Source organism: Streptomyces sp. NPDC059092 (genome assembly GCF_042756365.1).
Lineage (GTDB): Bacteria > Actinomycetota > Actinomycetes > Streptomycetales > Streptomycetaceae > Streptomyces.
Genome location: NZ_JBHZEJ010000053.1, coordinates 1 through 57,503, shown reverse-complemented (window position 1 = coordinate 57,503; position 57,503 = coordinate 1). Strand labels below are relative to the sequence as shown.

The 57,503-nt window shown below is 71.7% G+C and carries 45 protein-coding genes; 21 read left to right on the top strand and 24 right to left on the bottom strand.

Annotated elements, in window-relative coordinates:
• Positions 1-115: 115 nt before the first annotated feature.
• Positions 116-292, bottom strand: a complete 177-nt coding sequence (locus ACFXPL_RS26440; protein ID WP_384924172.1) for a thiazolylpeptide-type bacteriocin — start codon at positions 290-292, stop codon at positions 116-118.
• A gap of 191 nt (positions 293-483) precedes the next feature.
• Here ACFXPL_RS26440 and ACFXPL_RS26435 point away from each other — a divergent pair, with 191 nt between their 5' ends.
• Together ACFXPL_RS26435 and ACFXPL_RS26430 are read left to right on the top strand one after the other, a co-directional pair.
• Positions 484-1,761, top strand: a complete 1,278-nt coding sequence (locus ACFXPL_RS26435) for an amidohydrolase (protein WP_384924170.1) — start codon at positions 484-486, stop codon at positions 1,759-1,761.
• Positions 1,762-1,978: 217 nt separating this feature from the next.
• Complete coding sequence (locus tag ACFXPL_RS26430; protein WP_384924168.1) at positions 1,979-2,875, top strand: MHYT domain-containing protein; 897 nt, start codon at positions 1,979-1,981, stop codon at positions 2,873-2,875.
• 86 nt (positions 2,876-2,961) lie between these two features.
• Here ACFXPL_RS26430 and ACFXPL_RS26425 read toward each other — a convergent pair whose 3' ends face one another.
• Positions 2,962-3,741 (bottom strand): FadR/GntR family transcriptional regulator, encoded by a 780-nt coding sequence (locus tag ACFXPL_RS26425; RefSeq protein ID WP_384924166.1) that lies wholly within the window; start codon positions 3,739-3,741, stop codon positions 2,962-2,964.
• 267 nt (positions 3,742-4,008) lie between these two features.
• On the opposite strand from ACFXPL_RS26425, the gene ACFXPL_RS26420 reads away from it, so the two are divergent.
• Genes ACFXPL_RS26420 through ACFXPL_RS26395 form a run of 6 tightly spaced genes read left to right on the top strand, consistent with a single transcriptional unit; the run spans position 4,009 to position 10,058 of the window.
• The gene (locus tag ACFXPL_RS26420; RefSeq protein ID WP_384924164.1) at positions 4,009-5,379 is read left to right on the top strand and encodes an MFS transporter; all 1,371 of its coding nucleotides are present in this window, start codon (positions 4,009-4,011) and stop codon (positions 5,377-5,379) included.
• Position 5,380: 1 nt separating this feature from the next.
• Positions 5,381-7,117 carry a dihydroxyacetone kinase family protein gene (locus ACFXPL_RS26415; protein ID WP_384924162.1) on the top strand — a complete coding sequence of 579 codons (1,737 nt, stop codon included), beginning with the start codon at positions 5,381-5,383 and terminating at the stop codon, positions 7,115-7,117.
• Between the two features lie 22 nt (positions 7,118-7,139).
• Entirely contained in the window at positions 7,140-7,616 is a 477-nt protein-coding gene (locus tag ACFXPL_RS26410) for a ribose-5-phosphate isomerase (protein WP_384924160.1), read from the top strand.
• On the top strand, positions 7,616-8,401 hold the full coding sequence (locus ACFXPL_RS26405; RefSeq protein ID WP_384924158.1) for a triose-phosphate isomerase family protein: 786 nt from the start codon (positions 7,616-7,618) through the stop codon (positions 8,399-8,401). Before ACFXPL_RS26410 ends, ACFXPL_RS26405 begins: the two co-directional genes overlap by 1 nt.
• A complete protein-coding gene (locus tag ACFXPL_RS26400; protein ID WP_384924156.1) occupies positions 8,401-9,201 on the top strand; it encodes a sugar phosphate isomerase/epimerase family protein in 801 nt (266 codons plus the stop codon). The genes ACFXPL_RS26405 and ACFXPL_RS26400 overlap by 1 nt, the downstream gene beginning before the upstream one ends.
• Positions 9,201-10,058: a phosphogluconate dehydrogenase C-terminal domain-containing protein gene (locus tag ACFXPL_RS26395; RefSeq protein ID WP_384924154.1), complete on the top strand. Its 858-nt coding sequence runs from the start codon at positions 9,201-9,203 to the stop codon at positions 10,056-10,058. The genes ACFXPL_RS26400 and ACFXPL_RS26395 overlap by 1 nt, the downstream gene beginning before the upstream one ends.
• Positions 10,059-10,132: 74 nt before the next feature.
• On the opposite strand, the gene ACFXPL_RS26390 is transcribed toward ACFXPL_RS26395, so the two are convergent.
• Positions 10,133-13,120, bottom strand: a complete 2,988-nt coding sequence (locus ACFXPL_RS26390; protein ID WP_384924152.1) for a glycoside hydrolase family 2 TIM barrel-domain containing protein — start codon at positions 13,118-13,120, stop codon at positions 10,133-10,135.
• A gap of 221 nt (positions 13,121-13,341) precedes the next feature.
• On the opposite strand from ACFXPL_RS26390, the gene ACFXPL_RS26385 reads away from it, so the two are divergent.
• On the top strand, positions 13,342-13,584 hold the full coding sequence (locus ACFXPL_RS26385; RefSeq protein ID WP_384924150.1) for a hypothetical protein: 243 nt from the start codon (positions 13,342-13,344) through the stop codon (positions 13,582-13,584).
• The gene (locus ACFXPL_RS26380) at positions 13,584-13,961 is read left to right on the top strand and encodes a toxin Doc (RefSeq protein WP_384924148.1); all 378 of its coding nucleotides are present in this window, start codon (positions 13,584-13,586) and stop codon (positions 13,959-13,961) included. The genes ACFXPL_RS26385 and ACFXPL_RS26380 overlap by 1 nt, the downstream gene beginning before the upstream one ends.
• 287 nt (positions 13,962-14,248) lie before the next feature.
• Here ACFXPL_RS26380 and ACFXPL_RS26375 read toward each other — a convergent pair whose 3' ends face one another.
• From ACFXPL_RS26375 to ACFXPL_RS26360, 4 genes are all read right to left on the bottom strand, one after another.
• The gene (locus tag ACFXPL_RS26375; RefSeq protein WP_384924146.1) at positions 14,249-15,733 is read right to left on the bottom strand and encodes a helix-turn-helix domain-containing protein; all 1,485 of its coding nucleotides are present in this window, start codon (positions 15,731-15,733) and stop codon (positions 14,249-14,251) included.
• Between the two features lie 239 nt (positions 15,734-15,972).
• On the bottom strand, positions 15,973-17,001 hold the full coding sequence (locus ACFXPL_RS26370) for an ABC transporter substrate-binding protein (protein ID WP_384924144.1): 1,029 nt from the start codon (positions 16,999-17,001) through the stop codon (positions 15,973-15,975).
• A gap of 45 nt (positions 17,002-17,046) precedes the next feature.
• On the bottom strand, positions 17,047-17,940 hold the full coding sequence (locus ACFXPL_RS26365) for an ABC transporter permease (RefSeq protein ID WP_384924142.1): 894 nt from the start codon (positions 17,938-17,940) through the stop codon (positions 17,047-17,049).
• Positions 17,930-18,745 carry an ABC transporter ATP-binding protein gene (locus ACFXPL_RS26360; RefSeq protein WP_384924140.1) on the bottom strand — a complete coding sequence of 272 codons (816 nt, stop codon included), beginning with the start codon at positions 18,743-18,745 and terminating at the stop codon, positions 17,930-17,932. Before ACFXPL_RS26360 ends, ACFXPL_RS26365 begins: the two co-directional genes overlap by 11 nt.
• A gap of 275 nt (positions 18,746-19,020) precedes the next feature.
• On the opposite strand from ACFXPL_RS26360, the gene ACFXPL_RS26355 reads away from it, so the two are divergent.
• Together ACFXPL_RS26355 and ACFXPL_RS26350 are read left to right on the top strand one after the other, a co-directional pair.
• Positions 19,021-20,835, top strand: a complete 1,815-nt coding sequence (locus tag ACFXPL_RS26355; RefSeq protein WP_384924138.1) for an ATP-binding protein — start codon at positions 19,021-19,023, stop codon at positions 20,833-20,835.
• Entirely contained in the window at positions 20,832-21,524 is a 693-nt protein-coding gene (locus ACFXPL_RS26350; RefSeq protein WP_384924136.1) for a response regulator, read from the top strand. The genes ACFXPL_RS26355 and ACFXPL_RS26350 overlap by 4 nt, the downstream gene beginning before the upstream one ends.
• Positions 21,525-21,594: 70 nt before the next feature.
• Here ACFXPL_RS26350 and ACFXPL_RS26345 read toward each other — a convergent pair whose 3' ends face one another.
• Positions 21,595-22,272 carry a Tat pathway signal sequence domain protein gene (locus ACFXPL_RS26345; protein ID WP_384924134.1) on the bottom strand — a complete coding sequence of 226 codons (678 nt, stop codon included), beginning with the start codon at positions 22,270-22,272 and terminating at the stop codon, positions 21,595-21,597.
• Between the two features lie 634 nt (positions 22,273-22,906).
• Between ACFXPL_RS26345 and ACFXPL_RS26340 the strand changes: the two genes are divergently transcribed.
• The 3 genes from ACFXPL_RS26340 to ACFXPL_RS26330 all read left to right on the top strand — a co-directional run bounded on the left by ACFXPL_RS26340 (position 22,907) and on the right by ACFXPL_RS26330 (position 25,342).
• Positions 22,907-23,548 (top strand): DUF6230 family protein, encoded by a 642-nt coding sequence (locus tag ACFXPL_RS26340; RefSeq protein ID WP_384924132.1) that lies wholly within the window; start codon positions 22,907-22,909, stop codon positions 23,546-23,548.
• 2 nt (positions 23,549-23,550) lie between these two features.
• Complete coding sequence (locus tag ACFXPL_RS26335; RefSeq protein ID WP_384924130.1) at positions 23,551-24,027, top strand: DUF6114 domain-containing protein; 477 nt, start codon at positions 23,551-23,553, stop codon at positions 24,025-24,027.
• A gap of 292 nt (positions 24,028-24,319) precedes the next feature.
• Entirely contained in the window at positions 24,320-25,342 is a 1,023-nt protein-coding gene (locus ACFXPL_RS26330; RefSeq protein WP_384924128.1) for a LacI family DNA-binding transcriptional regulator, read from the top strand.
• Between the two features lie 14 nt (positions 25,343-25,356).
• On the opposite strand, the gene ACFXPL_RS26325 is transcribed toward ACFXPL_RS26330, so the two are convergent.
• The 6 genes from ACFXPL_RS26325 to ACFXPL_RS26300 all read right to left on the bottom strand — a co-directional run bounded on the left by ACFXPL_RS26325 (position 25,357) and on the right by ACFXPL_RS26300 (position 34,321).
• Positions 25,357-26,064, bottom strand: a complete 708-nt coding sequence (locus ACFXPL_RS26325) for a hypothetical protein (protein WP_384924126.1) — start codon at positions 26,062-26,064, stop codon at positions 25,357-25,359.
• A 165-nt stretch (positions 26,065-26,229) separates the two neighbouring features.
• The gene (locus ACFXPL_RS26320; protein ID WP_384924124.1) at positions 26,230-28,203 is read right to left on the bottom strand and encodes a beta-galactosidase; all 1,974 of its coding nucleotides are present in this window, start codon (positions 28,201-28,203) and stop codon (positions 26,230-26,232) included.
• Positions 28,203-30,434, bottom strand: coding sequence for a 1,4-beta-glucanase (locus ACFXPL_RS26315; RefSeq protein ID WP_384924122.1), 2,232 nt, complete (start codon positions 30,432-30,434; stop codon positions 28,203-28,205). The genes ACFXPL_RS26320 and ACFXPL_RS26315 overlap by 1 nt, the downstream gene beginning before the upstream one ends.
• Before the next feature lie 108 nt (positions 30,435-30,542).
• A complete protein-coding gene (locus ACFXPL_RS26310) occupies positions 30,543-31,415 on the bottom strand; it encodes a carbohydrate ABC transporter permease (protein ID WP_384924176.1) in 873 nt (290 codons plus the stop codon).
• Positions 31,416-31,540: 125 nt separating this feature from the next.
• Positions 31,541-32,617, bottom strand: coding sequence for an ABC transporter permease (locus ACFXPL_RS26305; protein WP_384924120.1), 1,077 nt, complete (start codon positions 32,615-32,617; stop codon positions 31,541-31,543).
• A 24-nt stretch (positions 32,618-32,641) separates the two neighbouring features.
• Positions 32,642-34,321 carry an extracellular solute-binding protein gene (locus ACFXPL_RS26300; RefSeq protein ID WP_384924118.1) on the bottom strand — a complete coding sequence of 560 codons (1,680 nt, stop codon included), beginning with the start codon at positions 34,319-34,321 and terminating at the stop codon, positions 32,642-32,644.
• A gap of 412 nt (positions 34,322-34,733) precedes the next feature.
• On the opposite strand from ACFXPL_RS26300, the gene ACFXPL_RS26295 reads away from it, so the two are divergent.
• Together ACFXPL_RS26295 and ACFXPL_RS26290 are read left to right on the top strand one after the other, a co-directional pair.
• Positions 34,734-37,607, top strand: a complete 2,874-nt coding sequence (locus ACFXPL_RS26295) for a glycoside hydrolase family 3 C-terminal domain-containing protein (protein WP_384924116.1) — start codon at positions 34,734-34,736, stop codon at positions 37,605-37,607.
• 72 nt (positions 37,608-37,679) lie between these two features.
• On the top strand, positions 37,680-38,492 hold the full coding sequence (locus ACFXPL_RS26290; protein WP_384924114.1) for a siderophore-interacting protein: 813 nt from the start codon (positions 37,680-37,682) through the stop codon (positions 38,490-38,492).
• An 87-nt stretch (positions 38,493-38,579) separates the two neighbouring features.
• Here ACFXPL_RS26290 and ACFXPL_RS26285 read toward each other — a convergent pair whose 3' ends face one another.
• From ACFXPL_RS26285 to ACFXPL_RS26240, 10 genes are all read right to left on the bottom strand, one after another.
• The gene (locus ACFXPL_RS26285; RefSeq protein ID WP_384924112.1) at positions 38,580-39,788 is read right to left on the bottom strand and encodes a S8 family peptidase; all 1,209 of its coding nucleotides are present in this window, start codon (positions 39,786-39,788) and stop codon (positions 38,580-38,582) included.
• Between the two features lie 234 nt (positions 39,789-40,022).
• Positions 40,023-41,795: a lysyl oxidase family protein gene (locus tag ACFXPL_RS26280; protein ID WP_384924110.1), complete on the bottom strand. Its 1,773-nt coding sequence runs from the start codon at positions 41,793-41,795 to the stop codon at positions 40,023-40,025.
• Positions 41,796-42,108: 313 nt separating this feature from the next.
• Complete coding sequence (locus tag ACFXPL_RS26275) at positions 42,109-43,890, bottom strand: FG-GAP repeat domain-containing protein (protein ID WP_384924108.1); 1,782 nt, start codon at positions 43,888-43,890, stop codon at positions 42,109-42,111.
• Between the two features lie 252 nt (positions 43,891-44,142).
• Positions 44,143-44,739 carry a hypothetical protein gene (locus ACFXPL_RS26270; RefSeq protein ID WP_384924106.1) on the bottom strand — a complete coding sequence of 199 codons (597 nt, stop codon included), beginning with the start codon at positions 44,737-44,739 and terminating at the stop codon, positions 44,143-44,145.
• Positions 44,736-45,620 (bottom strand): carbohydrate ABC transporter permease, encoded by an 885-nt coding sequence (locus ACFXPL_RS26265; RefSeq protein ID WP_384924104.1) that lies wholly within the window; start codon positions 45,618-45,620, stop codon positions 44,736-44,738. Before ACFXPL_RS26265 ends, ACFXPL_RS26270 begins: the two co-directional genes overlap by 4 nt.
• A complete protein-coding gene (locus tag ACFXPL_RS26260) occupies positions 45,617-46,558 on the bottom strand; it encodes a carbohydrate ABC transporter permease (RefSeq protein ID WP_384924102.1) in 942 nt (313 codons plus the stop codon). Before ACFXPL_RS26260 ends, ACFXPL_RS26265 begins: the two co-directional genes overlap by 4 nt.
• Positions 46,559-47,839: an ABC transporter substrate-binding protein gene (locus ACFXPL_RS26255; protein ID WP_384924100.1), complete on the bottom strand. Its 1,281-nt coding sequence runs from the start codon at positions 47,837-47,839 to the stop codon at positions 46,559-46,561. It lies immediately after the preceding gene.
• A 69-nt stretch (positions 47,840-47,908) separates the two neighbouring features.
• Positions 47,909-48,655: a cupin gene (locus tag ACFXPL_RS26250; RefSeq protein ID WP_384924098.1), complete on the bottom strand. Its 747-nt coding sequence runs from the start codon at positions 48,653-48,655 to the stop codon at positions 47,909-47,911.
• The gene (locus tag ACFXPL_RS26245; protein ID WP_384924096.1) at positions 48,649-49,578 is read right to left on the bottom strand and encodes a PmoA family protein; all 930 of its coding nucleotides are present in this window, start codon (positions 49,576-49,578) and stop codon (positions 48,649-48,651) included. Before ACFXPL_RS26245 ends, ACFXPL_RS26250 begins: the two co-directional genes overlap by 7 nt.
• Positions 49,575-50,693 (bottom strand): Gfo/Idh/MocA family protein, encoded by a 1,119-nt coding sequence (locus tag ACFXPL_RS26240; RefSeq protein WP_384924094.1) that lies wholly within the window; start codon positions 50,691-50,693, stop codon positions 49,575-49,577. Before ACFXPL_RS26240 ends, ACFXPL_RS26245 begins: the two co-directional genes overlap by 4 nt.
• Positions 50,694-50,764: 71 nt before the next feature.
• Here ACFXPL_RS26240 and ACFXPL_RS26235 point away from each other — a divergent pair, with 71 nt between their 5' ends.
• The 4 genes from ACFXPL_RS26235 (at position 50,765) to ACFXPL_RS26220 (ending at position 57,452) form a co-directional block, all read left to right on the top strand.
• The gene (locus ACFXPL_RS26235) at positions 50,765-51,763 is read left to right on the top strand and encodes a LacI family DNA-binding transcriptional regulator (RefSeq protein WP_384924092.1); all 999 of its coding nucleotides are present in this window, start codon (positions 50,765-50,767) and stop codon (positions 51,761-51,763) included.
• A 228-nt stretch (positions 51,764-51,991) separates the two neighbouring features.
• A complete protein-coding gene (locus ACFXPL_RS26230) occupies positions 51,992-53,332 on the top strand; it encodes a Gfo/Idh/MocA family protein (protein WP_384924090.1) in 1,341 nt (446 codons plus the stop codon).
• Between the two features lie 254 nt (positions 53,333-53,586).
• Positions 53,587-56,139, top strand: a complete 2,553-nt coding sequence (locus ACFXPL_RS26225; protein ID WP_384924088.1) for an alpha-L-arabinofuranosidase C-terminal domain-containing protein — start codon at positions 53,587-53,589, stop codon at positions 56,137-56,139.
• A gap of 224 nt (positions 56,140-56,363) precedes the next feature.
• Positions 56,364-57,452: an aldose epimerase family protein gene (locus ACFXPL_RS26220; RefSeq protein ID WP_384924174.1), complete on the top strand. Its 1,089-nt coding sequence runs from the start codon at positions 56,364-56,366 to the stop codon at positions 57,450-57,452.
• Positions 57,453-57,503 lie beyond the last annotated feature (51 nt).

Sequence of the window (57,503 nt, the reverse complement as noted above, 5' to 3'; positions counted from 1 at the left end):
GACCGGGGCGGCCCCGGTCCTGCCGGCCCGGGCCCTGACGGGCACGGACCCGCGAACGGGCGGCACCCGCGCGGAAGATCGCGGGTGCCGCCCGTCCGGAACGGAGCGGCCTGGATCAGGCGCTGCAGGACGTGGTGCTCGTGGTGGAGGAGCACGTCGACGTCGAGCTGCAGCTCGTGGAACCCGCGAGGACGACCTCGCTGGCGTCCGAGTAGTCGGAGATCTCGAAGGTCTCCGACTCCAGCTCCATGATCTCGTCGGCGAGCGAGGAGAGGGCGTTCTTGTCAGCCATGGTGACTCCTTGGATTCCACGCCAGGCTCCGGGGGGCTCCCCGGTGGTCCTGTGCCGTGCTGTCCCGCGGCGGTGCCGTGGTGCACTCGTATTCCAGCCGAACCCACTGCCACCTCGGCCTGTCTTCCACTGACCGCGCGTGTCAGCGATCTGTACGCGGCACGCCACCGGGGCGGCGCACGATGGGCCGGATGAGCCCCGTCGCGTACCCCGGAGAGAACACGCCCGTCCTGGACGGGCTGCGAGAGGTCCTGCGCCCCGCCGTCGCGCTCTGCCTCGATCTGCACCAGCACCCCGAACTCTCCGGCGAGGAGCGCCGCACGGCGGCCAGGCTGGGGGAGTGGCTGCGCGAGGCCGGTTACACGGTGACGGGCGGCGTCGGCGGGCACGGTGTCGTCGGAGTGCTGCGCAACGGCGACGGCCCCCGCGTCATGATCCGTACGGAACTGGACGCGCTGCCCGTCACGGAGGCCACCGGCCTGCCGTACACGAGCAGCGGCCCCGTCGCGCACGCCTGCGGCCACGATCTGCACATGGCCGCCGCCGCGGGCGCCGCGTCCCTGCTGGCCCGGGGCCGGGAGAGCTGGCGCGGCACCGTCGTGGTCGTCGGCCAGCCCGCCGAGGAGACCCTGGCCGGGGCGCGGGCCGTGCTGGCGGACGGTCTGTACGAGCGTTTCGGGCGGCCCGACGCCGTACTGGCCCAGCACACGGCCCTGTTGCCCGCCGGCATGATCGCGCACGCGTACGGACCGATGCTGGCGGGGAGCGCCGGGATCGAGGCCGTCGTGCACGGCCGGGGCGGCCACGCGGGCACCCCGCACCTCGCGGTGGATCCGCTGGTCACCGCCGCCGCGGCGGTGCTCCGGCTCCAGACGGTGGTCTCCCGCGAGTGCGCCCCGACCGAACCCGCGCTGCTGAACGTCGGGTCCTTCCACTCCGGGACGGCCGACAACCTCGTCCCCGACCGGGCGACGCTCGGCATCACGGTCCGCGCCCTGTCCGAGCGCGCACTCGACCGGATGACGGCCTCGGTGGAGCGGATCGTACGGGCCGAGTGCGCCGCCTCCGGCTGCCCCAGGGACCCGGAGATCCGCACCGTGTCCCGCTCCCCGGTCACCCATCCCGACCCGGCGGCCACGGACGTCGTACGCCGGGCTCATGAGCGCCTCTACGGCTCCGAGCGCGTGGCGTCCTGGCCGCCGTCCATGGCGACCGAGGACTTTCCGCTGTACGGGGACGCGGGACTCTCCGTACACGGCGAGGAGGGGATCGCCCTGGTGTACTGGATGTTCGGGGTGGTCGGCCCGAAGGTGTGGGCACGGACGCCGGGCACGGCCGGGGAGAAGCTCGCGGTCCTCCCGCCCCACCACTCCCCGGGGTTCGCCCCCGACATCCGTACCGCGCTTCCCACCGGCATCACGGCGATGACCGCCGCCGCGCTGTCGCGACTGCGCACCGGGAGTTCCTGATGGTCCGTCCATACCGTCACGGGCCGGGACGGGGTCGCCCGCGGTGCGGGACGAGTCCGGACATGGGCCGACGTGGCGACTCCCGTGACCCACGGTTCGGGCACCTTTATCAACAAGTGATCGTACGGGCGTTTTTCGCCACCTCTGATGGCCGTAGTCTCGCCACGAGCGCACGCTTTCTGCACATAAGTCTCACGGGGTGAAGGGCGCATCACACATGCAGGGCACCGTCGATGGGTTCAACTACGGCGTCGTCACACCGGTGGCGGCCTATCTCATGGCAGTTCTCGGCGGGGCCCTGGGGCTCCGCTGCACCACCAGGTCCTTGCGCACCGAGCGGTCCTGGAAGCCCGGCTGGCTGGCGCTCGGCGCGACCTCCATCGGTTCGGGCATCTGGACCATGCACTTCATCGCCATGATCGGCTTCCAGGTCGAGGAGGCGCCGGTCGGTTACGACGTGCCGACGACCGTCCTCAGCCTGGTCGTGGCGATCGTCATGGTGGGGGTGGGGATCTTCGTCGTCGGCTACCGCGGGGCGACCCGCGCCACGCTGACCACCGCCGGCGCGATCACCGGTCTCGGTGTCGCGGCCATGCACTACATCGGCATGGCCGGAATGCGTCTGCACGGACGGCTCGACTACGACACGACGACCGTCGTGCTCTCGGTCGTCATCGCCGTCGTCGCCGCGACGGCCGCGCTCTGGGCCGCCGTGTCGATCCACGGCTTCCTGCCCAGTCTCGGTGCGGGCCTCGTGATGGGCGTCGCCGTGACCGGGATGCACTACACGGGCATGGCGGGGATCAGTGTCCACCTGCAGGGGGCCGGCGGCGGCTCGGCGGGCGGCGGTTCACCGACCTCGATCATGTTCCCGATGCTGCTCGGCCCGGTCGTCTTCCTGGTGCTGGCGGGCGTCGTGGTGATGTTCGACCCCATCCTCGTCCTCGGTGAGGGCGAATGGGACCGGCCGGAAGGCGGGAAGCCGGTACGGAGCGGTGCGGCGGCCCGGCCCGTGTGGCCGCCCGTGTACGACGACGTGAAGGGCGGCGGGGCCGCCTCCCCGGCGCGGGGGCCGCATCGCGGTGACAACTCCCGGAGTCCGTACGACTGGTGACCGGCCACCCGGTGACCGTCATGCGGTGAGCGCGTGACGGTCACCCGCCTGTTCGAGCGCCGCCCCGCCTGCCACGGGGCGGCGCTTCACGCGTCCCGCGCCGCCGCGCCGTCCGCCGGGCCGATGGACTCCCGCAGCCGGGCGCTGGCCATCCGCATGTGCTCGGCCATCGCCTCGCTGGCCGCGTCCGGATCATGGGCGCGGATCGCCGCCAGGACGGCGTCGTGCTCGCACAGGGTGCCGCTCACGGTCCCCTCCAGATCGCTGACCCGCTCCATCCACACCTGGAGCAGCGCGCGGATGGAGTGCAGGATGTCGCTGAGTACCGAGTTCCTGGCGATGCTCGCCGTCTCCAGGTGGAAGGCGATGTCCGCGTCGATGAACGCCGCGACGTCCGTGCCGGCGTCCCGCATCCGCCGCAGGTGCTCCTCCAGCCGCGCCACGTCCTCCGCGGTGGCGCGCTCCGCCGCCAGCCGCGCCGACACGCCTTCCATGTGCGTACGCACCTCCACCAGGTCCTGGGTGCGCCGCTGGCCCAGCATCAGCCCCCAGTTGATGGCGCGCGGCAGGAACTCCGAGGTCCCCTCGCGCACGTACGAGCCGGAGCCGGGGCGGATCTCGATGATGCCGAGCACGTCGAGGGCCGAGAGGGCGCCCCGCACGCTGGACCGCGCGACCCCCAGCGCCTCGGCGAGCTGACGCTCCGCGGGCAGCCGGGTACCGGGCTTGATGTCGCCCGCGGAGAGGTGGTCGAGAAGCCGCTTGGCGACCTCGCTCACCGACGACTCGCGCACGACGGGGCGCAGGAGCCGGGCGAGATCCGGCGAGGCGGGCGATTGCTGATCAGGCTGACTGGTCACGGTCACCAGTACACCAGATGGGTGTTCCCGCTGTTCAAAGGTGTCCTGAACCCGCCTGTAGCCGAGTCGCCCCACCCTTTGTCAAGAGTGGCGTGCGTCACTTCAAGAGTGACGCTCGCCACATTGGTCAATTGGTGACCAATTTTCTTCTGGGGGTTACGTTGAAGACACATCAGCCGGTGGAGCGGGTGCTGCGCTCTGTTTCAGCCATGATCCCCGCCGACTGTGACCCGAGTCCGGACAGAGCTGTCCGGCGCTGCCGAGGGAGTCACCATGGGTGCCACCGCGTTGCCATCCGCGCCATCCGCGGTCGAGCGATCAGCGATCAAGAAGGTCTCGATCCGGCTCGTCCCGTTCGTCGCGTTGATGTTCTTTGTGAATTACCTCGACCGGACGGCGGTCTCCTTCGCGGAGCCGAACGGTATGGGGCAGGACCTGGCGCTCACCGCGGCGCAGTTCGGATTCGCCTCCGGGGTCTTCTTCATCGGATACATCATTCTGGAAGTCCCCAGCAACATGGCGCTGCACCGCTTCGGCGCCCGCCGCTGGCTCGCCAGGATCATGGTCACCTGGGGCATCGTGTCCCTGCTGTTCACCTGGGTGCAGAGCAGCGAGCAGCTCTACGCGCTGCGCTTCCTGCTCGGTGTCGCCGAGGCGGGCTTCTTCCCCGGGGCGATCCTCTTCCTGAGCCAGTGGGTGCCCACCCGGCACCGTACGAAGGTGCTCGCGCTCTTCTACCTGGCCCAGCCGCTCACCACGGTCATCGGTGCCCCGCTCGCGGGCTGGCTCATCGGCCACCACGGGCTGTTCGGCCTTGAGGGCTGGCGCGTGATGTTCCTCTTCGTGTCGATCCCCGCGATCCTCCTCGGCGTCATCGCCTGGTTCTACCTGATCGACCGGCCCGCCGACGCCAAGTGGCTCACCCCGGCGGAGAAGGACTGGCTGACGACCGAGCTGACCGCGGAGAACGCCGCCAAGACGGGCGCCGACCAGAGCCACGGCCGTGCCGCGCTCAAGGAGGCGTTCCGCAACGGGCGCGTCTGGATCCTCGCGATGGTCTACTTCGGCTTCATCTACGGCCTGTACGCGCTCGCCTTCTTCCTGCCCACGATCATCGAGGGCTTCCAGGAGAGCTTCGGCACCTCCTTCAGCGTGATGGACAAGGCGCTGATCACCGCCATCCCGTACCTGCCGGCCGCCGTCGTCCTCTTCTTCTGGTCCCGGCACGCCACCCGGCACGGAACCAGGACCTGGCACGTCGCGGGACCGGCCGTCGTCGGCGGTGTCTCCATCCCGATCGCCCTCTACATGGACTCCCCGGCCGCGACCATCGCCGTGATCACCGTGACGGCGTGCGCGATCTTCGCCGCGCTGCCCGTCTTCTGGTCGATCCCCTCCCGCTTCCTGACCGGCGCCGCCGCCGCGGCGGGCATCGCCCTCATCAACACCGCGGGCAACATCGGCGGCTTCGCGGCCGGCTACGTCACCGGCTGGCTCAAGGACTTCAGCGGTTCGTACACCCTCTCCATGTTCGTGGTGGGCGGCTTCATGCTCCTGTCGGCCGTCCTGATGGCCGTACTCGCCAGGCGCCGGCCCGCCCACCCCTCCGACCCCGCGGACCAGCCGCTTCTTGAGGTGCACTGACATGACCCGCCTGTTCAACGCTCCCGAAGCCTTCGCCGACGAGGCGCTCGAAGGGTTCGTGGCGGCCCACCGCCGCTGGGTGCGCCCCGTCTCCGGGGGTGTCGTACGCTCCACGCCGACCGCGCCCGGCCAGGTCGCCGTCGTGATCGGCGGCGGCTCGGGCCACTACCCCGCCTTCTCGGGGCTGGTGGGCCCCGGGCTCGCGCACGGAGCGGCGGTCGGCAACGTCTTCGCCTCGCCGTCGGCCCGGCAGGTCCGCACCGTCGCGCAGAGCGCCCACGCCGGCGGCGGCGTGGTCCTCATGTACGGCAACTACGCGGGTGACGTGCTGCACTTCGGACAGGCGGCGCAGCAACTCACCGCCGAGGGCATCGAGACCCGTACGGTCGCCGTCGCCGACGACATCTCCAGCGCGAGCGCCGACGAGCGCGACAAGCGCCGCGGGATAGCCGGTGACCTGCCGGTCTTCAAGGCCGCCGCCGCGGCGGCCGAACAGGGCCGCTCCCTCGACGAGGTGGTCCTGGTGGCCCGGCACGCGGGTGACCGCACCCGCTCCTTCGGCATCGCCTTCGGCGGCTGCACGCTCCCCGGCGCCGACAGCCCGCTGTTCACCGTGGCCGAGGGCCGGATGGCCGTCGGCCTGGGCATCCACGGCGAGCCCGGCATCGGCGAACAGGACGTCCCGACGGCCGACGAGGCCGCCGAGCTGCTGGTCTCCACACTGCTGGCCGAGCTGCCCGAGGGCGTCGCCGAGCCGCGTGGCGAGCGCGCCGCCGTCATCCTCAACGGCCTCGGCACCGTCAAGTACGAGGAACTGTTCGTCGTCTACCGCCGGGTCGCCCAGCTCCTCGCAGAGGCCGGGGTCGAGGCCGTCGAACCCGAGGTCGGCGAGCTGGTGACCAGCTTCGACATGGCGGGCATCTCGCTCACGCTCTGCTGGCTGGACGAGGACCTCGAAACCCTGTGGACCGCCGGGGCAGACACCCCCGCCTACCGCAAGGGCGAGGTCACCGCACCGGCCGCCCCCGCCGCCGGAGCCACCTCCGCCCCGGCCGGCGACGCTCCGGCCACGGCGATCCCCGCCGCCACCGAGGAGTCCCGCGCGACGGCCACCACCGCGGTCGCCGTACTCACCGCCATCAGCGACGTCGTGGACACCCACGCCGACGAACTCGGCCGGATCGACGCCGTCGCCGGCGACGGCGACCACGGCATCGGCATGCGCCGCGGCTCCGAGGCCGCCCGGCTCGCCGCCGTCGCCGCGGCGGCGGCGGGCGCCGGAGCCCGTACGACGGTCAACGCCGCCGCCGACGCCTGGTCCGACCGGGCCGGCGGCACCTCGGGCGCCCTGTGGGGCGTCCTGCTGCACGCCGTCGGCACCGCCCTCGGGGACACCGGGAAGCCCACCGCGCGGACCGTGGCGCACGGCGTCGCGGAAGCCTCCGCCGCCGTACAGCGCCTGGGCGGGGCCGAGGTCGGCGACAAGACGATGGTCGACGTCCTCGTCCCCTTCGCACGGACCCTCACCGACGCCACCGCCGAGGGCGCCGCGCTCACCGACGCCTGGGACCGCGCCGCCACCGCGGCCGAACAGGCCGCGAAGGCCACCGCCGACCTCGTCCCCCGGATCGGCCGCGCCCGCCCGCACGTCGAACGGTCCCTCGGCACCCCCGACGCCGGCGCGCACTCCCTCGCCCTGATCGTCCGCGCCGTCCACGGCGTACTCACCGCCCGCTGAACACCCACGAGGAGCACCCCCCATGAGCGACAAGCTGCGGATCGTCGTCGGCTCGGACGACGCCGGCTTCGACTACAAGGAAATACTGAAGAAGGACCTGCGGAACAGCGAACTCGTCGCCGAGGTCACCGACGTCGGTGTCGACGCCGACGGCCACACCGCCTACCCGACCATCGCCATCGCCGCCGCCGAGATGGTCGCGCGCGGCGAGGCCGACCGCGCCCTGCTCGTCTGCGGCACCGGGCTCGGCGTGGCGATCGCCGCCAACAAGGTCAAGGGGATCCGGGCCGTCACCGCCCACGACTCCTTCTCCGTCGAGCGCGCCGTCCTCTCCAACAACGCGCAGGTCCTCACCTTCGGCCAGCGCGTCGTCGGCGTCGAACTCGCCCGCCGGCTGGCCGCCGAGTGGCTGACGTACCGCTTCGACGAGTCGTCCGCCTCCGCCGCCAAGGTCCAGCTCATGAACGACTACGAGACCGACGAGGAAGCCGCCGCCTGATGTCCGCTCCCACCCTGCTCGGGGTGAGCCTCAAGATGTACTTCGGTCATCACGAGACCCTCAACTGGGCCCGCCGCATCGGCGACATCGCCTCCCGGCACCCGGCCGTCACCAGCGGCCTCACCGAGGTGTTCGTGCTGCCCGCCTTCCCCGCGATCGTCCCGCTCGGCACCGTCCTGGACGGCACCGGCGTCGCCGTCGGCGCCCAGGACCTCGCCACCGACGACCGGGGGCCGTTCACCGGCGAGGTCTCGGGCCCGTACCTCAAGGAGATCGGCTGCTCCTACGCCGAGGTCGGCCACGCCGAACGCCGCCGCCTCTTCGGCGAGGGCGACACCGTCGTCGCCGCCAAGACCGCCGCCGCCCTGCGCAACGGCCTCACCCCCGTGCTCTGCGTCGGTGAACTCGACCGCGCGGACCCCGCCGAGGCCGCGACGCGCACCGTCGCCGAGCTGGCGCGCATCCTCGACACCGCCGCGCACGACGCCGGGGAACACGGCCCGGTCGTCGTGGCGTACGAACCGCAGTGGGCGATCGGCGCACCCCGCCCCGCCTCGCCGGACCACATCACCCACGTCTGCGCCGCCCTGACCGCCTGGCTCGGGGAGCGCCCCGCGTACGCCGGAAGCCGGGTCATCTACGGCGGCAGCGCGGGCCCCGGGCTCCTCGGAACCCTCGGCGAGGGCGTCGACGGACTCTTCCTCGGGCGCTTCGCCCACGACCCGCAAGCCGTCGAACAGATCCTCGACGAGCTGAGCGACCGGACCGTGAAGGCGGACGCGTGATGGCCTACGGACTGAGCACCTACGCCTACTTCTGGCGGATCTCCTCCCGCGCCCCGGTCCCCCTGACCGTCGAGGAGATGCTCCACGACACCCGGGACCTGGGCGGCGACGTCTTCCAGATCTGCGACTACCCGCTGATCGAGACCTTCGACGACGCCCGCCTCGCCGGCCTCCGCGCCACCGCCGAGGACCTGGGCATCACCCTGGAACTCGGCACCCGCGGCATCGGCCGGGACCACCTCGCCCGCTACCTCGACCTGGCGGGCAAGCTCGGCGTCACCCTCGTCCGCTCGATGATGAACAGCGCCGACCACCGCCCCGGCACCGCCGAGGCCACGGAACTGCTGCGGGGTGCCGTCCCCGCGTACGCGGCCCAGGGGGTCACCCTCGGCCTGGAGACCTACGAACAGGTCTCCACCGACGACCTCCTCACCGTCGTCCGCGCCGTCGACGACCCGCACCTGGGCGTCGTGCTCGATCCGGGCAACTGCGTCGCCCGTCTGGAGCGCCCCCGGGATGTCGTCGAGGCCACCGCCCCGTACGTCGTCAACATTCATGTCAAGGACTTCGCCTTCAGCCGCAGGGACGGCTGGGTCGGCTTCACCTACGCCGGTGCTCCGCTGGGCGAGGGCCTGCTCGACCACGCCCACCTGGTCGAGACGGTACGGCCGCACGAGCGGTCGATCAACCAGATCGTGGAGCACTGGCTCCCGTGGCAGGACGACGGGTTCGAGGCCACGGCCCGGACCGAGGACCAGTGGACCCGGCACTGCATCACCACCCTTCAGAGGAGTAAGTAATGGCCACCGAGAACAAGACCGTCGCCGTCATCGGCGCCGCTGGCAAGATGGGCCAGCGCGTCTCCAACAACCTTGTCAAGAGCGACTTCCGGACGCTGTTCTCCGAGAACTCGCCCCAGGGCCAGGAGCTGGTCCGCGGACTCGGACGCGAGCTGACCGACTCCGACGAGGCCGCCAAGCAGGCCGACGTCCTGATCCTCGCCGTGCCGGACGTCGTCCTCGGCGTCGTCTCCGAGCAGCTCGTCCCGCTGATGAAGCCCGGCGCCGTCCTGCTCACCCTCGACCCGGCGGCGGCCTACGCGGGCCTGCTGACCCGCCGCGACGACGTGCACAACGCCGTCGCCCACCCCTGCCACCCGTCCGTCTTCCTTGAGCGCACCACCAAGGAGGAGTACGCGGACACCTTCGGCGGCATCGCCGCCCCGCAGGAGGTCGTCGCCGCCTTCGAAGGCCCCGACCCGGCCGTGCGGGAACTGGCCGAGGCCGTGATCCGTACGATGTACGCGCCCGTCGTGGACGTGCACTGGGTGACGGTCAAGCAGCTCGCCGTCCTGGAGCCGACCCTGGTCGAGACCATCGCCTGCATGGTCGGCGCCCTGCTCACGGAGGCCCTGCACGAGACGGTCCACACCGTCGGCGTGCCGGAGCCGGCGGCCCGCGCGATGCTGCTGGGCCACACGCAGGTCGCGCTCGCCAACACCCTCAAGGGCGACAACCCGTTCTCCGACGCCTGCCTGATCGCCATGGACTACGGCCGTGAGTCGATCGTCAAGGACGACTGGAAGAAGGTCTTCGAGGACGACGAGCTCGACAAGGTCATCACGCGCATGCTCCGCATCAAGGAGATCAAGCGCTGACCTCCGGCGCCGCGCGGACGTAGAACGGTGACCGGCCTCCTGGAGGGAGGCCGGTCACCGTCGTTCCGAGGGCCCTACGCCTCCTCGGCCGCCCAGTCGACGGTGAAGACCGTCGGAGCGGCGAGGAGCCGGTACTCGGGCAGCACCCCGGGACCGCACGAGGCGCTGCCGACGCCCTGCCGCGCCGCGTCCAGCGTGAGATGGACGAGATCGCCCCGTACCAGCTCCGTCGGGTGGGCCGCGGCGTCCAGCTCCTCGCTCGTCCAGGGGCGGGCGGCGAAGGAGAAGGGCGTGGGGCCGCTCAGCCGCAGCCCCGTCCCGCCGCCGGCCGGCCCGAGCCGCACCCAGCGGACATCGGTGCGGCTGCCGTTCTCCTGAGGGAAGAGGTACGGCGTCTGCAGGCCGTCCACGTCCGAGGCGAACCGCCCGACGCGGGCCGCGGCCCTGGTGTCCGGGTACGCCTCGTGCGGACCGGCGCCGAACCAGCTCACCGCGGACAGCGCGGCCGGCACGGCGGCGCGCAGCCCCAGACGCGGCAGCGTCACGTCCCAGACGCCGGCCGGCCGGACCTCCACCGTCAGCCGCAGCCGACCGGCGCCGCCCGCCCCGCCGTCCCCGCCGGACGGCGCGGCGCTCCAGCGGTAGACGGCCGACAGCGCGGCGTCGCTGCCCGCCGCGGCCACCCGGGTGGTCACGGTCAGCCCCGTGTCCCCGGGTTCGACGGACAGCACCTTGTGCTCCAGCCGGTCGAGCCCCGCCGCCCGCCACTTCTCGGCGTCCGAGCCGCGCCGGCCGCGCAGGTCGTTGTCGGTGGGCGCGCGCCACACGTCGAGCCGCGGCCCCTCCACCGGGAGCGCGCCGAGCCGCACCAGACGTCCGGTGCGCGCGTCGAAGACACCGTCCCCGAGGGTGATCCGCGCACCGTCGGCCCGGAGGGCCGGCGCGCCCGCCCCGGACCGTATCGCCGAAGGCGCCGGCGCCCCGGTGGTCAACGCCGCCTGGAACCAGGCCACTTCGTGACCGGCCGGGGCCCACGGCTCGTCCTTGGCGAGCCGCGCGCTGACGGTGAGCCACCGCTCGGCGCCTACCGCCCCGGCGTCCGCCGCCCCGCTCAGCTCGGGTGGCCAGCTCACCACGGCCGAGTCGCCCGCGGCGACGACGGGCACGGCCAGTTCGCCCTGCCCGGCCGGGACACCCTCGTCCTCCACCCGCCAGTGGAAGCGCAGCTGCCCGGTGCCGGCGAAGTCCAGGCCGTTGCGCACCGACACCGTGCGCGCGGCGGCGTCCACCCGGATCGCCACCGGCTCGACGACCTTCTTGTACTCGATCAGCCCGGGGGAGGGGGTGCGGTCCGGGAAGACCAGCCCGTCGGCCACGAAGTTGCCGTCGTGGACGACCTCGCCGAAGTCCCCGCCGTACGCGAAGAACTCCTCGCCCTCCGGGGTGCGGCGGCGGACGCCGTGGTCGATCCACTCCCAGATGAAGCCGCCCTGAAGGCGCGGGTGCTGCTCGAAGAGGCGCTGGTACTCGCTCAGGCCGCCCGGCCCGTTGCCCATCGCGTGGCCGTACTCGCAGAGGATGAAGGGGAGTGAGCGGCGGTGCTCGTCCAGCTCCGGGTCGGTCGTCGGATCCTCCGTACCGTGGCCGATCCGGTCGGTCTCGGCGTGGTCCGCGTACATCCGGCTGTAGACGTCGACGTAGCCGCTGTCCCAGTCGCCCTCGTAGTGGACCGGGCGGCCGGGGTCGCGCTGGTGCGACCAGTCGGCCATGGCCCGCAGATTGTCCCCGGTGCCCGACTCGTTGCCCAGCGACCACATGATGACGCCGGCGTGGTTCTTGTCGCGCTCGACCATGCGTCGCATCCGGTCGAGCAGCGCCTCGCGCCAGGCCGGGTCGGCGCTCGGGTTGCCGCGCCAGTCGTTGAGGTGGAAGCCGTGGGTCTCCAGGTCGCACTCGTCGACGACCCAGAGCCCCAGCTCGTCGCAGAGGTCGAGGAAGCGGCCGTCCGGCGGGTAGTGGCTGGTGCGCACCGCGTTGATGTTGTGGCGTTTCATCAGCTCGATGTCCTGGCGCATCGTCTCGACGGTCAGGGTACGGCCGGTGTCCGGGTCCCACTCGTGGCGGTTGACCCCACGCAGCAGCAGCGGCGTGCCGTTGACCCGCAGCAGGCCCCCGGAGACCGTCACCGTACGGAAACCGATCCGCAGCCGGACGCGTTCGCCCGCCGTGGTCAGCTCCGCGTCGTACAGCCGGGGCGTCTCCGCCGTCCACGGGCCGACCGGCGCCGTGGCCCGCTCGCCGACCGCGACGTCGAGTCCGAGCTCGGGCACGGTGACCCGGCCGGTGGCGTCGGCGTCCACCCGCAGGGTGCCCTCGCCGGTGAGGTGGTCGTAGTCGGCGTGGACGAAGAAGTCCCCCACACCGTCCTGCGGCCGGTGCAGCAGCGCCACCGAACGGAAGATCCCGGACATCCACCACATGTCCTGGTCCTCCAGGTAGCTGCCCGCGGACCACTGGTGGACACGTACGGCGAGCACGTTGCGCCCGGGGCGCAGCACGTCGGTCGCGTCGAACTCCGTGGGCAGCCGGCTGCCCTTGCCGTCGCCGAGCCGGACACCGTTCAGAAACACCGCGAAGGCCGAGTCGACCCCTTCGAAGCGCAGCACACCGCGGCCCGTGCCCGGCCACTCCGGCGGCAGTGTGAACTCCCGCCGGTACTCGCCGGTGGGGTTGGCGTCGGGCACGCGCGGCGGGTCGACGGGGAACGGGTAGACGACATTGGTGTACGCGGGGGTGCCGTGGCGCGGAGCGTCGGCGACGTCCCGCATCTGCCAGCTGGACGGGACGGGAAGGCGCTCCCAGCCGGTGTCGTCGTGGTCCGGCGCTTCGAAGTCCGGCGTCAGGTCGTGCAGGGAGTCCGCGAGACGGAAGCGCCAGGCGCCGTCCAGGTCCAGGGCCACGGCATCCGACCGGTACCGGGCCCGGGGGGCGAGCCGCCCCTGACCCGGATCGCGGCTTTCGACATACTTGAGGGAGGCGGGGTCGAGACGGTCGCTGAGCACGGAGAGATATCCCTTCGAGGGCGGTGCAGGGAGTCCGGCAGAAGGCGTTTTCTGTGCAGAGTAGGTGACTGATCCACGCCTCGTCGCCCCCTTCGGGCAGGGAAAATGCGTCAGGGGGGCCGAGTTGGCGTGTCCGGATCATGGACTGGGAAAGCAAACGGTTTCCATCTGGCGGGACATCCCGCTTTCCCGGCGCGGTACCTGTTAGGTACCGTAGAACCATGCCGTCACTCAACATCAGCTTCACCGACGACGAGCTCGAAGCCGTCCGCGCCGCGGCCGCCGCCGAGGGCAAGTCGCTCAAGCAGTACGTCCACGACCTGCCCCTGCGCGAGCAGCAGCGGTTGCAGTTCGTCCGCTACGCCGTCGCCTGGGGCGAGCAGCACAGGGGCGAGTTCGACGAGGCGTTCGCGGGCGAGGTGCCACCGGCTCCGCACGGCAGGCAGCAGGTGGAAGCCGCCTGATGCCCGTCCTGTACATCGATGTGGCCTGGCTTCTGGACGTACAGGAGCAGGCCGTCCCGGAGGACGTGTCCGTGGCCGACTACTCCGCGCTCGTCGCGGCCGTCGCGCGGCACAAGACCCGTATCCCGCGCCCGGCCACGAGTGAACCCGACGTGTCCTGGCGCGCCGCGGCCCTCATCCACACCCTGGTGCGGCTGGAGCCGCTGCCGTACCGCAACAGCCTGTACGCCTGCCAGGTGGCCGCCGCGTACATGCACGCCTCGGGCGAGGGCATCGATCCGCCGTACGGGGCGCTCGTCGACCTGGTGCGGGCCATCCAGTCGGGCAAGGCCAACGTCTACCAGGCCGCGGACCGGATACGGGGCTGGCGCATCTGAACCGCGCGGCGGGCGGACCCGGTCCGGTCCACCTGCCGCGCACGTGGGCAGGCCCGTCCGCCCTGCCCCCCGTGCGGGGCGGCCGGAAGCGCTGCCGGGAACGAGTACACCGCGATCACCCGCCTGTGCGAAAGCGAGTTTCGGTGGTCACGGTGCCCAAATCCGGGGCCGGAGTGCGCACGACGCACAGCCCGGCGCGGATCCGGCGCTCCGGGGCAGGCCGGCGGGTGGCGTCCTGGTCACGGCGCACGGTCCGGACCGTGGAGCGCCGGACCCCGCCGCGTGAATCACGGGCTCTCCCCCGAGAAGTGGAAGGCGTGCACGAGCTCGTGGACGCCTGAGCCGGTGGACAGCAGATCCCGCCCCAGCAACCGCTCCGCGGTGCGCAGCCGGGCCGCGACGGTCGTACGGCTGCTGCCGAGCCGCCGGGCGGTCCGCTGCGCGTCGGCGTTCGACTCGATCCAGACACGGAGTGTCTCGCGGACGCGCCGATGGCGGTCGTCCCGCAGCGGACCGAGGAACTCCGCGGCCCACGCGGCAGCCCTCCCGCCGCCGGCCGGTGGCTCCGCGCCGCCCGGCGGCGCTGGCGCGCCGACGGGTCCGCCGTCCTGGTGCAGCGCGGTGACCGCCAGGGCCAGGGCGAGCGCGGCACGCGCGCGGATGTCCCGGAGGTCGAGGCCGAGCGCGGCCTCGGAGCGTGCGAGGTGGGCGGTGACGGTGTTGCGGCTGATGCCCAGCAGGGAGGCCACCCCCGACCGGGGGAAGAACAGGGCGAGCCGGGTGGTCTCGGCGGTCAGCTCCGGCAGGGACTCCAGCGGCCGCAGCAGGGTGGACGCCCAGGCGAGTGCTTCCTCGCGTGGCAGCAGCCGCTCCAGCGGTTCCCGGCCCCGGTAACCGGCCACCCTGCCGGGGGTGTTGCCGGCCACCGCCAGGGCGTGCCGGGCCTCTTCGTACGCCTGGGCCGTCGCGCGCAGCGGGTGCGGGGCGCTGATGCCCAGGGCGTACTCCTCGGTGTCGGCGACCAGTTCGCGCAGCACGCCGCCCAGCTTCGGCGGAGCGTCCTCGTCCTCGGCGACGACGCAGATCAGATGGTCGTCGTAGACCGGGCAGCGCACCATCATGGCCCGGCCGTGATAGCCGGAGGGGTCCTGGTGGGCCTGGGCGAGCCGGTCGCGGTCGGCGGGCGCGCAGCGCAGCAGATGGACGCGGATCCGGTCGGCGCCCAGCAGTTCGGGGACCGCGCCGGTGGTCATGCGCCGGGCCAGGAGGATGTCGCCCGCCATGAGCGCCATGAAGAGGGCCACCCGCATCTGGTGGGCCTTCTCCTGGTAGCCGCGTAACACCGTGTCGGCCGCCCGGGCCCGGTGCAGCAGGGCGATGATGTGGCCGGTGTGCGAGGCGGCGGCGGCCTCCTTGCCGGTCAGCCGGTCCGCCCCGGCCAGCACGAGCACCCGGCGCGGGTCGTCGGAGCCGACCCCCTCCAGCCGTACGTGTACCGCTCCGACCTCGGTGGCCGCGGCGGCCATCCGGCCGGTGGCCAGCCGGGTGAGCACCGGTTCGAGCGCGGGCAGGATCTCCCGGGGGAAACCTGAGGTCGAAAGCTCCACCGTGTGCGCGCGGCCGACGAGGGCGACCTCCGTGCCGAGCTGCCGGTGGAGCCAGTCGACGACTCCCTGGACACCCACGTCCGGCCGCCAGGCCTGCTGACCGACCAGGTAGAGCAGTTCGTCGAGCCGGCCGGCGGGCGGGGGTGTCCCGTGCCGCGCCGCCATCAGGGCCGGCCGCCCGGGACCCGGCTCCGTATGAGCCCCGTCCGTATGAGCCGCGTCCGTACGGGACGGGTCCGTACGGGACGGTTTCCGGCGGGCGTGCTCCGTACGGACCCGGCCGGCGCGAGCCCGACGGGAGGACCTGGAGGTGCGGACCTGTCCGTCACCTCGGGCCGGCCATGCATGCGATCTCCTGCCACGACCCCCGACGGCCCCCGAAAGAGGGACAGTCTACGGCGTGGTCACCCGGTCTTCTTCACGAACTCCGTCGTGTACGTCTTCTCCAGGTCGACCTTCGCGTTCTTCAGGTTGGGGTTGAACGCCTTCAGGACCCGCTCCACGGTCTCGGGCCCGTCGGCCGGCATCACACCGTCGGTCGTGAACATCGGCAGGGTGCTCCTGATGGACTGCGCGTACAGCTCCTTGCCGCCCTGCGCGTAGTCCGCGGGCATCTTCGCCGCGATCTCCTCGGGGGAGTGCGACGCCATCCAACGGAGCGTCTTCACGAAGGCGTTGGCCAGCTTCTGCACGGTCTCCCGGTGCCCGTTCACCCAGTCGGTGTTCATGTAGAGGCTGGAGGAGGGGTACGGTCCGCCGAGCGCCTGCTTCGAACCCTCAGGTGTGCGCATGTCGATCAGGACCTTGCCGAGCTTCTTGTCCAGGATCTGCGCGACCGTCGGGTCGGTCGTCATACCGCCCTCGATGGAGCCCTGTTGCAGCGCGGAGATGAAGGTCTGTCCCGCTCCGACCGCCACGGTCGAGAACTCGTCCGTCGACACCCCGTCGTTGACCGCGAGGTACTTCGTGAGGAAGTCGGTGGACGAGCCGAGCCCGGTGACCCCGAGCTTCTTGCCCTTGAAGTCCTTGGGGGAAGTCAGCCCGGCCGCGGCCTTGTTGGAGACGACCTCGACCTCACCGGGGGCGTGCGAGAACTGCACCACCGACTCCACCTGCTTGCCCTTGACCTGGAGATCGAGCGTGTGGTCGTAGAAACCCACCACTCCCTGGACGTCGCCCGAGACGAGCGACGTCGTGGCCTGCACCCCGGCCGGCTCGGTGAGGAGCTGTACCTCGACGCCCTCCTCGGAGAAGTAGCCCAGCTTCTGGGTGAGCATCGCCGGCAGATAGATGACCTTGTCCAGGCCGCCCACCATGATCTTCACCTTGCCGCCGGAGTCTCCGGCGGAGGAGTCGCCGCCGCAGGCGGTCAGGGTGGACAGGGCGAGCAGCGCGGAGACCGCCGCCGCCGACATTCTGAGATGCGTACGCATGGTCACGTCCTTGTGAGGAGAAGTGGGAAGAAGGCCGGGCGGTGGTCAGCGCTCGGTGCCCGGCTCGGCGGGCTTCCAGCGGAAGAGGCGTTTCTCCAGGAAGGTCAGCAGCGCCTCGGCGAGCAGCGCGACGACCGCGAGGATCACCATCGCCGCGTACACGCCTGCCGCGTTGAAGGTGCCCTGCGAGGCCGAGACGAGCAGCCCGATGCCCTTGGTCGCCCCGATGTACTCACCGACGATCGCGCCGATCAGCGCGAAACCGAAGCTGACATGCAGGCTGGTGAAGATCCACGAGGTGGCGGAGGGGATCACGACCTGAAGGGTGACCTGACGGTTGCTCGCGCCGAGGATCCGCGCGTTGGCCACCAGATTGCGGTCCACCTCCCGCGCTCCCTGGAACGCGTTGAAGAAGACGGGGAAGAAGACCAGCACGACCGCCGAGGCGACCTTCGAGGCCGGGCCGAGCCCGAACCAGATGAGGAAGATCGGTGCCAGCACGATCCGTGGCAGCGCGTTGAGCACCTTGATGTACGGGCCGAGCACATCGGCGAGGAAGCGGACCCGGCCGAGCGCGATCCCCAGCACCACACCGCCGGTCACCCCGATGACCCAGCCGAGCAGCGCCTCGTACAGCGTGTACCAGATCTGTTCCCACAGGGAGCCCTGCGGTGTGCCGTGCACCGCCCACTGTGTGATCTGGTCCCAGATCTTCGACGGCATCGAGAAGTTGAAGGGATCGATGACGGCCGCCCTGGCCAGCCACTCCCACATCCCGATCAGGGCGATGAGCAGCAGGACCCGGGCCCCGTACACCAGGATCCGGCGGCTGCGCGCGGCACGCGCCCGGGCCCGGGTACGGTCGCCGCCCCCGCCCTGGTCCGTACCGGTGGCGGGCCGCACGGGGACCGCGGCGGCGGTCACGGTCTCAGGCGGCATCGGCCGCACCCCTCTCGCGGGTGATCCTGACCTCTTCGCCGAGCGACGACCAGATCTCCCGGTAGATCTCGACGAACCGGGGTTCGAGCCGTACGGACTCCACCTTGCGGGGACGCGGCAGGTCGATGGTGAAGACCTCCTTGACGGTCGCAGGACCGGCCGTCATGACCACGACCTTGTCGGCGAGGGCGATGGACTCCTCCAGGTCGTGCGTGACGAAGACGACGGAGGCGCCCGTCCCGGCCCACAGCTCCAGCAGCTCGTCGGACATCAGCGCGCGGGTCTGCACGTCGAGCGCCGAGAACGGCTCGTCCATGAGGAGGAGTTCGGGATCGTTGACGAAGGTCGCCGCGAGTGCCACGCGCTTGCGCTGGCCGCCCGAGAGCTGGTGCGGATAGCGGTCCTCGAAGGACGAGAGCCCGACCCGGGCGAGCCATTCGCGGGCCCGTTCCCTGGCCTCCGCCTTGGGCGTCCCCCGGAAGCGGGGGCCCGCCATCACATTGGACAGGACGGTGCGCCAGGGGAACACCGCGTCCTGCTGGAAGACGAATCCGATCTTGTCGCCGATGCCGTCGACCGGTTCACCGGCCACCAGCACCTCGCCCTCGGTGGGCTCCTCCAGACCGCTGACCAGGGTCAGCGTGGTCGATTTCCCGCATCCGGTGGGGCCGACCACGGCGACGAACTCGCCGCGGCCGACCGTCAGATCCAGATCCCTGACGGCGGTGTGAAGCGTTCCCGACGGGGTCCGGAACGCCTTGCTCGCTCCCCGCAGCTCGATGGCCGGGCTCGTGTGACTGCTCATGGCCGGGAGGCTAGGAGTGACCCGGACCACAGCGGCAGTCTTGTGGGCGCAACCCGTCGTTGTGCGCGCAAACGGCGTTCTGCTCATTCTGCTCAGGCCGTGACGACAAAAGAGGCGCACAGGGCTGGGCAGCGGCTCCCCGTCGGCTTACGTTGCGTTCACCACGGTGTCGCGCGGAGATGTGCGTCCCCGTGGAGGAACGGATCGACGGGCAGGCCGGCAGGCGGACCGACGGACAGGGAACCGGCCGGCGGGCCCGACACGGAGGAGGACATATGCGTGTGCGCTGGCCCCGCCGCGTCTTCGCCCAGGTACTGGTGGCGCAACTGGCGCTCACCACCGGGGTGATGGTTCTCGCCACCTGCCTCTTCCTGGCCCCTCTCGGCTCCGAACTGGACGACGAGGCGATGCACCGCGCCCTCGCCATCGCCCAGACCACCGCCGCCGATCCCGACATCGCCCGGGAAGTGCTCACCACCGCGCCGAGCGACCGGGGCCCGGTGCAGGCCGAGGCCGAGCAGATCCGGCTGGCCACCGACGCGCTCTACGTCGTGGTGATGGACACGCGCGGTGTGCGCTGGTCCCACACCAACACCGCCGAGATCGGCCGGCACGTCTCCACCGACCCCAGCGTGGCGCTCTCCGGCCGTGAGATCCGGCAGATCGACGACGGCACCCTGGGCCGGTCCGCCCGCGCCAAGGTTCCGCTCCTCGGCCCCGGCGGACGGATCGTCGGCGCCGTCTCCGTCGGCATCGCGTACGCCAGTGTGCGCGAACGGCTGCTCGACGCCGTACCGGCCCTGCTGCTCTGCGCGGGCGCGGCGCTCGCCGTCGGGGCGCTCGCCGCGTACGGGGTCTCCCGCAGGCTGCGCCGCCGAACCCATGGGGTCGCCTTCGCCGACATCTCCGCCCTCCTCGACGAGCGCGAGGCGATGCTGCACGGCGTACGGGAGGGGGTCGTCGCCTGTGACCGGTACGGCAGGATCCGCCTGGCCAACGACGAGGCGGGCCGGCTGCTGGGGCTCGGCGCGGACGCCACCGGACGGCCCCTGGACGAGGTCCTGCCGCCCGGCCGGACCACGGACGTCCTGGCGGGACGCGTGACGGGTACCGATCTGCTGACCGTGAGCGGCAGCCGGGTCCTGGTCGCCAACCGGATGCCGACCCGGGACGGTGGCGCCGTGGTCACCCTGCGCGACCGCACCGAGCTGGAACAGCTCGGCCGTGAACTCGACAGCACCCAAGGCCTGCTGGACGCGCTACGGGCGCAGGACCACGAACACGCCAACCGGCTGCACACCGTGCTCGGACTCCTCGAACTGGGCCGGCACGAGATGGCCGCCGCCTTCGTCGCCGAGATCGCCGACACCCACCGCTCCTCCGCGGAACAGATCGCGGAACGCGTGTACGACCCCCTGCTGTCGGCGCTGCTCGTCGGCAAGGCGGCCGTCGCCGCCGAGCGCGGTGTGTCCCTGCGGGTCTCCGCCGCCACCCTGCTGCACGACCGGGTGGTCGACCCGCGCGACCTGGTGACCGTCCTGGGCAACCTCATCGACAACGCGCTCGACGCCGTCGCCGGGCACCGTGACGCCGCACCACCCGGTGACGGGCCCGGGGGCGGCCCGGGTGAGGGAACCCGCGCCACAGGGGCCGGTGGGAGCCGCGCCGAACTCTTCGTGGAGGTCGAGCTGCGGGCCGAACACACCACCGCCGTCCTCCGCGTCGCCGACACCGGACCCGGCGTACCGCCCGCCCTGCGCGACCGGATCTTCGCCGAGGGCTGGTCCACCAAGCACCCGGCCCGCCCGCCGCTCCCGGCCGGTCCGGACCACCCGTCGCCGGGGGAGGCGGGCCCGGTCGCCTTCCACCGGGGCAGAGGGCTCGGCCTGGCCCTGGTGCGCCGGCTCGCCCAGCGGTACGGCGGGATGGCCCGGGTCACCGCGCGGGCGGGCGGGGGCGCGGTCTTCACCGTCGTCCTGCCGGAGGCGCTCGCTCCGGCCGCCGCGGCCGGGGACGACGCGGCGGGGGACGACATCGCCGGGGACGCGTTCCCCGAGCGTCAGCTCATGGCCGCAGGGGAGCCCCAGTGATCGATGTCCTCGTCGTGGACGACGACTTCCGCGTCGCCGAGATCAACGCCGCGTACGTGGCCCAGGTTCCCGGTTTCCGGGTCAGGGCCCGCGCCCATACCGCCGCCCAGGCGCTGGCCACCCTGGAACGCGACCATGTCGATCTGGTACTGCTCGACCACTATCTGCCGGACGAGACGGGCCTGACCCTGGTGCGCCGGATGCGGCAGCTCGGCCACACCGCCGATGTGATCATGGTGACGGCGGCCCGCGACGTGGCCACCGTGCGGGCCGCGATGCGCTACGGCGCGCTCCAGTACGTCGTCAAGCCGTTCAGCTTCTCCGGACTCAGCGCCAAGCTCGACGGGTACGCGGCCCTGCGCCGTACCCTCGACGGCGTCGGCGGCCGGGGCGAGGCGGGCCAGGAGCAGGTGGACCGTATCTTCGGTGCCTTCAAGACGGCGGACGCCCCGCGCTCCGAACTGCCCAAGGGGCACTCGGCGGCGACGGTCGGCCTGATCCGCCGGGTCCTGGGCGGGGCCGGCCGGCCGCTCTCCGCGCACGAGGTGGCCGAGCGCACCGGGGTCAGCCGCTCCACGGCGCAGCGCTATCTGAAGTATCTGGAGAGCACCGGCCACATCAGTCTCACCCTGAAGTACGGCGACACCGGACGCCCGGAGCACCGTTACGCCTGGGCGCCGGTGCCCTGACAGCCCCCGGCGGCCCGCGTCCGTCCCCCGGCCCTGGGCGGCCGGAGGGCGAACGAGGCCCGCGCCGGGCTCAGTTGACGTACACGCTCGGACTGCCGGACTGGCTCGTGTCCTTGACCGGGCCGTACTTGGCGGAGAAGTAGCTGGCGGCCGGGCAGGTGATGGGCCCCGACGACCGGCTGAACAACTGGTTCGCGAACGTGATGGAGTTGTCGGTGTTGGACGTCGTGCCGTTCAGCCCCGTCGAGGTGTAGACGCAGGTAGTGGTGCCGAGGATGGTGCTGAGCTTGACCGTCGTCTGCACCACGCCGGCGCTCCCGGCGGCCACCGTGAGCGCGCCGCCGGAGGCGACGGAGGTGGTGAACGGCAGGTGCTCGACCGTGATGCTCTGCACCCCGGTCGTGCCGAGGATGTTGCTGGTGCACCCGCCGAAGGTGTGCGCGGTGAGTGACTCGGTGGCGGTGCCGGGGGCGGCCGGATTCCCGGTGACCGCCACGGTGAACTGCGAGGCGGTGCAGGTGATCCCGGTCGTGCCGCCGGAGGTGGTACGGATCGCCACGGTCGTCCCGGAGCTGAGCGAGGACGTGAGCACATCGCCCACGGCGACGGCGGAACCGGCCGCGCTGCCGTAGGTGAGCACATTGCCCGCCTCGGCCGTGGTCCCGGCGGCGGAGGCCGGGCCCATGGCGAGGAGGGCGGCCACGGTGGTGAGGCCGGCGACGGAGAGAAGAGTGCGTTGTGCGCGCATGCGAAGTCCCTTTCGCGAGTGGCGAGTTGAGAAAAGTGGCGCGAAGGCGTGCCCGGACGGGGCGGCGGGGTGCGGTTTTTGCCGTACGCCCCGCCGCGGCTCGGCCACGGGGCGCACACACGGGACGGATCCGGCCGTGCGGGGCCGGGTGCGCGCCGCGCGGCGGTGACGGAGCGGAAGGAGGGTGCTCCAGGACGGAGAGGGCGGAGCGAGGAGGGCGGAACGGGCCCAGCGCCATGGACCTGTTCCCGTGCCGGGGACGAGCGCGGCACAGAAGGAAACCCAAGAGCGTTGTAGACCTGTCCGGTGGACCGAGTCAAGGCCCCGAGAGGGAAGTCGCCGAGTAAAGTTACCCACGGTACTCTGACGTCAGCGCGGTTTTCGGGTGCGTCGGCCGACGTCCCGCCAGGGTGCCGGCGGGGGCGCGCGAGCGCGCCGCGCTCCCCTGCACACACGAACAACACCCAATTTTCACAAGGCTGTTGACCCCGACGATACCTGGGAGTAACTTCACCTCGACTCCCATGGCCGCGCCGTCGCCACCTCCGGGAAACCCTGTCGGCGCCGGGAGCCGTCCGCGCCAGGACCCCGCCGCGCAAGCTCGTTCCGGTCACCACACCTTCAGGAGCAGCTCATGGCCACGTCCGAAGTCACCGGCGGTGAAACGCCCGAGAGAGCCGAACGGCGGGGAAGGGTACGGCTGCGCCGGGCCGCCGTCATGGGCGTGCCGGCGTTCGCGGTGGCCGCCGCGCTCGTCGTCCTCACCGCCCAGGGCGCCATCGCCGCGCAGTTCGCCATTTCCGGCATGCCCTTCGTGGTCACCGCCGACCGTCTGGACGCCGAGGGCTTCGAGCAGTTCGGTGCGCTGGACAGCATGGCGGAGGGCAGTCCCAACGCCGGCGACACCGGCGGACAGGTGCTGGTCGTGGTCTCCGCCATCAAGAAGGCCAAGCTGACCAAGTTGTGCCAGAGCGTCGAACTCGGCGGTACGTACCTGCACATCACCGCGGGCGACAAGGGCACCCCGGTGTCCGCCACGGCCCTGACCACCGACTCGACCGAACTCAGCGGAAAGCAGGCGGACTTCGACAACATCGAGATCGGCGGGGACGCCAGCACCTTCACCAAGGCGGGCGTCAAGGGGCCGCTCGGCGTCTTCGGCCAGCAGGCCGACAACGTCGTCATCACCAACCTGCGGCAGACCAACTACGCCACCACGGCCGCCCGGTTCACCCTGCCCAACCTGCATCTCGACTTCAGCTCGAAGGGCTGCTGAACGTGGTTCCGCCCGAAGCGGGCCCCCCGGCCGGGACCACCGTCCCGGCCGGGGGGCGCAGCCGTCGGCGGTCCTTCGCCACCTGGCGCAGACGCCGCCCCTTCTGGGGCGGACTCCTGCTGCTGCTCGGCGGGGGTGAGATCCTGCTGACGGAACAGGCGTCCATCTCCGTCGTCCTCCAGGCGGGCGCGGGCGGCGTCGCCGCGTACGTCCTCCCGCTGATCATGGCGGTGTGCGGGCTGCTGCTGATCCTCAACCCCGCCCAGCGGCTCTTCTACTCCGTCATCGGGGTGCTGACCTCGCTCGGCTCCTGGGTCACCTCGAACCTCGGCGGGTTCTTCGTCGGTCTGCTCCTCGGTGTCATCGGCAGCTCCATGGCCTTCGGCTGGCTGCCCGACCAGGAGCCGCGCCGCCGGCGCCGCCTCCGCCGGCGCGCCGCCGCTGCTCCCGCCGCCGCGGCGGGCCGGCCCGCGTCCTGACCGGCGGGCGGAGCACCGTACCCCGGGAGCCCCCTCCACGTCTCCGGCACCCTGTCACCACCCGCGCACGCGTGGCCCCGAGCGGGCCCGGCCCCTTCCGGCCGGGCCCGCTCTTCCGTGCGCGGCGCTCACGGGCAGGGGGCGGGGGGAAGGGTGCCGGTGACGACGTGGAGGTGCGGAGTGTCGAAGCGCTTCGATCGTACTATGGACAGTTCATTGGCGTGCCAACTACTCTCGAAGGCGGTGTTGTTGAAGCGCTTCACCCCCACAACGGCCCGTCTTGGAGAGCTGAATGGTCACCCTCGCCGATGTAGCTCAGCACGCCGGAGTCTCCGCCAGCACGGTGAGCTATGTCCTCAGCGGCAAGCGGTCCATATCCGTCACCACACGGGAGCGTGTCGAGCGCAGCATCGAACAACTCGGCTACCACCCCAACGCGGGGGCCCGCGCCCTGGCCAGCAGCCGGTCCAACATCATCGCTCTGATGATGCCGCTGCGCACCGACATGTATGTGCCGGTGATGATGGAGATCGCCCTCGCCGTCGCCACCACGGCGCGCACGTTCGGGTACGACGTGCTCCTGTTCACCGGCGAGGAGGGTCCGGCCGCGGTGCGCCGCGTCGAGGGCAGCGCCCTCGCCGACGCGATGATCCTGATGGACGTGGAGCTGCACGACGCCCGGCTGCCGCCGCTGCGCGAGGCGCACCGCCCCGCCGTGCTGATCGGGCTGCCCACCGACACCGCGGGACTGAGCTGCGTCGACCTGGACTTCGCCGCCGCGGGCGCCCTCTGTGCGGAGCACCTCGCCGGGCTCGGTCACCGGGAGATAGCGGTCATCGGCGAGGCCCCGGGCTTCTACGAACGGCTCACCGGCTTCGCCGAACGCACCCTGAGCGGAGTGGCGGAGCGCGGCAGGGAGCTGGGCCTGCGGGTGCTGCACCGCCCCTGCGAGGGCAGTTACGCGGCGGTCTCCGCCACCGTCGGCCGGATCTTCGACGAACGCCCCGGCACGACCGCCTTCATCGTCCAGAACGAGGCCGCCACCGATCCGCTGCTCGCCCTGCTGCGCCAGCAGCGCCGCGCGGTGCCCGAGGACGTCTCGGTGGTCGCCATCTGCCCCGACCAGGTCGCCGTGCACGCCTCGGTCCCGCTGACCTCCGTCGCCGTTCCGGCGCAGGAGATGGGGCGCCGCGCGGTCGAACAGGTCGTCGCGAAGCTCGCCGGGCGTGGCACGGACGAGGTCGTGCTGATCAGGCCGGAGCTGACCGTACGGGAGAGCGCGGGTCCCCGGGTGGCGCCCGGGAACCCACGCTGACGGATGACGCGGTGTCAGCTCCCGCTGACCGAGAAGCTGTTCGTGGTGAAGTCCAGACCACCGGAGGACGAGGTGATCTCGTACCCGAACTGGACGTCACCGACGGTCACATTGCCCCACCATCCCTTGGTGTCCTTGATCCACTTGAGGATCGGCAGGACGTCGACCGTCCCGGAGGTGGAGTTCGAGGTGCGCAGGAACGAGAACACCTCGTTGGCGCCGTTGGACCCCTTGTAGACCGTCCAGGAGTGGCCGCCGAGCGTGAGCGTGCCCTGCGAGGTGCCGAGCGGGCCCACCGCGCCGCGGTAGTTCATCCAGAGCATGATCTCGTACTTGTAGCTGCTGTCCCAGATGTCGTACGAGGTGTTGTAGGCACCCGACGACGGCACGGTGACGTTGTAGCTGCTGCGCAGGGAGGAGAGCGAGTTGAGCGGCTTCCCGATCACCTTCTTGGCGTTGGGGTACGACTTGATGCCGCCGGTGTTGGGGTGGTTGGCCCACACGCCCCAGTTGGACGAGGAGTTGGCCCAGATGGTCTGGGGGCCGGTGCCCGAACCCCAGATGTTGTTGTAGAGCGTGTAGCCGTCGGACGTCGTGTAGTTGCCCCACTGGTCCGACGAGGACCAGATCGCCGCCTGCGCGGGTGCGGCGGCGAAGCCGACGAGCGCGGCGAACGCGACCACCGGGGCGAGCAGCAGTCGTTTCCAGATACGCGGTGCCATGGTGTCCCTTCCATGGGTGGGGGAAGTACCGCGGCCCCGGGGCGGAGCCGCGGCCTCGCCGGCCGGTGAGGCCCGTGGAGCACGGAGGACCGTGGGGGTGCCGGCGAAGGTCCGGGTGCGGTGCGGTGCGTGGCCGGTGCGGTTCTGGTGCGGTACGAGCGGGCCCTACGGCCGGAGCGGGCGCAGGGCGGCGACGCCGAAGCGTTCCAGCTCGACCGCCCCGTCCACGGGCCGGTCGCCGAGCACCTCGTGATGGCGGCCGTCGACCGGGACGGTGACGCTCTTCCCGCCGTGGTTGAGCAGAAAGAGCAGTTCGCCGCGGCGCACCGCCTCCACGTCCTCGGGCAGCCCCGCCAGCGTGGGGGAGAGCCCGGCGCCCTCCGCCACCCGCGCCAGCAGCGCGCGCAGGGCCGCCGGCTCGGGGAGCGTCGAGACGTACCAGGCCCTGCCCCGGCGGACGACGGCCGGCAGCCCGGCCAGCTCCCCGCCGCGGTACGAGGCGACGGCCTCGCCCGTCGACAGCTCCAGCTCCTCCGACCAGAGGCCCGCGCGGAACCCGTCGCACTCCACGCTCTCGTCCGCGTCGAGCGGCCACCACTCGTGGAGCGTGCCGATGCCCAGCAGTTCGCGCAGCCGGGCGTCCATGCCGCCGGGCCGCACCCGGTCGTCCTCGTCGGCGATCCCGGTGAGGAAGCCGCACACCAGGGTGCCACCGCCCGCGACATAGCCGGTCAGGTTGTCGATCGCGGTGTCGTCGAGCAGATAGAGGTGCGGGACGACGACCAGCCGGTACGCGCTCAGATCGTGGTCGGGGCGGGCGAAGTCGGTGGGCAGGTTCGACTCCCACAGGGCATGGTGCCAGGCCCGTACGATCCGCGGGTGGTCGACGTGGGTGGAGAGCCGTCCGTCCTGCTGGTCCGCCCACCAGGAGTCCCAGTCGTGCAGGACGGCGATCCCGGCCGCCGGCCGGGTGCCCGCCACCTCCGGTCCGAGCAGCGCGAGATCCGCGCCGATCCGCTTGATCTCACGGAAGGTGCGCCCGCTCTCGCCCGCGTGGCCGAGCATGCCCGAGTGGAACTTCTCGGCGCCCTGCCGTGACTGGCGCCACTGGAAGTAGCAGATCGCGTCGGCCCCCCGGGCCACGGACTGGAGCGACCAGAGCCGGTTCAGCCCGTACGGCTTGGGATGGTTGACACCACGCCAGTTGACGGAGCCCGCCGCCTGCTCCATCAGCGCCCACGGGCCCCGCGCCTGGGAGCGCGTCATGTCGCCGATCATCGCGTTCAGCTGACCGCCCTCGGGGTCCTTGGGGTCCGGATAGATGTCGACCGAGACGACATCCTCGTGCTCCGCCCACTTCCAGGCGTCCTGGCCGATCCAGAACGGCATGAAGTTGGTGGTGACCGGGACGGCCGGGGTGTGGCGCCGGACGATGTCACGCTCGGCGACGTAACACTCCAGCAGCGCGTCGGAGGTGAAGCGCCGGAAGTCCAGGGCCTGCCCGGGGTTCTTCATGTACTGGGCGCGCCGGGGCGGGATGATCTCCTCCCAGGAGTCGTACCCCTGACTCCAGAAGGCCGTTCCCCAGGCTTCGTTGAGGGCGTCGAGGCCGCCGTACCTGGTCCGCAGCCAGGACCGGAAGTGCTGGGCCGTCCCGTCGCACCAGCAGTGTGTGCAGTACTCGTTGTTGATGTGCCACATGCGCAGCGCCGGGTGGCCCCCGTACCGCTCAGCCAGATCCTCGGTGAGGGCGGCGGCGTACGCGCGGTAGACGGAGGAGCTGGCGCAGAACTGCTGGCGCGAGCCCCACCACACGGTCCTGCCGTCCTCGTCGCGCGGCAGTGTCTCCGGGTGGCGGGCGCCCATCCACGGCGGTGGCGAGGCGGTCGGGGTCGCCAGGACCACGCCGATGCCGTTGCCGTCCATGAGATCCATCAGCCGGTCCAGCCAGCCGAAGTTCCTCGCCCCCGGGCGCGGTTCGAGTTTCGCCCAGGAGAAGACGCCCAGGGTGACGGAGTTGACCCCGGCCTCCTTCATCAGCCGGGCGTCCTCGAACCAGGTCTCCTCGGGCCACTGTTCGGGGTTGTAGTCACCGCCGAACAGCACCCGGCCACGCGTGGAGTCGTTCAGGGAAGGCATCAGGCGGGGTCTCCGTACTGGATGCCACGGCCGTTGGTGCCGAGATAGACACGGCCGTGGACACGGGGGTCGCCGGTGATCGTCTCGCCGGTCCACCCCCACTGGTGTGCGTCGTCGTTGATCCGGATCCAGGTGGCGCCGGTGTCGTCGGAGCGGTACACACCGACGAAGTTCTCCGTCGCGCCGGTCTGGAAGACGGCGGGGTACGAGGCGCCGGCGGCCGCCCTGCCGAACCCGAGGGCGTACGAGCCCCAGCAGCTCGTCAGCTTGGTGAAGGCCGTACCGCCGTCGGTGGACCGGTACAGGCCGTTCCACTTGGCGGAGAGCCAGAGGTCGCCGGTCCTGCCCGGCGCCGCCGCGATCCGGAACTGGACGTCCCCCGAGGGCAGCCCCGACGCGCCCTTCACGAAGGTCACGCCGCCGTCCGTGGACCGGTACACCGCGCCGCCGTCGGTGTCGTACACGTAGAACCGCCGGGGGTCCACCGGGTCCGCGACCGGCACCGCGCCCTTGGGGAACGTGGTCACCTCGCTCCAGGCCGCGCCGTTGTTCGTGGAGCGGAAACCGGGGTGCTTCGTACCGTCCCAGTGGACGAACGACCACAGCAGGGTGGCGCCGTCGGCGCTCACCGCGATCGGCCCCGGCGCGGTCGACGCGATCGCGGGCTGCGCAGCGAACGGCGTCCAGCTCCGCCCGCCGTCGTTCGAGCAGGCCCCGTTGCCCGCGTCGCCCCAGCCGGCCCGTACCACGTACGTGGGCTTCAGTGGGGCGAGCGCCAGCCCGGTGGCCGAGCCGAAGACCGGGTTCGCGGCCATGCCCCGGGACGGGGAGGCGGTCAGCGAGTCGTGGTACATCACCCCGATGTCCCCGAGGCCGCTCAGCAGCGGGGCCGTCCCGGTGGGCGGCGAGATGAGCTGCCGCACCGCCGACTCCTCCAGACCGCGGATCTGCGGCGCCCAGCGCACCAGGTCGCGGGTCCCGTACAACGTCGCCCCCGTCCCGAACACCAGATGCCTGGAGTCGTACGGGTCGAGTGCGACGGCCTGGATCCACCAGCCGAACTTCGGTGCGGAACCACCCCAGTTGAGGTACGGGGTCTCCCGTACGTCCAGGACCGCCGCCTCCTTGAGCGAGGTCCAGTTCCGTCCTCCGTCGGTGGAGCGGAACAGGGTGTCCACCGGTCCCCAGCGGTTGTTGGTGGAGACGACGACCGTACCGGCGACCCGGGCGTCCACGGTCACACCGCCGTAGCCGAAGGCATCACTCGCGGTGGGCCTGACCGGGGTCACGTCCGTCCAGGCGCCGGTGGCGGTGTCGAACCGGCGGACCGAGCCGTCGGTCTGGTTGTTGGGTCCCGGGGTGTTGGCGTACGTGACGAACAGGGCGCGGGTGCCTGTGTCGTACGCCGCCCGGACCGGCACCTGCGCCGACGGGCCGGACGGCTGGCCCGGTACGGCCTCCCAGGTCACCCCGTCGCTCGTACGGTAGAGGGCGCTGCCGCCGTCGCCCCACCCCGCGTACACCACCCGCCCGGCGGCCACCAGCAGGGTGATGCCCTGACCGGCGGCGTTCGGGGCGGGCGGGAAGGCGGCGGCGGACCAGGTCGCGCCCCGGTCGGTCGATCTGAGAAGTCCGTTGTGGCGGGTTCCGAGGTAGAGGGTGTCGCTGTTCAGCGGCGAGACGAGCAGTCGCTCACCGGTGCCGCGCCCGTCCTCGTTGGCGCCGAGCTTCACGGAGAGATCGCTGCGGCTCCATGTCGCCCCCCGGTCCGTGGAGCGCAGCACGGCGCCGTTGCCCGCCCAGGACTGCGCGTAGGCGCCGAGCGCGAGATAGACCCGGTCGGGCTGGGCCGGATCGACGGCGACCGCCTCGACACCGAGCAGGTTGTAGTCGTCCCACCCGAGATGGTCGGTGAGCGCGGTCCAGGCAGCGGTCGCGTCGTCCCAGCGGTAGGCCCCGCCGATGTCGGTACGGGCGTACGCGAGCCCCTTGACCGCCGGGTGGAAGAGCACACCGGTGACGAACCCGGTGCCGCCGATGGCCGCGGTGCGCCAGCGGTACGCCTGCGCGGCGGCCACCGGTCCGTCCTCACCCCGCGCGGCGGCCCGTACGGCGCCGGGCCGGGGCGCGGCGGTCGCCGCGGACGCGCCGGTCAGGGCGAGCGCCACGGCGGCGGCGGACGCGGTGGCGAGCACGGTACGTCTGCTGTGTCCCTCGTGCGGCTCGGACATGACGTCACCTTCCGTCGGTGGGGGAGTGGACGAGCGGGGGTGCTGTGCTGTCGGACGAGCGGCGGTGCTGCGCTTGTTGTGCGCGGGCACGGGGCGGCCGGGCCGCGGTCAGCCCTTGACGGCGCCCGTGAGCATGCCCTTCCTGAAGTGCTTCTGGACGAACGGCGAGGCGACCGCGACGGGGAGCAGCGCCAGCACCATGACCGCCATCTGCACCGAGAGCGGCGAGAGCTGCCCTGTCTTGATCTGCTGGCCGAGTCCCGTCGGCGGCTCCTGCTTCTGGACGAGCTGGATCATCACGTTCTGCAGCGGCATCATGTCCTGATCGGTCAGGTAGATCGACGCGTTGAACCAGGCGCTCCAGTAACCGACCGCGTAGAACAGCGCGATGACCGCGATGACGGCACGCGAGAGCGGCATGACGATCTGCCAGAGGATCCGCAGATCGCCCGCGCCGTCGATGCGCGCGCTGTCCATCAGCTCCGGGGAGATGTTCATGAAGAACGAGCGCAGCACCAGGATGTTGAACACGCTCACCGCGCTCGGCAGGATCAGCGCCAGATAGGTGTCGGTCAGCCCCAGCGACTGCACCAGCAGATACGTGGGGATCAGACCGGCACCGAAGAACAGGGTGGCGAGCAGGGTCATCAGGATCCAGCGGTGCCCGAGCGAGTTCGTACGGACGAGCCCGTACGCGCACAGGACGGACACCGTCATGCTGAACAGCGTGCCCACCAGGGTCACGCCGAGGCTGACCAGGGCGGCGCGCTGCACCTGGCCGCCGCCGAGCAGTTCCTGGTAGGCGACGAAGGTGAGGTCCTTGGGGATCACCACCAGTCCGCCGGTCTCGGTGATGGTGTCCCGGGAGGACAGGCTGGTGACGATCACGATCCACAGCGGGAAGAGGATCGCGAAGCAGGCGGCGGTGAGCGCGATCCCCTTGCCCGCGAGGCCCGCCCTGGTCGGCTCCTCCTCCCACACGGGGCGCGGCGGCGCGGCCCAGCGGCCCGGCGGGCGCGGCGCCCCGCCGCCCGCACCGGAGGGGCCGGGGCCGCCGTCGGCGGTGCGCGCGGCGGGGCCGCCACCGGTGTCGGTGTCGGTGGGACTCACTTCTTGTACACCCCCTGCTCACCCATGAGATGGGCGACCTTGTTGGCCGTGAGGACCAGCCCGAGCCCGATGACGCCCTTGATCAGGCCGGCCGCCGCCGCGTAGCCGAAGTCCTGGTTCCTGATGCCCGACCACCACACGAAGGTGTCCAGCACCTCCGCCGCGTCCCGCCCCACGGCGTCCCGCTGGAGCAGGATCTGCTCGAAGCCGACGGTCAGCGCGTCGCCCACCCGCAGCACCAGCAGCAGGGCGATCACCGGGCGCAGCGCGGGCAGGGTGACATGCCACATCCGCCGCCGGCGGCCCGCGCCGTCCATGGCCGCCGCCTCGTACAGCTCGTGGTTGACGGAGGCGAGGGCCGCGAGGAAGACGATGATGCCCCACCCGGCGTCCTTCCAGACGCCCTCGGCCGTCACCAGGAACTTGAAGATGCCCGGGTCGGTCATCAGGTCGAACCCCTCGACGCCGTGCTGCCGCAGGGTCTGCGCGATGATCCCCGCGCCGCCGAAGATCTGCTGGAAGACGGTGACGACCAGCACCCAGGAGAAGAAGTGGGGGAGGTACATGACGGCCTGCGCGACCGCCCGTACCCGGGGCCTGATCACACTGTTGATGAGCAGCGCCAGCACGATGGGGAGGGGGAAGTAGAGCACGAGCTGGAGGAGGAACAGGACGAGGGTGTTCCGCGCAGCCGCCCAGAACGCGGAGTCCGAGAAGATCCGCTGGAACTGATCGAAGCCGACCCAGGGGCTCTGGACCATGGCGACGAAGCCGTTGTCGCTGAGATACGGGTCGTAGTCCTGGAAGGCGACGACATTACCGAGGATCGGTATGTAGTTGAAGACCAGCACCAGCAGCAGCGCCGGCAGGGTCATCAGGATGAGGGTCCGGTCCCGGCGCAACCGGATCCGCCACCCGAGCTTCGGCTCCTTCCCGTTCCCCTTCTCCCGGCCCGGCTTCCTGCCCGACGCCCCGGGCAGGGCCCGCGCCCGCGGGGCGCCCGCCGCTTCTGCCGTCCGGTCCTGATCGCCGTCCTCGGCGGGCGGCGCGTCCGGCGCTGCGCTGTGCGACACGTTGGACTCCTCGCTTCGTGTGCGTCAGTTCGCGGCCGAGCCGGACGTGTCGTGCAGCTTCTTGTACCAGTCGCGCAGCTCGTCCCCGCCCTGGCTCTTCCACTCGGAGACGGCCTGCTGCATGTCCCCGACCTTCTTACGGCCGCGGACGATGTCGTCCTCCAGCTGTTCGAAGTTGTCCGCGAGGTTGGTCCAGCGGTTGGGCTCGGTGATGGTCAGCCCGTAGAAGGAGGTCTTCCTGGTGAAGGCGCCCATCCGCTGCTGCCACTCCACCTGCGCCCTGGCGATGTCGGCACGGTCCGGGTGGGCGATGTACGGGGCCGGGTCACCGGTGTAGTCGAAGGCGCCGACGACATCGGTGTTGCCCTGATCGTTCTTGACCGGCAGCCCGTCCTTCACCGTGTAGTGGGTGCCCTCGACGCCGTAGTCGGTGAGCATCCGCTCCTTGGTGCCGTACGGCGCGGCGGTGAAGTTGGAGACGGCCAGCACGTCCCTGATCAGCTCCTGGGACGAGCCCTTCTTCACGAAGGCCCAGATGCTCGCGGGCTGCACGGCGTAGAGCCGCGGATCCCCGCCGTCGTGGCCGAAGATGTCCAGCGCGCCCATCTCGAACTCGGCCCTGGTCTTGCCGGTCTGCTCCACGGACTTGGCGTACCAGTGCGACAGGTCCTGGTTGTAGATCAGCACCTGGCCCGAGGTGAACCGGATGCTCCCGTCACCCTGTACGGCCTTGGCGTCCGGGTGGACGACATTGGCCGCGTACAGCTTCCTCGTCCACTCCAGGGCTTCGAGGTACTCGGGCGTCTCGATCCGGTTCACGAGCTTGCCGTCGACCAGGTCCCACCACAGCGCCTTGTCGCTGCCCGACAGCACGCCGAACACGTTGAAGGCGGTCCACTTCATGTCGTCGCAGGCCCACACCTTCGACCTGGCGCTCGTGATGTCCTTGGCGAGGGCGAGGAACTCGTCCGCCGTCGTGGGGAGTTCGTAGCCCTCCTTGTCGAAGATGTCCTTGCGGTAGAAGGGCGCGATGTTCACGACGTACGAAGCCGGCATCGGGATGCCGCGCAGCGCGCCGCCGAAGATCGAACGCTGCCACGCGTCGGTCGGGACGGCCGCGAGGTGGGGGAAGTCCTTGACCTTGTCACCCGAGAGATACGGGCCGAGATCCTCGAACTTGGCGTTGACGGCGCCGGGGATCTTCCCGGTCAGGTTCCAGCCGGGCAGGATCACCATGTCGGGGATGTCGCTGGAGGCGAGCACCGCGCCGAGCTTCTCGTCGTAGGTGTTGCCGTCCTGGTTCTGCCAGACCGTCTTGACCCCGATCGCCTCGTTCATCGCCTTGTAGTAGGCGTTCGAACCGGCCGGAGGCGTGCCCCAGAACGGGGACATGATCCTGATGGTGCTCCCTTTGCCGAGCTTCTCCGGGAGGGAGGCCGTCAGCTCGGCCGTGGGGATGACCTGGGTGAACCCCGCCGAAGACCCGTTCTTCGACGGGATGTCCGGCGGGACGGCACTCTGCGCCACGAAGGCCGGAAGGATCTTCTGCGCGTCCTTCCCGGAGGTGGTGCCCTCCTTCTTCCCGCTCTGCCCGCCGCCACAGGCGCTGAGCAGCGGTGCCCCGCCGGCCACCGCGGCGGCGGCGACCGCCGTGGAGGCGAGGAAGCTTCTCCGGCTGGGGGCGGAGGAGGACTTCGGCGTCATTGCGTCAACCCTTCGTGGTGCGCCGGAACACCCGGCGGAGGGTCGCCGGTCGGCTGCGAGGTCCTACGTGGAACGGGCGTGAGCGGTGTGTCCGGCCGATCCGAAGCGGTGGGGCGCGAGCGGGCCGTCCCGCGGGCCGGCCAGGAACTGTCGAAACTGTCGAAGCGCTTCGATGTTGCTGCGAGGTTAAATCAACGTCCCGAGGGGCACAAGAGCCGATCCCAAGATTCCTTGACGACGCGTCATGTCTTATCAACAGGGCCAGGAACAGAGCGTGTTGCCGATCCCCGGAGATCCCGGACCGTCGCCGGAGCACGCCTTGACACGCGGCGACGGGACTCGGAGCATCGAAGCGCTTCGAAAGTCCGTCAACCCGAGAGCCAGCCTCGAACACCGCCAAGGGGAAACGCCCGTGACGCCAGACCAGCCGCCCTTCCGTGACCCGTGGTCGCCCCGCGCCGCACGCGTCGACGACCTCCTCGGCCGGCTCACCCCCGACGAGAAGACCGCCCTGCTGCACCAGTACGCGCCGGCGGTGGAGCGCCTGGGCGTCGCGGCCTTCCGCACCGGACAGGAGGCGCTGCACGGGGTGGCCTGGATGGGACCGGCGACCGTCTTCCCCCAGGCCGTCGGCCTCGGCGCCACCTGGAACGAGGACCTCGTGCGCCGGATCGGCGAGGCCGTCTCCACCGAGGTACGGGCCATGCGCACCCGCGACGACCGGGTCGGTCTCAACGTCTGGGCCCCCACGGTCAACCTGCTGCGCCACCCCTGGTGGGGCAGGAACGAGGAGGGGTACGCCGAGGACCCGGAACTGACCTCCGCGATCGCCGTCGCCTACACCCGGGGCCTGCGCGGTGACCACCCGGACTTCTGGCGTACGGCACCCGTGCTCAAGCACTGGCTCGCGCACAACAACGAGAGCGCCCGCGACACCACGTCCTCCTCCGTCCGGCCACGCGTCCTGCACGAGTACGACCTGCGGGCCTTCCGCGCGGCCGTCGAGGCGGGCGCCGTGGCCGGCGTCATGCCCGCGTACAACCTGGTCAACGGACGCCCCAACCACGTCTCGCCGTATCTGCGCGAGCACCTGCGCACCTGGACCGACCGGGACCTGCTCGTCTGCTCCGACGCGGGCGCGCCCAGCAACCTCGTCGACTCCGAGGCGTACCACGCCACCCACGAGGAGGCCACCGCCGCCTCGCTGCGCGCCGGCGTCGACAGCTTCACCGACCACGGCACCGACCCCTCCCTGACGGTCGCCAGGATCCGGGGCGCCCTGGAGCGGGGGCTGATCGACGAGGACGACATCGACACGGCGGTACGGCGCCAGTTGTCCGTCCGCTTCGCGCTCGGCGAGTTCGACCCGGGCCTCGACCCGTACGCGGACATCTCGCACGAGGACGGCTGGGACACCCCCGGGCACCGGGCGCTCGCCCAGGAGGCCGCCGAACAGGCCGTCGTCCTGCTCAAGAACGACGGCCTGCTGCCCCTCGCGCCGGGCCGGCGGATCGCGGTGGCCGGGCTCCTCGCCGACGCGTGCAAACTCGACTGGTACAGCGGCACCCTCATCCACCGCTCCACCCCGCTGGACGGGATCCGCGAGCGCTTCGGCGCCGACCACGTCACCTTCGCCGAGGGCGCGGACCGGGTACGGCTGCGCGCCACCGGGTCCGGCGGATGGGTGACGGTACCGGGCCCCGGCACACCGGAGGACGGACGGACCGCGGCGCGCGGCGCGGAGGGCGCCCTCGACCCGGCGCTGCTCGCGGGCCGCACCGATCTGCCCCCGCTGACCGCAGGGGCGAGCGAGGCCGACGCGGCCGAACTCGCCCTGATCGACTGGGGCGGCGGGATCCTCACCCTGCGCGCCCCCGACGGCCGCTATCTCTCGGTCGCCGAGGACGGGTACGTACGGGCCGCCGCGGACCAGCCGGGCGGCTGGGTCGTCCAGGAGACCTTCCGGCTCGAAGAACATCGGGGCGGACACCTCCTCCTGCACCTGGGAACCGGCCGACATGTCTCTGTCGCCGCCGACGGCCTGAAGGTTGCCGACCGGGGCGAGCGTTTCGAGGTCGTGATCACCGAACGCGGGGAGGAGGCGGTGGCCCGCGCCGCGGCCGACGCGGACGTGGTCGTCGTCGTGGCGGGCAACGACCCGCACATCAACGGCCGCGAGACCGAGGACCGCGACACCCTCGCCCTGCCCGATCAGCAGGACCGGCTGTGGCGCGCCGCCCACGCCGCCAATCCGCGCACCGTCCTCGCGCTGACCTCGGCCTACCCCTACGCCGTTGCCGACGCGCACGCTGCACTCCCGGCGCTGCTGTGGACGGCCCACGGCGGACAGGCGGCGGGCACGGCGCTCGCCCGGATCCTGGCCGGCGACGTCTCCCCGGCCGGCCGGCTGCCGCAGACCTGGTACGCGGCCGACACCGATCTGCCCGGTCTGCTCGACTACGACATCATCGGCGGACGGCAGACCTATCTCTACTTCGACGGCGCGCCGCTCTACGCCTTCGGGCACGGCCTGTCGTACACGTCCTTCGACCACGACGACCTGGTGGTGGACCCGCCCGGCGCGCACGGCACCACCGTCCGGGCCCGGGTCACGGTCACCAACACCGGCCCCCACGCCTCCGACGAGGTCGTGCAGCTCTACGTACGGGAGGCCGCGCCCCGCCAGGACCGCCCGCACCGGCGGCTCGTCGGCCACGCCCGCGTCCGGCTCGACGCCGGGGCCTCCCGTACGGTCGAGCTGACCGTGGAGACGGCCGCCCTCGGCCACTACGACGTGGCGCACGGGGCGTGGACCGTGCCGGCGGGAACGTATGTCTTCGAGGCCGCCGCCTCCAGCGCGGACATCCGCTGCTCGGTCCCGGTCGCCGTCGAGGGCTCGACCCCGCGCCCCCGCTCCGTGGTGAAGGACGGCCTGTCCGCCGCGGACTACGACGAGCAGACCGGCACCGCGATCGTCGACCGGACGAAGAGCTCCGGCGACGCGGTGACCCCCCTGCACGGCTCCGGTGAACTGCTCTTCAACGGCTGCGACTTCGGGGAGGGGGTGGCCACCGTCTCCGTGGAGGTGGCGGGCGAGGGCTCGGTGGAGATCTCGCTCGCCGGCGCCGGCGCCGGGGCGGTCGCGTTCGTCGACGTCCCGCCGACCGGGGGAGGCCCGTACGCGTACACGACGCTCCACGCGGACGCCCCGCTCACCGGCGTGGCCGACCTGCGCGTCACCCTGGGCGGGTCGGTGCGCCTGGCCCGGATCGGCTTCGCCGGCTGAACCGGTCCGGGCGCGGCACGCGGAGGTCCGTACAACCGTCCGAGTGAAGTAAGGTATGGCTAACCTAACTCGATGGGAGGCTTCATGGCCAAGGTGAAGGCCCCCGCGCGCCGCTCCATGGTGCGCGCGGAGGTGGCGCGCACGGCCCGGACCTGTGAGAGCTTCGTGACGCTCACCCTCGCGGGCCCCGAGCTGGCGGACTTCGAGGCGCGGGGCTTCGACCAGTGCTGCCGGCTCTTCTTCCGCCGCGAGGGACAGCGCGAACTCGCCATGCCGACGGCCTCCCACAACGGCTGGCTCGCCCAGTACCTGCTGATGCGGCCCTCCGTGCGGCCCTGGGTCCGCAACTACACCGTGCGCGCCTTCCGCCCCGAAGTCCTCGAACTCGACATCGAGTTCGCCCTGCACGGTGACGCCGGACCCGCCTCCGCGTTCGCCGGCAGGGCGCGCCCCGGCGACCCGGTGGGCCTGTTCGACGAGGGCATCGGCTATCGGCCCGCGCCGGACGCGCGGAGCCAGTTCCTGGTCGCGGACGAGAGTGCCGTCCCCGCCGTGCTCGCCGTCCTGGAGAGCGCCCCCGAGGACCTGGTGGCGCGGGTCCTGCTCGAAGTCCCGCACCCCGGCGACATCCGTGACATCACGGCGCCGCCCGGTGTCGAGGTGCGGTGGCTGCACCGGGACGGCCGCGGCGGGGTGCCCGGACGGCTGGCGCTGCACACGGCGATGTCCACCCCGCTGCCCGAAGGGCCGCTCTACACCTGGGTCGCGGGCGAGAGCGGGCTCGCCACCGGACTGCGCCGCTACCTCGTCAAGGAGCGCGGGATACCCAAGTCCCATGTGTCGTTCCTGGGTTACTGGAAGCACGGCAGGGGCGGCGTCGGCTGAAACGGCGCGACGCCCGCCGCCTGATCGGCGACGGGCGTCCTGTGCGCCGGCCCGGGAAGGCCGGATCCTCGGCGGTGGCCGGGTCCGCTACGGGACCAGGCGCAGCAGCTTGTTGGGCGAGCCGGTGCCCGGGCCGGTCACCACCCCCGAGGTGGCGCCGTTCACGAGCGCCGTGGCGACCTGCGCAGGGGTGGCGCTCGGGTGCCCGGCGAGGTACACCGCCGCCGCCCCGGCGACATGCGGGGTGGCCATCGAGGTGCCCGAGATCGAACTGGTCGCCGTGTCCGAGGAGTTCCAGGCGCTGGTGATGGAGCTGCCCGGGGCGAAGAGGTCCACCCGCGCGCCGTAGTTGGAGTAACTGGCCCGCGCGTCGGTGCTGGTCGTCGCCCCGACCGTGATCGCCTCGGGGACCCGGGCCGGCGAGTAGTTCTGCGCGTTGGCGTTGCTGTTGCCGGCGGCGACCGCGTACGTCACCCCGCTCGCGATCGAGTTCTGCACCGCCGTGTCCAGCGCGGCGTCGGCGCCGCCCCCGAGCGAGACGTTCGCGACGGACGGGCCGCTGTGGTTCCTGGTGACCCAGTCGATCCCGGCGACGACCTGGGCCGTCGTCCCCGAACCCGCGTTGTTGAGCACCCGTACGGCCACCACCTTGGCCTTCTTGGCCACACCGTACGAGGCGCCCGCGGCGTTGGCGGCGACATGCGTGCCGTGGCCGTTTCCGTCCTGCGCCGTGCTGTCGTTGTCGACGGCGTCGTAACCGTACGACGCCCGTCCGCCGAAGTCCTGGTGGGTGATGCGGACCCCGGTGTCGATGACGTAGACGGTCGTGCCCTCGCCCGCCGTGTCGGGGTAGGTGTACGAGCCGTTCAGCGGCAGCGACGCCTGGTCGATGCGGTCGAGGCCCCAGGACGGCGGGTTGGTCTGGGTGGCGAGGGCGCGCACGGTGCGGTCCTGGAAGACCTGGTCGACCGCCGGGTCGGCCGCGAGTCTGCGGGCCTGGCCGGCCGACAGGGTGGCGGCGTAGCCGTTGAGCGCGGCGGTGTAGGTCCGCTTGACGGTGCCGCCGTACTCGGCGACCACATCGCGGCCCGAGGCCGAGGCGGCCTTGAGCCCGGAACTCTCCTTGAGCGTGACGATGTAGCTGCCGCTCACGGCGTCCTGGCTCCCGGCCCCGACAACGGCGCCGGGCGCGGGCGCCGCCTGGGCGGGCAGGGCGGCGGCGCCGAGGGCGGCGGTGGCCGCGACCGCGGTGACCGCCGCGGCGATCCGGTGCTTGGTGGTACGTATCACTGCCATGTGAGGGATCCTCCTCGTCGTGGTGCGGTGGGGGTACGTACCGAGACGATCGCGGAGAGCGGTGGCCGGGATCAAGGAGAACTGACGGGATGTCATAGTCATGACATGACCAGGAAATGAAGTGGAATTGAGGATGCGTACGCTTGCGGACGTATGGGTCGAACGCCGCCCGCGAGGCCCCGGCCCCGGGCGGTGTGTGGGCAGCCCGGGGCCGGGGTGTTCAGCGGGGTCCGGTCACGGGGCGGTGACCAGGTGGTGCGGGGGCACGGTCACCTTGCGGGCGCCCGGCTTGCCGCTCAGGACCACCTTGCGCAGCGCGACGTTGTTGGAGAGGTCCGTCTCGTGCAGCCGGTTCTCGGGGTTGGCGAGCACCTCGATGTAGTAGGTGCCGTTCGGCAGGTCCGTGATCTCGAAGGACTGGCCGGGACGGTACTGGGTGTACGTGTCACCGGAGCCGACGTCCAGCACCTCGCGCACCGAGATCGAGTTCTGCTCACCGCACGCGGTGGACAGATCGGTGTTGTTCGGCGCCCAGTTGGCGTTCTTCACCGTGTAGTCGATGGCGTCGGTGTTGGCCAGGCAGAACGCCTCCTTGCCGCTGCGCACGACCTCCTTCTGATCGGCGCCGAGCAGCCGGTAGCTGGCGAAGTCGGTGAAGTGCCAGTGCTCGTGGCCCACCCGGGCGTCCCACTCCATGGTCCCGGAGGGGGAGTACCCGACCTGCTTGCCGTCGGCGTCGTAGAAGTACTGGTACGCGTCCATCAGGTCCTTGCCGGGCGAACGGAAGCCGTCCACCACCAGCGGCGCCGGACCCGCGTTCCACACGTTGGCGCTGAACGCCAGGTAGTCCTTGCCCGCTATGTCGCCGTCCTCGCCGTCCGTGATGGCGATGTCCCAGGCGGGCAGGGCCCGCAGGTCGGGCTTGGGTACGTCGGGGACGCTCGCCCGGCCGGTCGGGCGCTGGGCCGCGGCCTTCAGCGCGGGCTTGATCCGCGAGCCGTCGGTCCTCCCGGCGCCGTCGCCCGGCTGCGCGGACCTGCTGACGGCCTTGCCGCCGTTCGTGAGGACGTGCGGCAGCTCGGGCGGGGTGGGGGCGTCGGCGCCGCGGCCGTCATGGTGGCCTCCGTGCGCCGTGGCGGGCGCCGCCGAGCCGGTCCCCATGGAGTGGCCGCTCATGGCGTGACCGGGCATGGAGTGACCGGGCATGGCGTGACCGGAGTGACCCGACGCCGCGCGCTCCCGCGCCGACGGGGCGGACCTGGCGTCCGCGCCGAAGCCCACGCCCCCGCCGTCGTCCTTGATCTCCCGTACGGTCACCTTGACCGTCTGCGGCTTGTCCGCCATGCCGAACAGATCGCGGTACCGCTTCGCCACGGCGACCTTGGCGGTGTACTCGCCGGCCGGCAGATCGACCGGCTCCCCGTCGTACCGCCGGCTGGTGTTGGTCGCCCAGCCGTTCTCGACGCCCCACACCGAACCGAGGGTGAAGGGGTTCGTCGGGCAGCTCTCCGGATACTTCGAGGTCGCCGGGGCGTCGGGCCGTATCCGCCCCGACGCGTTGTTCGGACAGAAGCTCTCGTCGGTCGTGAGCACCTGCTTGCCGGCGGCGTCGGTGTAGGTGACCTGGAGGAAGCCCTGAAGGCCGGAGAAGTCCGTCACCATCCCCTGCGGGAGGTTCTTGACGCGTTTCGTGGAGCCCTTGTGGATGATCTGCTGGGCGACCACGGGCGTCTTGAAGTCGTCCGCGCGCGTCACCCGGAACTCCAGGGGCCCGCCCTCGACGGTGACATAGGTGCCGAGGTCCACGTACACCCCCGGCTCGCCCTCCCACCGGTCGAGTGTCACCGACTTCGAGGCCGCGATCAGGCTGAGCTGCGGGGCCGTAGGCTCGGCGGCGGTGGCCGCTCCGGCGACGGGCGCGGCTCCGGCCACGCCCGCGACCACGGAGAGCGCGGCGGCGCCGGCGATCGCCGAACGCCGTGCGCGGCTGTAAGGATGTCTGGTCATTGATTCCTCGTCTGGTCTGCCACAGGGGCGGGGAAGGGGAAAGGAGGCTCGCGATTCGTACCGGTACATCCCGATGCGCCCGGACCGAAGCTGTGAGCAACCTGTGAGATCCGAAGACGTCCTCTCCGGTTGCCCGTGGCCCCTGAAGTGACCGATCCTTGGCCGGATCTATGCGGTGTCCGGCGGATCCGGCCAATTCAGGGCGGGAACGCTTCCCCGCTTCCGGCGGGCGTGGTAAACGGACGGCCGCGTTCAGGCCCGGGACATGACAAAGGCGCCCCGGTGCGGGGCGCGGTCCGGTGGGACCGGGTCGTCAGACCAGGTCGGCGTACTGGTTCCAGCCGCCGGAGCCGATCTTCACGCGCTCCTTGAAGGGCGTCGCGGCGATGCCCGTACCCGCGTAGAAGTACAGCTCGCCCGCCGAGTTGGACGCCAGCAGGTCCGCGCGGCCGTCACCGTTCAGGTCGCCGGGGGCCGTGAGCTTGTTGTACTGGCTCCAGCCCGCGCCGCCCACCTGCGTCTTCGGGCCGAACGGCGCGCTCGCGTCGCCCGTGCCCGCGTACAGGAACAGGCCCTCGGAGCTGCGCGCGACCAGGTCGGCGCGGCCGTCACCGGTCAGATCGCCGGCCCCGACGATCGTGTTGAACTGCATCCAGCCGCTGCCGCCCACCTGCACCCGGGCCTTCACCGAAAGGCCGTTGCCGCTGCCCGCGTTGAAGTACAGCGCGGTGGAGCTGCGGGAGAGCAGGTCGCTCTTGCCGTCGCCGTCGAGGTCCCCGGGGCCGATCACCAGGTTGTACGCCTTGGAGCCGCCCGCGATCTGCGGGTTGTCGGCCGCGTAGAGGCCGGTGTTGTACAGGGCCCCGTCGTACGTGCTGTGCTCGATCAGGTCCGAGATGCCGTTGGCGCGCAGCGACACGGAGTGGGTCAGCCGCGAGTCGGCCGGGTCCCAGCCCTCACCGACGAGGTACCGCTCGCTGAGGCGCCCGGTACCGGTGGCGAAGTAGTAGTAGAGGTCGCCGCCCGGGGTACGGGCGAACACCCCGTCCTTGCCGAAGAACGGCGGGTTGCCCGCGCCCGCGAACTGGGTGAGTGTGCCCCAGTTCTCGCCGACCGTCTCCCGGGCGGCGAGGGTGCCGTCGACGTTGCCCTCGTAGTAGTAGAGGGTGCCGTCGTACGAGCGGGCCACCAGGTCCGGGGTGCCGTTGCCGCTGAGGTCGGCGCCGCCGACGATCTGGTTGTACTGGAGCCAGCCGGTGCCGCCGAGCTGGATCCGGTCCTTGAACGGGTAGCCGGTGACACTGCCGTTGCCCGGGTAGAGGTACAGCCCCGTCGCGTTGCGCACGATGACGTCGGCGAAACCGTCCCCGTTGACGTCGTCCACACCGATGAGCTGGTCGAACTGGCTCCACCCGGCGCCGCCGACCTGGATCCCGGCGCCGAAACCGGTACCGGTGCCGGGGAAGAGGAAGAGACCCGCCGAGCTGCGCGCCAGCAGGTCGGGCTTGCCGTCACCGTTCAGGTCGCCGGGGACGAACAGCTTGTCGTACGCCTGCCAGCCGGTGCTGAGCGTGGTGTACGAGGTCATCCCGCCGTCGCTGGTGGCGTTCGCCCCGCTGTGCAGCCGCAGCGCACCGGTGGGGGAGAGGGTCAGCAGGTCGGGCTTGCCGTCCCCGGTGAGGTCGCCGGGCAGCAGCAGGTCCTTGACCTCGGCGTTGTCCTCGGAGATGACTTCGGCGCCGCCGGTGGACCAGTCCACCCATACGGAGCCGTAGTTGGTCCGGTAGACCAGCTCGCCGAGACCGTTGCCGTTGAAGTCGGCGCGATTGACCGCGGCGCGCGCCGCACCGGTCCGGGACGGGGCGGCGCCCTTCGCCTTCGCCTCGTCGGAACCGCGGTCGGGGACGGCGAAGGCGGGCCGCTCGCCGGCGCCCGGCTTCGGCAGGGTGACGGTGGACCGCGGCCCGCCCTCCTCGCCCGCGGCCGAGGCCGGAGCGGCCAGGACACCGCCGGCCAGTACGGTGGCGCAGGTGAGCGCGGCGGGCAGGGTGATCCGCCGGTGCCGGCGGGCCCAGGGTCTCGCGGGAGTCGACATACAGCCTCCAGTCAGAGTGCGGGCGCACCCGGGGAGCGGCGGTGGTGTGTGCCGACGCGACCGTGACGTACCCGCCGGCGCGTGGCGCGGCGGGAGCTGCCCCCGTCAGTGATGACGGCCTCCCCAGGTCGTCCCCAAGGTGTATCCGCCAACGGATCCTGAAAGCAAGTCAATTGTGAAGCGGGGGTGGACGTTTAGTGTATGGATGGGGAGAAACCCCCGGCCGGTGGGGAGCCGGCCGGTACGTCCACGTCAGCGGCGGGCGCCCCGCTCCCGCACGTCGATCGCGGTGAGCGCCAGCGCGAGCGGCCCCGGCGCCAGGAAGGCCAGCGGTGGCATCATCCACGCGCAGAGCACGGCCGCCGCCAGCGCGAGCAGCACCAGTGCGCTGCCGCCCGGGTCCCGGGGCACGTCCCGCGCCGCGCGGAGCACCGCCGTACGCCAGTCCGTCAGCGACTCGACGCGTCCGCACGCGCGAAGCCCCGTCACCGCCGCGAACGCGCCGATCACCCCCGCCACCACGGCGAACACCCGCGCCCCCGGCAGTCCGGCGCCGGCCAGCGCCAGATCCGCCACGAGCAGCAGCGCCCCCGCGAGGGCCAGTACCCCCGCGAAGAGATCGCCGGGACGCAGCCGTCCCCGCAGCACGGTGAGGTACCGTCCCGCGGTGGCCGGCCGGTCCCGCTGGCTCCCGCGCAGCACCTCGCAGGCCGTGGAGAGCGCCGCGCCCACGGTGACCAGCGGCAGAGCGACCACGGCCGTGATCAGCCCGACGCTCAGCACATCGGCGAAGAGCGTCGTGCGCGGCCCGAAGATCTCGCCCGGCTCCCGGGCCGGTGCCGCGCTCATCCCTTGATCCCGGAGTTGGCCATGCCCTCGACCAGAAAACGCTGGAAGGCGAGGAAGAACAGCACGATCGGCAGCAGCGCGATCACCGACATCGCGAACATCGGGCCGAACGCCGACTGGCTGGACGCGTCCACGAACGACCGCAGGGCCAGCGTCAGCGTGAACTTCTCCGGGGAGAAGAGATAGATCAACTGGGTGAAGAAGTCGTTCCACGTCCAGATGAAGGTGAAGATCGCCGTGGTGATCAGCGCGGGCCGGATCAGCGGCAGGATGATCGAGAAGAAGCTGCGGAACGGGCCGCAGCCGTCGATCCTGGCCGCCTCCTCCAGCTCACGCGGCAGCCCGCGCATGAACTGCACGATCAGGAAGACGAAGAACGCCTCGGTGGCGAGGAACTTCGGCAGGATCAGCGGCCAGTAGGTGTTCACCATCCCGAGCTGGTTGAAGAGGATGTACTGCGGAATCAGCACCGCGTGGTGCGGCAGCATGATCGTCGCGATCATGAACGCGAAGAGCGGCCCGCGGAAGCGGAAGCGCAGCCGGGCGAAGGCGTAGGCCGCCAGCGAGCAGCTCAGGACGTTGCCGAGGACCGCGCCGCCCGCGATCAGCAGCGAGTTGGTCAGCAACCGCCACACGGTCACGTCGTTCACGCCCTCCAGGGCGGTCGTGTAGTTCGACCACTCCAGTCGGCCCGGCAGCAGCCGCAGACTGGCCAGCACCTCGTCGGCGGGCTTGAGCGAGGTGGCCAGCAGCCAGGCCAGCGGGTACAGCATCACCAGCAGCGCGGCCAGACACCCGGCGTGCAGGGCGACCCGGCGCCAGGGAACGGCCTTGCGGGGCAGGGCGGTCGGGGCGGAGGTCGCGGGGGGCAGGACGGTCATCGGGCCTCCTCGTTGGCGTAGAAGACCCAGGAGCGTGAGGTACGGAACAGCACGGCGGTGACGGCGCCGATCGCGAGCAGCAGCACCCAGGCCATGGCCGAGGCGTAGCCCATGTGCGAGGCGACGAAGCCGCGGTCGTAGAGGTACAGCGTGTAGAAGAGCGTGGAGTCCGCCGGACCGCCCTTCCCCGCACTGACCGCGAAGGCGGGTGTGAAGACCTGGAACGCCTGGATGGTCTGGAGCACCAGGTTGAAGAAGAGGACCGGTGAGAGCATCGGCAGGGTGATGGAGAGGAACTGCCGTCCCCGGCCCGCCCCGTCCACCGCCGCGGCCTCGTACAGCTCCGACGGGATCTGCTGGAGCCCGGCCAGGAAGATCACCATCGGGGCGCCGAACTGCCACACCGTCAGCAGCGCCACGGCCAGCAGCGCCCAGCCTGGCCGGGTGACCCAGCCGCCCGTGCCGAGGAGCTTGTCCACCGTGCCGCCGTCGTTGAAGACCGCCCGCCAGACCAGGGCGATCGACATGGACGCGCCGAGCAGCGAGGGCGCGTAGAACGCGGACCGGTAGAACCCCCTGCCGCGCCGTACGGACTTCAGCGCGAGCGCGACGGCCAGCGCGAGCGCCAGTTGCAGGGGTACGGCGATGACGACGTACCCCAGGGTCGCGCCGACCGAACGCCAGTAGCGCGGGTCCTCGGTGAACATCTGCGTGTAGTTGCGCAGCCCCACCCAGTTCGGCGCGTTGAACATGTCGTAGTCGGTGAACGACAGATAGAGCGAGACGGCCATCGGCAGCAGTGTCAGCACGCTCGCGCCGAGCACCCAGGGGGAGAGGAAGACCCAGGCGGCGCCCTCGCGCCGGCGCCTGCGCGGCTCGCGCGGCGCGAGGGAGGTCCCGCCGCGCGCCGGGGCCGCGGGTATGTCGGTGGTGGTCATTTACCTCAGCTCCGCCTTCGCCTCGGTGACGTAGTTCTCGGCCGCCTCGCGGGGCGACATCCGCCCGAACGACACCTGGTCGTAGTCGCGGCTGAAGGTGGTCTGCAGGGCGCTGTCACCCGACGGCGGGGCCTGCGGGGGATCGTTGAGAACGCCCTCCACCGTCGCCTGGTAGTCGGCCACCGTCCTGTCGAAGTCCTTCAGCCCGGGGACCACGTCCGCGCGGATCGACTCGTTGACCGGGATGCCCCGGCTGGCGCCGAGGATCTTCGCCGCGTCCTTGTCGTTGATCATGAAGTCGATGAGCTGGGCCGCTTCCTCGGGATGTCCGGTGTTCGCGGCGGCCCCCATGAACATCGACGGCTTGAAGTACTGCCCAGGCGTCCCGTCCTCACCGGACGGCATCGGCGCCAGGGTCACCCCGTTCGTCACGAGCGCCGTGAAACCGCTGGACGGGGCGTCCCAGTTGAAGTCGGAGACGGCCTTGCCGCGCCCGAGCGGGGTGTTCTCCACCGAACCGTCGAGCTGCGTCGTCTGCTCCGCGGGGGAGACGACGCCCTCGCGCCGCAGCCCGTCGGTGAAGGTCCACCACAGCGTCAGGTCGCCGGCCGTGAAACCGAGCCCGCCGCCCTTGGTGTAGAGGGACTTGCCCTGGCCGCGCAGCCACACCTCGAAGCAGTCCTCGCTCTGGCCCGGGTCGACGGAGCCGGGCTTCCCGGTCCTGCGCGTCAGCTCACGCACCGCGTCCGCCCAGTCGTCCCAGGTCCAGCCCGCACGCGGCGGGGCGACCCCGGCCGCCTGCCACTCCTTCGCGTCGTACACGACGGCCTCCGTGCCGCGTGCCTGCACGACCGCGTACTGCGTGCCGTCCACCGCCCCGGTGGCGAGCAGCCCCGGGTCGATCTCGTCCGTGTGCAGCGCCGCCGGCCGCGTGCCGAGGTCCAGCAGGACCCCGCCCGTCGCGTACTGGTCGATCATCCGGTAGTCGAGCTGCATCACATCGGGCGCGTCGCCGCCGGCCGCCTGCGTGGCGAGCTTCTGCTTGTACGCGTCGTAGCCGGCGAACGACGTCTGCACCTCGATCCCGGGGTGCTTGCTCTCGAACAGCGCCACGGCCTCGTCGGTACGGGCCGCCCGGTCGGGGTTGCCCCACCACGTGTAGCGCAGGGTCACCTTCCCGCCGCCGCTCGTCCCCTCGGATCCGCCGCAGGCGGTGAGCAGGGCGCTGAGCGTGAGCGTCATGAGGAGCGCCCAGGACCTCGTTGTCCTGTTTCCGGGCATGCTGAACCCACCTCTCCCTTCCATGTACGTGCTGACGTGCGTGCGGTGACGTGCACGGACCCGCTGCGCTCACGTGCTCCGGTACGGGAGCGTCGTACCGGGCAGGTCGTACTCGTCGCGGCGCCCGCACATGCCGTAACCGCCCTCCCGGCTGGGGCCGCTGTCGAACGCCCCGGAACCCGCCAGGTACTCCGGCGCGCCGGACTCCAGCGCGTCGAGCTGCGCGCCCGTGCGCTCCGCCGTCGCCAGCGCCCCGGCCCGCCACAGCTCCCGCCACGCCGCCACCTTGGGGCGTACGAGCCGGGCGGCGGCCCGCTGGAACTCCCGGTACGGGCCGTTGTCACCCGCCTCCAGCGCCTCCCGCAGGACCAGATAGCCGCTCACGGCGAGATCCCTGCGCCGCCGCGCGGCGGCCTCCGCCTCGGGGCCGGACCTGGCGGGCAGCACCGCCGCCGCGGCGTACCGCTCGGGGTCGGCGAGGTGGTCGGGCGGAAAGGTGAAGACCGCGTCGCCCGCCTCCGGCAGGCCGCTGTTCTGCATCAGGACCGTGACGCGCAGCCCGCCGCCCTGCACCATGCGGTGCACGGTGCCCGGCGTGAACCACGCCACGCGGCCGGCCTCCAGCGGCGTCTCGCGGTAGCCCTCGGGCGTCAGCGTCTGCACCGCCCCCCGGCCGCCCGTCACGACGTACGCCTCCGTGCACACCAGGTGCAGATGGGGACTGCCGCCGCACACCCCGTCGGCCGCCTCCCAGTCGTAGGCGCTCAGGTGCGACAGTCCGACGGCGCCCGGCAGCGGGTGCGGCAGGCTCACCACGACAGGCCCTTCAGGTGTGTGCCGACCCGCTCGCGGTCCCAGGCGCCGTCGGCGACGACCACCCGGTAGCGGTACGCGAAGGACTCGCCGGGCGGGAGCGCGAACTCCTCGAAGAACGCCCAGGAGAACGCCACGGTCGGGATCGGCTCGGAGCGTACGAACCAGTGCGAGGCGTGGATCGCGCCGTTGTCCTCGTCGTTCTCCGGCGCGTGCGCGAAGACCAGCGTGGAGTGCCCGTCCACGTCGTCGTGCTCACCGGTGAAGGCCAGCCAGGGACCCCGCGCCCCCATCAGGCTCTCCGGCTCGGGCGCGTCCCCGTCGAGCGGGCCGAGGACGGCGCCGCCGGTGAAGTCGCGGGGGCCGCGCCACTGGAGCCCGGTGTACCCGGCCATCTCGCGGCCCGCCGTGGTCGGCGAGCCGAACAGCAGCGGCTCGTCGCGTACGTTGGTCAGCCGGATCGTCCAGTCCAGCGCCCAGGCCCCGGCGTCCTCGTCCACCGAGTGGACGGTGATGCCGCGCTCCTCACGGGCCCACTCGTCCCCGCCGTTCTCCACCCAGGTCAGCTCCTCGGCGAGCCGGAACCGGCCGTCCTCCACGGCGAACTCGGGGAAACCGTCGTGGCGCATCGAACCGACGCGCTCACGGATCGGCAGATACCCCTCGCCGTGGACGTAGGAGTTCCCGCCCCAGAAGTTCTGCCCGGACAGATGACTGGCCGTCATCTGCAGCCCCTTGTGCCACCGGTGGTCGTTGGGGCGGTAGCCGGTGACCTGGCGCCCCGCGAGGGTGCGCAAGGGGTGGATGTACGGTTTGCGCGCCTCGAAGGGGTCCGGATCGGGCCGGTAGACGTACGACAGCAGCTCGACGCCGCCGTGGCGGACCGAGATCCGCTCGCCGTGGGTGTGGGTGACCTGAATCGTCATCGCTGGGGGCTCCAGTCGGGGTGGTCGCCGTGCATGGCCGTGTAGTAGGGGTCGGTGGGGGTGATCGTGCCCGCGCGCACAGGCTGCCCGCTGAACGCCGCCTTGTAGAGCGCCGCGGCGAATTCGACGGTGCGCCGTGCGTCGGCCCCGCTGCCCGGCGGCCGCACCCCGGAGCCCATGGCGTCGAGTACGGCGCCGAGCTGCGCCGCGTGCGAGCTGGGCACATCGGTGGCCGGGGCGCGCCAGGCGTCGGAGCGCTCCGCCCCGACGTGCGGGGCCGGGGTGTAGACCCAGTCCGCGTTCGAATGGCCGTAAAGGTGCGTCAGCTCGACCGTGGCGTCGGCGCAGTCGATACGGATCCGGCTCACCTCGTCCGGCGACAGCACGCTGTTGACGACGGTGGCGAGGGCGCCGTTCCCGAACCGCACCAGCGCCGTCGACACGTCCTCGCTCTCCGTGTCGTGGACCAGCCGGGAGGCCATGGCGCGTATCTCGGTCCAGTCGCCCAGCAGGTGCAGCAGCAGGTCGTACTGGTGGATGCCGTGCCCCATCGTGGGTCCGCCGCCCTCGCTGGACCACCGGCCGCGCCACGGCACCGCGTAGTACGCGCTGTCGCGGTGCCAGGTGGTCTGGCAGTGCGCGACCAGCGGGGCGCCCAGCTCGCCGCCCGCGATCAGCTCCCGGGCGTGCGCCGCCCCGGAGCCGTACCGGTGCTGGAAGACCACCGAGGCGTACGCGCCGGACGCGGCCTCGGCCGCGGCGATCGCGTCGTACTCCGCCAGCGTCAGGGTCAGCGGCTTCTCGCACAGCACCCAGGCGCCGGCCTCCAGCGCGGCCACCGTCTGCGCGCGGTGCAGGGAGGGCGGGGTACCGATGAGGACCAGGTCGGGGCGGACCGCGTCGAGCATCGCGTCGAGCGAGCCGAACCCCTCGACCGTCATGCCGTCGCCGGCCGCCGTGGCGCGGAACGCGTCGAGCCGTTCCTGGTCCACGTCGACCGCGGCGACCAGCTCGACCCGGTCGGCGTGGGCCCGCAGAGCGGAGAGGTGGCTTCCGGTGACGATCGCGCCCGTGCCGACGACAGCTGCGCGCGGACGGGCGGACTGCTGGGACATGCGTGCTCCTCGGAGGGAAACCGATCTTGATTGACGCCGGTGGTGAGGGGTGCCAACCTCAGGGCGTGCAGGTGACGATTCGAGAGGTTGCGAAGGTGGCCGGGGTCTCCCCGTCCACGGTGTCCCGGGCTCTGGCACCGGACGGAACGGTGAGCGAGGCGACCCGCGAGCGGGTACGCGCGGCGGCGGAGCGGCTCGGCTATCAGCCGAACCCTTCGGCACGCGGCCTGATCACCGGGCGTACGGGGCACCTCGGGCTGATCGTGCCTGATCTGCTGAACCCGTTCTTCGCGGACATCTGCAAGGGGGTGCAGGCACGGGCCCGCGGACTCGGCCACGCCGTGTTCGTCAGCGACGCGGAGCGCGACGAGGGCCTGGAGCTGGACGCGATCCGCACCCTGGCCCCGGAGGTGGACGGCATCGTGCTGTGCTCCCCGCACCTCAGCGGCGAGGAACTGGCGTCGCTGCCCGGCCTGATCGCCAAGCCGATCGTGCTGCTGCACCGCAAGGAGCCGGGCTTCGCGAGCGTCACGGCCGATCTCGTGGAGGGCATGGGCGACGCGCTCACCCACCTGCACGCGCTCGGCCACCGCAGGATCGCCTATGTCGGCGGACCGCGCTCCACCTGGGCGGCGCGGGAGCGCGCCGCCGGGATCGAGATGATGGCCGAGACCGGGAAGGTCGAGATCGTCCACGTCGGGAGCGTCGCCCCGCACTTCGACGGAGGCATCACCGGCGCGGCCGACGTGGTGCTGGCCAGCGGCGCGAGCGCGGTGGTGGCCTTCAACGACATCGTCGCGTTCGGGCTGATCAGCCGTTTCACCGCGCGCGGCGTCCGGGTGCCGGAGGAGATGAGCGTGGTCGGCTGCGACGACATCGCGCTGTCCGGGATGGCCGCCCCGCCGCTGACCACCGTCTCCGTACCCAAGTCGCACGGCTCGCGGGCGGCCGTCGATCTGCTCTTCCGGATCCTGGGCACCCCGGCGGTCGAAGGGGCCGAACCCCTGCAGCGCGTCCTGCCGACCCATCTCGTCGTCCGGGGCTCGACGGCCGTCGTCGGCCGGGGCTGACCTGCGCACTTCCGAGCCCTCCGGTCGACGGGAGCGAGGCATTGCAAACGTTGCCAGTCGGTTTCCAACTGGCCCGGAAGTTACGCCCGCAAGAACGATCGAGTCAATGAAATTGCCGGAATCGGCCGTGAAAGCACCGCCGCACGGTGCTCTTGTTCGGTGACGTACCGGCATGCAATCGTTGCCGCTGACATCCCGGACACCTGACCCGATCGAGCGGAGATCCCCATGCAGGACCCCACCGTGCGCCGTCGTCGCTGTGCCGTGGTGGGACTCGGCGCCCGGGCGCGGTTGTTCACCCAGGCACTGGTGGGCGCGTACGCCGACCGGATGGAGCTGGTGGGTTTCTGCGACGTCAACGCGCACCGGATGGCCGTCCACAACGAGTGGCTGGCCGCCGCGCGTCCCGGTCTGCCGCCGGTACCCGCCTACGGCGAGGACCGGTTCGGGGAGATGCTGCGCCGCGAGCGGGTGGATCTGGTGGTGGTGTGCGGCGTGGACCGTACGCACGACCGCTACATCACCGAGGCCCTGGAGGCCGGGTGCGACGTGGTGACCGAGAAGCCGATGACGACGGACGCGGACCGGGCCCGCCGGATCCTCGACGCGCAGCGCCGCACGGGGCGCCAGGTGCGGGTGGCGTTCAACTACCGCTACAACCCGGTGCACGCGGCGGTACGGGAGACCCTCGCCTCGGGCGCGATCGGCGAGGTCGGCTCGGTGCACTTCGAGTGGCTGCTGGACCTGCGGCACGGCGCGGACTACTTCCGGCGCTGGCACCGCGAGAAGGCGAACTCCGGCGGCCTGCTGGTGCACAAGGCGACCCACCACTTCGACCTCGTCAACTGGTGGCTGGACAGCACCCCGCGCACGGTCTTCGCGCAGGGCGGGCTGTTCTTCTACGGTGACGCGAACGGTCAACGCCGCGGGCTGGCCCGGGACTACACACGCGCCCACGGCGCGCCGGCCGCCGAGGAGGACCCCTTCGCCGTACGCCTGGCCGACTCGGACGTGCTCAAGGCCCTGTATCTGGACGCGGAGGGCGAGGACGGCTACCACCGCGACCAGAACGTGTTCGGCCCCGGGGTCACCATCGAGGACGACATGGCGGTCCTGGTGCGCTACGCGTCGGGGGCGACGCTGACCTACCACCTGACCGCGTACGCCCCCTGGGAGGGGTACCGGATCGCGTTCAACGGGAGCCGGGGCCGGCTGGAACTGCTGGTCGAGGAGTCCACCTGGACCAGGCCCGCCGCGCGCGCGGCGAGCGGCGGCGCGGTGATGCACGGGGCGGCCGTCGGGGACACCGCGGGCCGTACGGAGCTGCTGCTGCGGCCGTTCTGGGCGGAGCCGCGCGAGGTGGAGGTGGCGACCGGGGAGGGCGGGCACGGAGGCGGCGACGTCCGGATGCTCGCCGACCTCTTCGGTACGCCCGCGGCCGGCGACGACGCGCTGGGGCGGGCGGCGGACGCCGCCGACGGGGCCCGGTCGCTGGTCACCGGACTGGCCGCCAACCAGTCCCTCGCCACCGGGCTGCCGGTCCACACCCACGACCTCCTCGCCGTCTGACCCCAGGTCCTTCTCTCCCCGGATCCCGCTCCAACCGCCCTGGAGCGACACCGGGTTCGATACCCGGCGATGCCCGGACCACACCGGACACCAACAGCGTCCGCACCGGTCCGGGCATCGCCGTGCCCGGACCCACCACCCCGGATTCGTCCGGCTCTGCGCGAACCATTGACGCCTCTGTCGGCTCCTCCTTATCTTGCCGTTCGAAGTTCTGACCATCGTCCGAGATATCGAACGAGGAGCCGCAGACACTCATGCCACGCACACGCTGGAGGCCGGCTCTCACGGCTGTGGCGCTCCTGGTGACGGCCAACGCGCTCCAGGCGCCCGCGAGCGCCGTGCGGAACGCGGCGCGGGACACCGCCGTGAACGCCGCGCAGGACACCACCGACTACACGCTCGACGTGAACACCCGCGGTACGGGACCCAGGATCAGCGACACCATGTACGGCGTCTTCTACGAGGACATCAACCGCGCGGCGGACGGCGGCCTGTACGCCGAGCTCGTCCAGAACCGGTCGTTCGAGTACAGCCGCGCCGACAACGCCTCCTACACGCCGATGACCGCGTGGACCCCCACCGGCACCGGCGCGGTGGCGGCCGTCGACGACGGGAACCGCCTGAACGAGCGCAACCGGACCTATCTGCGGCTGGACCCCGACGGGTCGGCCGAGGGCACCGGCGTCGTCAACTCCGGCTACAGCACCGGTATCGCGGTGGCCCGGGGCAAGCGGTACGACGTCTCCGTGCGGGCGCGCACCGACCAGCGGGCCGGCACGCCCCTGACGCTCGCCCTGCGCGACGCCGACGGCGCCGCGCTCGCGCGCCCGCTGCGGGTCACCGCGCGCGGCGACACCTGGGCCACGTACACCGGCAGCTTCACGGCCACCGCCACGAGCACCGCGGGGCGCCTCGCCGTCACCGCGGGCGGCGCCGGCACCGTACGGCTCGACATGGTCTCGCTCTTCCCCCGGGACACCTACAAGGGCCGCCCCGGCGGGCTGCGCAAGGACCTCGCCGAGAAGATCGCCGCCCTGGAGCCGGGGTTCGTCCGCTTCCCCGGCGGCTGCCTCGTCAACACCGGCAGCCATGAGGGGTACGACGAGGCCTCGGGCTGGCAGCGCAAGCGGTCCTACCAGTGGAAGGACACCATCGGCCCGGTCGAGCAGCGCGCCACCAACGCCAACTTCTGGGGATACAACCAGAGTTACGGCCTCGGCTACTACGAGTACTTCCAGTACGCCGAGGACATCGGCGCGATGGCCCTGCCGGTGGTGCCCGCCCTCGTCACCGGATGCGGCCAGAACCGGGCCACCGACGATCCGGCCCTGCTGCGGCGCCACATCCAGGACACCCTGGACCTGATCGAGTTCGCCAACGGCCCCGCCACCTCGGTCTGGGGCAAGAAGCGGGTGGCCATGGGCCATCCGAAGCCCTTCCGTCTCACGCACATCGAGGTGGGCAACGAGGAGAACCTGCCCGACGCGTTCTTCGAGCGCTTCACCGAGTTCAGGAAGGCGATCGAGGCCCGGTACCCGGACATCACCGTGATCTCCAACTCCGGCCCCGACGACAGCGGTTCCACCTTCGAGCGGGCCTGGCAGCTCAACCGTGACGCCAAGGTGGACATGGTCGACGAGCACTACTACAACAGCCCGCGGTGGTTCCTGGAGAACAACGACCGCTACGACGGCTACGACCGCTCAGGGCCCAAGGTGTTCCTCGGAGAGTACGCCTCCCAGGACAACCGCTTCCGCAACGCGCTCACCGAAGCCGCCTTCATGACCGGCCTCGAACGCAACGCGGACGTCGTCGAACTCGCCTCCTACGCCCCGCTGCTGGCCCACACCGGCGCCACGCAGTGGCGGCCCGACATGATCTGGTTCGACAACACACGGTCCTGGGGCTCGACGAGCTACGAGACGCAGAAGCTGTTCATGACGAACGTGGGCGACCGCGTCGTCCCCAGCACGGCGAGCGCCACCCCGGCCACGGCCGGCCCGATCGAGGGCGCGATCGGCCTCTCCACCTGGGCGACCAGCGCCGCCTACGACGACGTACGCGTCACCGGCGAGGACGGCACCACACTCTTCGACGAGGACTTCTCCGGCGGCGACAGCCGGTGGACGAGGGCGGCGGACGCCGGCACCTGGACCGTCGAGGACGGCCGGTACGTCCAGTCCGACGCGGCGGCCGAGAACACCCTGGTCACCGCGGGCGATCCGGCGTGGCGGAACTACGACCTGAACGTGAAGGCCACCAAGCGCTCCGGCAAGGAAGGCTTCCTGGTGGCCTTCGGAGTCAAGGACACCGGGAACTACTACTGGTGGAACCTCGGTGGCTGGAACAACAGCCGGTCCGCGGTGGAGAAGGCGGTCGGCGGCGCCAAGCAGTCGATGACCGAGAACGGCACGACGATCGAGACCGGCCGCGCCTACGACCTGCGCGTCTCGGTCCGCGGCCGTCAGGTCACCCTCTTCCTCGACGGCAAGGAGTGGGGAAGCTTCACCGACGACAAGGTGGCCGAACCCTTCCGGCAGGTCGTCACGCGCGACGGGAAGGACCTCGTGGTCAAGGTCGTCAACGCCCAGGACGCCGCGGCCCGCACCACGATCGACCTCGGCCGGGGTGCCCGAGTCGCCCCCACCGCGCGGCTGACCACCCTCAGCGGGGACCCGGACGCCGTCAACACCGCCGACGACCGGCCGATCACACCGCGCACCTCGGCCCTCACGGGGGTCGGCGCGCACTTCACCCACACCTTCCCGCCGAACTCGATCACCTTCGTACGGCTCGGACTCCGATGACGCCCACCGGTGTACCGGGCCGCCCGGCACACCACCCCACCACCCCACCACCCCACCACCCCACCACCCCACCACCTCACCCCTCCCCTCCGGCAGGAGCCGCCCGCATGACCACTGAACCGCTGTACACGGAAACGGAAGCGACGACCGACCGCACGGGAACGGGCCCCGCGACCAGACGTACCGTGCTGGCGGGCGCCGCCGCGGCCGGCCTCACCGCCGCCATGGCAGGCCAGGCCCGTGCCTCCGCCGGCGGCAGGACACCGACCCGCGAGCTGTTCGGCAGGCTCGCCGACTCCACCAAGGTGTACCGCTGGACCCTGGAGAACGGCGGCACGCGGCTGGGGGTGCTCAGCTACGGCGGCATCGTCCAGTCGCTGGAGATCCCCGACCGCCGCGGCCGGTACACGAACGTGTCCCTGGGCTTCGACAACCTGGACGACTACCTCAAGGCCACCACCTTCTTCGGCGCCCTGATCGGCCGCTACGGCAACCGGATCGCCGGGGGCCGCTTCACCCTCGACGGCCGGACCTACCAACTCCCCCTGAACGACGGGGTGAACACCCTGCACGGCGGCACGAAGGGCTTCGACAAGAGGGTCTGGGACGTCGAGCCCTTCACGGACGCCACCGGGGTGGGCATCGTGCTGCGGTACGTCAGCGGCGACGGCGAGATGGGCTACCCCGGCACGCTCAAGGTGAAGGTGACGTACACCCTCACCCCGCGCGGCACCTGGCGCGTCGACTACGCGGCCACGACGGACCGGGCCACCGTCGTCAACCTCACCAACCACACCTACTTCAACCTCGCCGGGGAGGGGAGCGGCGATGTGTACGGCCATGAACTGACCCTCGAAGCCTCCCGCTACACCCCCGTCGACACCACCCTGATCCCCACCGGGGAACTGGCGAGGGTGGCGGGAACCCCCTTCGACTTCCGTACGGCCAAGCCCGTGGGCCGTGACATCCGGGTGGGCCACCCGCAACTGCTGCGCGGCCAGGGCTTCGACCACAACTGGGTGCTCGACAAGGGCCTCACCGCCGCACCCCGCCTCGCGGCCACGCTCCGCGACCCGGGATCCGGGCGCACCGTAAGGATCGCGACGACCGAGCCGGGAGTGCAGTTCTACTCGGGCAACTTCGTCGTCGGCACCCTGGTCGGCACCTCCGGCCGGATCTACCGCCAGGGCGACGGCCTGTGCCTGGAGACCCAGCACTTCCCGGACTCCCCGAACCAGCCCTCGTTCCCCTCCACCGTGCTGCGTCCGGGCGCCACCTACCGGTCGACGACGGAGCACTCCTTCCACGCCTGACCCCCGGCGGACCACCTTGAGGCGTCGCCCCCGAGCATGTTCGGGGGCGAC

Excerpts from the sequence above, each read along its gene's own strand:
- ACFXPL_RS26360 (WP_384924140.1), bottom strand. The coding sequence starts at position 18,745 with ATGAGCAGTCACACGAGCCCGGCCATCGAGCTGCGGGGAGCGAGCAAG.
- ACFXPL_RS26410 (WP_384924160.1), top strand. The coding sequence starts at position 7,140 with ATGAGCGACAAGCTGCGGATCGTCGTCGGCTCGGACGACGCCGGCTTC.
- ACFXPL_RS26345 (WP_384924134.1), bottom strand. The coding sequence starts at position 22,272 with ATGCGCGCACAACGCACTCTTCTCTCCGTCGCCGGCCTCACCACCGTG.
- ACFXPL_RS26225 (WP_384924088.1), top strand. The coding sequence starts at position 53,587 with ATGCCACGCACACGCTGGAGGCCGGCTCTCACGGCTGTGGCGCTCCTG.
- ACFXPL_RS26375 (WP_384924146.1), bottom strand. The coding sequence starts at position 15,733 with ATGGCGGCGCGGCACGGGACACCCCCGCCCGCCGGCCGGCTCGACGAA.
- ACFXPL_RS26430 (WP_384924168.1), top strand. The coding sequence starts at position 1,979 with ATGCAGGGCACCGTCGATGGGTTCAACTACGGCGTCGTCACACCGGTG.
- ACFXPL_RS26420 (WP_384924164.1), top strand. The coding sequence starts at position 4,009 with ATGGGTGCCACCGCGTTGCCATCCGCGCCATCCGCGGTCGAGCGATCA.
- ACFXPL_RS26330 (WP_384924128.1), top strand. The coding sequence starts at position 24,320 with ATGGTCACCCTCGCCGATGTAGCTCAGCACGCCGGAGTCTCCGCCAGC.
- ACFXPL_RS26290 (WP_384924114.1), top strand. The coding sequence starts at position 37,680 with ATGGGAGGCTTCATGGCCAAGGTGAAGGCCCCCGCGCGCCGCTCCATG.
- ACFXPL_RS26255 (WP_384924100.1), bottom strand. The coding sequence starts at position 47,839 with ATGCCCGGAAACAGGACAACGAGGTCCTGGGCGCTCCTCATGACGCTC.
- ACFXPL_RS26300 (WP_384924118.1), bottom strand. The coding sequence starts at position 34,321 with ATGACGCCGAAGTCCTCCTCCGCCCCCAGCCGGAGAAGCTTCCTCGCC.
- ACFXPL_RS26315 (WP_384924122.1), bottom strand. The coding sequence starts at position 30,434 with ATGTCCGAGCCGCACGAGGGACACAGCAGACGTACCGTGCTCGCCACC.
- ACFXPL_RS26285 (WP_384924112.1), bottom strand. The coding sequence starts at position 39,788 with ATGGCAGTGATACGTACCACCAAGCACCGGATCGCCGCGGCGGTCACC.
- ACFXPL_RS26270 (WP_384924106.1), bottom strand. The coding sequence starts at position 44,739 with ATGAGCGCGGCACCGGCCCGGGAGCCGGGCGAGATCTTCGGGCCGCGC.
- ACFXPL_RS26370 (WP_384924144.1), bottom strand. The coding sequence starts at position 17,001 with ATGCGTACGCATCTCAGAATGTCGGCGGCGGCGGTCTCCGCGCTGCTC.
- ACFXPL_RS26220 (WP_384924174.1), top strand. The coding sequence starts at position 56,364 with ATGGCAGGCCAGGCCCGTGCCTCCGCCGGCGGCAGGACACCGACCCGC.
- ACFXPL_RS26240 (WP_384924094.1), bottom strand. The coding sequence starts at position 50,693 with ATGTCCCAGCAGTCCGCCCGTCCGCGCGCAGCTGTCGTCGGCACGGGC.
- ACFXPL_RS26355 (WP_384924138.1), top strand. The coding sequence starts at position 19,021 with ATGCGTGTGCGCTGGCCCCGCCGCGTCTTCGCCCAGGTACTGGTGGCG.
- ACFXPL_RS26400 (WP_384924156.1), top strand. The coding sequence starts at position 8,401 with ATGGCCTACGGACTGAGCACCTACGCCTACTTCTGGCGGATCTCCTCC.
- ACFXPL_RS26245 (WP_384924096.1), bottom strand. The coding sequence starts at position 49,578 with ATGACGATTCAGGTCACCCACACCCACGGCGAGCGGATCTCGGTCCGC.
- ACFXPL_RS26275 (WP_384924108.1), bottom strand. The coding sequence starts at position 43,890 with ATGTCGACTCCCGCGAGACCCTGGGCCCGCCGGCACCGGCGGATCACC.
- ACFXPL_RS26380 (WP_384924148.1), top strand. The coding sequence starts at position 13,584 with ATGCCCGTCCTGTACATCGATGTGGCCTGGCTTCTGGACGTACAGGAG.
- ACFXPL_RS26230 (WP_384924090.1), top strand. The coding sequence starts at position 51,992 with ATGCAGGACCCCACCGTGCGCCGTCGTCGCTGTGCCGTGGTGGGACTC.
- ACFXPL_RS26365 (WP_384924142.1), bottom strand. The coding sequence starts at position 17,940 with ATGCCGCCTGAGACCGTGACCGCCGCCGCGGTCCCCGTGCGGCCCGCC.
- ACFXPL_RS26415 (WP_384924162.1), top strand. The coding sequence starts at position 5,381 with ATGACCCGCCTGTTCAACGCTCCCGAAGCCTTCGCCGACGAGGCGCTC.
- ACFXPL_RS26440 (WP_384924172.1), bottom strand. The coding sequence starts at position 292 with ATGGCTGACAAGAACGCCCTCTCCTCGCTCGCCGACGAGATCATGGAG.
- ACFXPL_RS26435 (WP_384924170.1), top strand. The coding sequence starts at position 484 with ATGAGCCCCGTCGCGTACCCCGGAGAGAACACGCCCGTCCTGGACGGG.
- ACFXPL_RS26280 (WP_384924110.1), bottom strand. The coding sequence starts at position 41,795 with ATGACCAGACATCCTTACAGCCGCGCACGGCGTTCGGCGATCGCCGGC.
- ACFXPL_RS26405 (WP_384924158.1), top strand. The coding sequence starts at position 7,616 with ATGTCCGCTCCCACCCTGCTCGGGGTGAGCCTCAAGATGTACTTCGGT.
- ACFXPL_RS26395 (WP_384924154.1), top strand. The coding sequence starts at position 9,201 with ATGGCCACCGAGAACAAGACCGTCGCCGTCATCGGCGCCGCTGGCAAG.
- ACFXPL_RS26325 (WP_384924126.1), bottom strand. The coding sequence starts at position 26,064 with ATGGCACCGCGTATCTGGAAACGACTGCTGCTCGCCCCGGTGGTCGCG.
- ACFXPL_RS26340 (WP_384924132.1), top strand. The coding sequence starts at position 22,907 with ATGGCCACGTCCGAAGTCACCGGCGGTGAAACGCCCGAGAGAGCCGAA.
- ACFXPL_RS26265 (WP_384924104.1), bottom strand. The coding sequence starts at position 45,620 with ATGACCGTCCTGCCCCCCGCGACCTCCGCCCCGACCGCCCTGCCCCGC.
- ACFXPL_RS26260 (WP_384924102.1), bottom strand. The coding sequence starts at position 46,558 with ATGACCACCACCGACATACCCGCGGCCCCGGCGCGCGGCGGGACCTCC.
- ACFXPL_RS26385 (WP_384924150.1), top strand. The coding sequence starts at position 13,342 with ATGCCGTCACTCAACATCAGCTTCACCGACGACGAGCTCGAAGCCGTC.
- ACFXPL_RS26320 (WP_384924124.1), bottom strand. The coding sequence starts at position 28,203 with ATGCCTTCCCTGAACGACTCCACGCGTGGCCGGGTGCTGTTCGGCGGT.